42 protein-coding genes and 1 tRNA gene (1 of these 43 cut by a window edge) are annotated in these 42,137 nt (G+C 58.0%); 21 read left to right on the top strand and 22 right to left on the bottom strand.

Translation table 11 applies throughout. From position 1 onward, the window contains the following. Positions 1-71 precede the first annotated feature (71 nt). On the bottom strand, positions 72-710 hold the full coding sequence (locus tag K3180_RS08780; RefSeq protein ID WP_221540027.1) for a hypothetical protein: 639 nt from the start codon (positions 708-710) through the stop codon (positions 72-74). Positions 711-866: 156 nt separating this feature from the next. On the opposite strand from K3180_RS08780, the gene K3180_RS08775 reads away from it, so the two are divergent. From K3180_RS08775 to K3180_RS08765, 3 genes are read left to right on the top strand one after another with little or no spacing between them, the layout of a single operon-like run. After that, on the top strand, positions 867-2,453 hold the full coding sequence (locus tag K3180_RS08775) for a TadE/TadG family type IV pilus assembly protein (protein WP_221540025.1): 1,587 nt from the start codon (positions 867-869) through the stop codon (positions 2,451-2,453). Further along, a complete protein-coding gene (locus K3180_RS08770) occupies positions 2,450-2,911 on the top strand; it encodes a TadE/TadG family type IV pilus assembly protein (protein WP_221540023.1) in 462 nt (153 codons plus the stop codon). The genes K3180_RS08775 and K3180_RS08770 overlap by 4 nt, the downstream gene beginning before the upstream one ends. Next, entirely contained in the window at positions 2,908-3,345 is a 438-nt protein-coding gene (locus tag K3180_RS08765) for a TadE/TadG family type IV pilus assembly protein (RefSeq protein WP_221540021.1), read from the top strand. The genes K3180_RS08770 and K3180_RS08765 overlap by 4 nt, the downstream gene beginning before the upstream one ends. 59 nt (positions 3,346-3,404) lie before the next feature. Here the strand turns inward: K3180_RS08765 and K3180_RS08760 are convergent, their stop codons facing one another. The 3 genes from K3180_RS08760 to K3180_RS08750 all read right to left on the bottom strand — a co-directional run bounded on the left by K3180_RS08760 (position 3,405) and on the right by K3180_RS08750 (position 6,309). Then, positions 3,405-4,784 carry a pyruvate dehydrogenase complex E1 component subunit beta gene (locus K3180_RS08760; RefSeq protein ID WP_221540020.1) on the bottom strand — a complete coding sequence of 460 codons (1,380 nt, stop codon included), beginning with the start codon at positions 4,782-4,784 and terminating at the stop codon, positions 3,405-3,407. Positions 4,785-4,787: 3 nt separating this feature from the next. Then, entirely contained in the window at positions 4,788-5,858 is a 1,071-nt protein-coding gene (gene pdhA, locus K3180_RS08755) for a pyruvate dehydrogenase (acetyl-transferring) E1 component subunit alpha (RefSeq protein WP_247710430.1), read from the bottom strand. A gap of 136 nt (positions 5,859-5,994) precedes the next feature. After that, positions 5,995-6,309 carry an FtsB family cell division protein gene (locus tag K3180_RS08750; RefSeq protein ID WP_221540019.1) on the bottom strand — a complete coding sequence of 105 codons (315 nt, stop codon included), beginning with the start codon at positions 6,307-6,309 and terminating at the stop codon, positions 5,995-5,997. A 192-nt stretch (positions 6,310-6,501) separates the two neighbouring features. On the opposite strand from K3180_RS08750, the gene hppD reads away from it, so the two are divergent. From hppD to K3180_RS08735, 3 genes are all read left to right on the top strand, one after another. Continuing rightward, positions 6,502-7,623 (top strand): 4-hydroxyphenylpyruvate dioxygenase, encoded by a 1,122-nt coding sequence (hppD, locus tag K3180_RS08745; RefSeq protein WP_221540017.1) that lies wholly within the window; start codon positions 6,502-6,504, stop codon positions 7,621-7,623. Next, a complete protein-coding gene (locus K3180_RS08740; protein WP_221540015.1) occupies positions 7,620-8,192 on the top strand; it encodes a VOC family protein in 573 nt (190 codons plus the stop codon). The genes hppD and K3180_RS08740 overlap by 4 nt, the downstream gene beginning before the upstream one ends. 90 nt (positions 8,193-8,282) lie before the next feature. Further along, positions 8,283-9,161: a mechanosensitive ion channel family protein gene (locus tag K3180_RS08735; RefSeq protein WP_345719455.1), complete on the top strand. Its 879-nt coding sequence runs from the start codon at positions 8,283-8,285 to the stop codon at positions 9,159-9,161. Between the two features lie 454 nt (positions 9,162-9,615). On the opposite strand, the gene K3180_RS08730 is transcribed toward K3180_RS08735, so the two are convergent. The 5 genes from K3180_RS08730 to grxC form a co-directional block, all read right to left on the bottom strand. Next, positions 9,616-9,831, bottom strand: a complete 216-nt coding sequence (locus K3180_RS08730; protein ID WP_221540013.1) for a hypothetical protein — start codon at positions 9,829-9,831, stop codon at positions 9,616-9,618. A 74-nt stretch (positions 9,832-9,905) separates the two neighbouring features. Beyond that, positions 9,906-9,982, bottom strand: a tRNA-Arg gene (locus tag K3180_RS08725). Between the two features lie 39 nt (positions 9,983-10,021). Further along, complete coding sequence (locus tag K3180_RS08720; RefSeq protein ID WP_221540011.1) at positions 10,022-10,486, bottom strand: DUF1178 family protein; 465 nt, start codon at positions 10,484-10,486, stop codon at positions 10,022-10,024. Positions 10,487-10,492: 6 nt separating this feature from the next. Next, positions 10,493-11,308, bottom strand: a complete 816-nt coding sequence (locus K3180_RS08715) for a carbon-nitrogen hydrolase family protein (RefSeq protein WP_221540009.1) — start codon at positions 11,306-11,308, stop codon at positions 10,493-10,495. Next, complete coding sequence (gene grxC / locus K3180_RS08710; protein ID WP_221540007.1) at positions 11,305-11,571, bottom strand: glutaredoxin 3; 267 nt, start codon at positions 11,569-11,571, stop codon at positions 11,305-11,307. Before grxC ends, K3180_RS08715 begins: the two co-directional genes overlap by 4 nt. A gap of 167 nt (positions 11,572-11,738) precedes the next feature. Here grxC and K3180_RS08705 point away from each other — a divergent pair, with 167 nt between their 5' ends. Beyond that, positions 11,739-12,206 (top strand): Hsp20 family protein, encoded by a 468-nt coding sequence (locus tag K3180_RS08705; RefSeq protein WP_221540005.1) that lies wholly within the window; start codon positions 11,739-11,741, stop codon positions 12,204-12,206. A 373-nt stretch (positions 12,207-12,579) separates the two neighbouring features. Here K3180_RS08705 and pyrG read toward each other — a convergent pair whose 3' ends face one another. The 3 genes from pyrG to tpiA form a co-directional block, all read right to left on the bottom strand. After that, a complete protein-coding gene (gene pyrG / locus K3180_RS08700) occupies positions 12,580-14,214 on the bottom strand; it encodes a CTP synthase (RefSeq protein WP_221540004.1) in 1,635 nt (544 codons plus the stop codon). Between the two features lie 101 nt (positions 14,215-14,315). After that, positions 14,316-14,675, bottom strand: a complete 360-nt coding sequence (secG, locus tag K3180_RS08695) for a preprotein translocase subunit SecG (RefSeq protein WP_221540002.1) — start codon at positions 14,673-14,675, stop codon at positions 14,316-14,318. A 79-nt stretch (positions 14,676-14,754) separates the two neighbouring features. Beyond that, positions 14,755-15,516, bottom strand: coding sequence for a triose-phosphate isomerase (tpiA, locus tag K3180_RS08690; protein ID WP_221540000.1), 762 nt, complete (start codon positions 15,514-15,516; stop codon positions 14,755-14,757). A gap of 149 nt (positions 15,517-15,665) precedes the next feature. On the opposite strand from tpiA, the gene K3180_RS08685 reads away from it, so the two are divergent. The 9 genes from K3180_RS08685 (at position 15,666) to lexA (ending at position 24,894) form a co-directional block, all read left to right on the top strand. Then, positions 15,666-17,669 (top strand): SurA N-terminal domain-containing protein, encoded by a 2,004-nt coding sequence (locus tag K3180_RS08685; RefSeq protein ID WP_345719454.1) that lies wholly within the window; start codon positions 15,666-15,668, stop codon positions 17,667-17,669. Positions 17,670-17,689: 20 nt separating this feature from the next. Then, positions 17,690-19,192 (top strand): anthranilate synthase component I, encoded by a 1,503-nt coding sequence (gene trpE / locus K3180_RS08680; RefSeq protein WP_221540041.1) that lies wholly within the window; start codon positions 17,690-17,692, stop codon positions 19,190-19,192. After that, positions 19,189-20,034, top strand: coding sequence for a phosphodiester glycosidase family protein (locus K3180_RS08675; RefSeq protein WP_221539998.1), 846 nt, complete (start codon positions 19,189-19,191; stop codon positions 20,032-20,034). The genes trpE and K3180_RS08675 overlap by 4 nt, the downstream gene beginning before the upstream one ends. After that, a complete protein-coding gene (gene pip / locus K3180_RS08670; protein WP_221539996.1) occupies positions 20,027-20,989 on the top strand; it encodes a prolyl aminopeptidase in 963 nt (320 codons plus the stop codon). Before K3180_RS08675 ends, pip begins: the two co-directional genes overlap by 8 nt. Before the next feature lie 60 nt (positions 20,990-21,049). Continuing rightward, complete coding sequence (locus K3180_RS08665) at positions 21,050-21,664, top strand: anthranilate synthase component II (protein ID WP_221539995.1); 615 nt, start codon at positions 21,050-21,052, stop codon at positions 21,662-21,664. Next, a complete protein-coding gene (gene trpD, locus K3180_RS08660; RefSeq protein ID WP_221539993.1) occupies positions 21,661-22,653 on the top strand; it encodes an anthranilate phosphoribosyltransferase in 993 nt (330 codons plus the stop codon). The genes K3180_RS08665 and trpD overlap by 4 nt, the downstream gene beginning before the upstream one ends. Further along, entirely contained in the window at positions 22,650-23,435 is a 786-nt protein-coding gene (gene trpC, locus K3180_RS08655) for an indole-3-glycerol phosphate synthase TrpC (RefSeq protein ID WP_221539992.1), read from the top strand. Before trpD ends, trpC begins: the two co-directional genes overlap by 4 nt. Positions 23,436-23,591: 156 nt before the next feature. Continuing rightward, positions 23,592-24,065 (top strand): cyclic pyranopterin monophosphate synthase MoaC, encoded by a 474-nt coding sequence (moaC, locus tag K3180_RS08650; RefSeq protein WP_221539990.1) that lies wholly within the window; start codon positions 23,592-23,594, stop codon positions 24,063-24,065. Between the two features lie 127 nt (positions 24,066-24,192). Continuing rightward, on the top strand, positions 24,193-24,894 hold the full coding sequence (gene lexA, locus K3180_RS08645; protein ID WP_221539988.1) for a transcriptional repressor LexA: 702 nt from the start codon (positions 24,193-24,195) through the stop codon (positions 24,892-24,894). Between the two features lie 38 nt (positions 24,895-24,932). On the opposite strand, the gene K3180_RS08640 is transcribed toward lexA, so the two are convergent. Then, positions 24,933-27,119 (bottom strand): ComEC/Rec2 family competence protein, encoded by a 2,187-nt coding sequence (locus K3180_RS08640; RefSeq protein ID WP_221539986.1) that lies wholly within the window; start codon positions 27,117-27,119, stop codon positions 24,933-24,935. A 28-nt stretch (positions 27,120-27,147) separates the two neighbouring features. Here K3180_RS08640 and gltX point away from each other — a divergent pair, with 28 nt between their 5' ends. The 3 genes from gltX to K3180_RS08625 are packed head-to-tail and all read left to right on the top strand — an operon-like array spanning position 27,148 to position 30,082. Then, the gene (gene gltX / locus K3180_RS08635) at positions 27,148-28,572 is read left to right on the top strand and encodes a glutamate--tRNA ligase (protein ID WP_221539984.1); all 1,425 of its coding nucleotides are present in this window, start codon (positions 27,148-27,150) and stop codon (positions 28,570-28,572) included. Between the two features lie 26 nt (positions 28,573-28,598). Continuing rightward, entirely contained in the window at positions 28,599-29,885 is a 1,287-nt protein-coding gene (locus tag K3180_RS08630; protein ID WP_221539982.1) for a citrate synthase, read from the top strand. After that, the gene (locus tag K3180_RS08625; protein WP_247710429.1) at positions 29,885-30,082 is read left to right on the top strand and encodes a hypothetical protein; all 198 of its coding nucleotides are present in this window, start codon (positions 29,885-29,887) and stop codon (positions 30,080-30,082) included. Before K3180_RS08630 ends, K3180_RS08625 begins: the two co-directional genes overlap by 1 nt. Before the next feature lie 18 nt (positions 30,083-30,100). Here the strand turns inward: K3180_RS08625 and K3180_RS13005 are convergent, their stop codons facing one another. Continuing rightward, a complete protein-coding gene (locus K3180_RS13005; RefSeq protein WP_345719453.1) occupies positions 30,101-30,742 on the bottom strand; it encodes a sensor histidine kinase in 642 nt (213 codons plus the stop codon). A 198-nt stretch (positions 30,743-30,940) separates the two neighbouring features. On the opposite strand from K3180_RS13005, the gene K3180_RS13000 reads away from it, so the two are divergent. Then, positions 30,941-31,279 carry a hypothetical protein gene (locus K3180_RS13000; protein ID WP_345719452.1) on the top strand — a complete coding sequence of 113 codons (339 nt, stop codon included), beginning with the start codon at positions 30,941-30,943 and terminating at the stop codon, positions 31,277-31,279. Between the two features lie 179 nt (positions 31,280-31,458). On the opposite strand, the gene K3180_RS08615 is transcribed toward K3180_RS13000, so the two are convergent. Together K3180_RS08615 and K3180_RS08610 are read right to left on the bottom strand one after the other, a co-directional pair. Continuing rightward, positions 31,459-32,403, bottom strand: a complete 945-nt coding sequence (locus tag K3180_RS08615; protein ID WP_221539979.1) for a hypothetical protein — start codon at positions 32,401-32,403, stop codon at positions 31,459-31,461. A gap of 53 nt (positions 32,404-32,456) precedes the next feature. Continuing rightward, positions 32,457-33,635 carry a hypothetical protein gene (locus K3180_RS08610; RefSeq protein ID WP_221539977.1) on the bottom strand — a complete coding sequence of 393 codons (1,179 nt, stop codon included), beginning with the start codon at positions 33,633-33,635 and terminating at the stop codon, positions 32,457-32,459. A gap of 204 nt (positions 33,636-33,839) precedes the next feature. On the opposite strand from K3180_RS08610, the gene K3180_RS08605 reads away from it, so the two are divergent. Then, complete coding sequence (locus K3180_RS08605; protein WP_221539974.1) at positions 33,840-36,470, top strand: coiled-coil domain-containing protein; 2,631 nt, start codon at positions 33,840-33,842, stop codon at positions 36,468-36,470. A 1-nt stretch (position 36,471) separates the two neighbouring features. On the opposite strand, the gene K3180_RS08600 is transcribed toward K3180_RS08605, so the two are convergent. The 6 genes in view from K3180_RS08600 to K3180_RS08575 are tightly spaced (at most 17 nt apart) and all read right to left on the bottom strand, a layout consistent with a single transcriptional unit that may run on beyond the window. After that, a complete protein-coding gene (locus K3180_RS08600) occupies positions 36,472-36,744 on the bottom strand; it encodes a DUF1467 family protein (protein WP_221539972.1) in 273 nt (90 codons plus the stop codon). Positions 36,745-36,761: 17 nt separating this feature from the next. Then, entirely contained in the window at positions 36,762-38,420 is a 1,659-nt protein-coding gene (locus K3180_RS08595; RefSeq protein ID WP_221539970.1) for a ribonuclease J, read from the bottom strand. Continuing rightward, positions 38,417-39,193 (bottom strand): type III pantothenate kinase, encoded by a 777-nt coding sequence (locus K3180_RS08590; RefSeq protein ID WP_221539968.1) that lies wholly within the window; start codon positions 39,191-39,193, stop codon positions 38,417-38,419. Before K3180_RS08590 ends, K3180_RS08595 begins: the two co-directional genes overlap by 4 nt. 3 nt (positions 39,194-39,196) lie before the next feature. Further along, complete coding sequence (locus K3180_RS08585) at positions 39,197-39,919, bottom strand: biotin--[acetyl-CoA-carboxylase] ligase (RefSeq protein ID WP_221539966.1); 723 nt, start codon at positions 39,917-39,919, stop codon at positions 39,197-39,199. Further along, positions 39,916-41,370 carry an NADH-quinone oxidoreductase subunit NuoN gene (gene nuoN / locus K3180_RS08580; protein ID WP_221539964.1) on the bottom strand — a complete coding sequence of 485 codons (1,455 nt, stop codon included), beginning with the start codon at positions 41,368-41,370 and terminating at the stop codon, positions 39,916-39,918. The genes K3180_RS08585 and nuoN overlap by 4 nt, the downstream gene beginning before the upstream one ends. Beyond that, on the bottom strand, positions 41,370-42,137 hold the 3' end of the coding sequence (locus K3180_RS08575; protein WP_221539961.1) for an NADH-quinone oxidoreductase subunit M. Its footprint extends 777 nt past the window's final position; 768 of the gene's 1,545 nt are visible here — the last part of the coding sequence; the start codon falls outside the window, past its right edge; its stop codon occupies positions 41,370-41,372. The genes nuoN and K3180_RS08575 overlap by 1 nt, the downstream gene beginning before the upstream one ends.

The following is a 42,137-nucleotide window of genomic DNA, read 5'->3' as shown; positions in this document are numbered from 1 at the left end:
AAGATAACCTCCGCAAAAGCTATCTTGAATCACATCTCGCAGCGATTGTGAATCCAGTTTGTCAACAGGGCCTAAGCACCGAAGATTCCAAGCCTGAGCGCGACAAAGGGGCTGAGACGATCTCCAAACAAAGGCTGGCCGCCACGTTTGAATGCCCGGGCCGCCAGCCCCCCGATAATGGCCAGCGGTCGCAATTCCCTTGGCAAGCGAGGTAATTTCGGAGGCCGGCTCGGATCCAGCGAATTGAAGCAGGCAAAATCGGCTCGTGCCCACATCACGCCGTGCATGGCGGCGGCTGGCGCGCAGTCGGAATAGCCCAGCTGATCGGCCAATCCTTCGAAAAGCGCTCCCCGGCCCTTTGCCAAGGCATCGCCGACGCTTGGTTCCCAAGGAGGGCCGCCGACCAATTCTTCCCATCCGTTCACCAGCGCGACCAGACCGGACTTGCTTGTCGTCCATGCACTCAGCAGGGATGCCAGAAGCGGATCCGGTGGCAAGATATTGGGGTCGCTTCGATCCCGACGAAGTTCTTCGCGCCACCAAGCCAATTGAATTTGCGCGAGCGCGGGTTCGTTAGCCGAAAGAGCAATACGAGCTAGTTTGGCATCCAATAGCAAGCCTGATTCGAGGATGGGCCGAAGGCGCGTATTTGCCGAAGCCAGCACCATGGGTGCCCAGTCGGCCAGTTTAGTGTCGCGGCTGTCGATCACTTCTTCCGCTTCGGATTCCTACCCCCACCTGTCAAGCCGACCTGAAACTGGGGACGGGGCTGATACGACTAATTAACCAAAACCAGTGCATAAAAAATAAGTAATGGATTCTTACAAGGCACGTTCGAGTCGAACCGTTCGAGGTGGATGCAGACAATGAGCTTAGCCGAATTTATGCGCCGACTGAAAGTCGACACAAGCGGAAACGCTCTCATGCTCGTCGCCATGGGGGCGCCGGTCTTGTTCGGCACGGCAGGGCTAGGCGTCGACATGGCGCAATATTACACTTGGAAACGTGAAGCGCAGTACGCAGTGGACCAAAGCGCTCTGGCTGGTGCTTGGGCGCGTGGAAACGGCGATACCGGCACTGAATACGAAACCCGCGCTAGCCAGGAATTCTACGCCAATCTTTCGGTGACGAAGGATTACCTGCTGACCCACAATGTTGGCCTGGAAACGTGGGATGGCACTGCTGACAGCAGCGTCATGGTGGATGCCACTGTATCAGCTTCCCTCCCCTTCACCGAACTGGTGCTGGGTGACGGCATGACGATCGCCGTAGAGGCGCAGGCGATCTGGGAAACCACGCAGCAGTTTACAGCGTGTCTATACTCGCTCGATCCAACCTCCACCCGCACCATGTGGTTCAACGGCGGGCCGACAGTCGACGCCGCCTGCGGCGTGGGTGCGCGCTCTAATGCCGAAGATGCCATCGTTACCAATGGCAGTGGTGGAGCTCAGAATATCAATTGGGTCATTGCTGGTGGCACTATCGACGACGGGATGGGCGCATTTGAAAATGCCGAAGTCGTAGAGAATTATGACAACATGGTGGATCCATGGGAAGGACTGACCCCACCTGACAACACAACTCCTCGAACAATAAGTTGCGGCGATGCCACTGCATCGTGGCAGGCCGATGAAACTCAGTCCGATGACGTCACGTTCAAATATTACAGAGGTAAAAACAAGAGCGCAGCGTATTCGGCAGGATCAATAGATTATTCCGGCGAGGGCACGCAATCCCCCTATACTACGACATATCCGACAGAAATTGCGGCTTCTTTCATGAGTGAGCCCAATGATTACTCCCAGCCTGCGGTCCACGAAAATTTGAGTCAAATTGCTGGCAGCGGCCCGGACAGGATATACATCGAAAAAATCACAACGACCCATTTCACCTATGCCAACAAGGTCAATCTCTCTAGCGACACCGATCTTCAGCCCGGCACCTACACCAACTTTGACGTTGGTTGTGATCTAAACATGGCCGGCGGCGTATATGTGATCGATGGGGGTACCCTGAAGATCAACGGAGGAGTCTCGCTTACTGGTACAGGCGTGATGTTCGTCCTGAAGAACGGTGCTGGCATCGACGTCAATGGCGGCGGTAGCCTATATTTGACCCCAATGACAAAGACCGAACTTATCGCAGTGGGCGTCTCATCAGATGATGCAGATCGCATGGAAGACATGCTCATCTTCGAGGACCCGGACTCGCCGGGCAGCTCGGGAAGTAAGATCACGGGCGATGCTGGTCTCGACCTCAATGGAATCATCTACATGCCAAACAGCGACCTGAAGATTGCAGGTACGCCCAATGCGTCTTCCGAATGTATGATGGTTGCCACAAAAACTCTTCAAATCAGCGGTACTGCAGATCTGACCACACTTTGCCCGGCTGGTAAGACGCACGATATCGTCGTAGGCGAAGGTGGCACACGCGTGAGGCTGGTTTTGTGATCCGCCTTTTCGACACTCTCAAAACGGTTGCCGGGGATCGCAAAGGCTCGATGGTCATCGAGACTGCGATCGTTCTCCCCGTACTGGTCATGCTCTGTCTCGGAGGGTTCGAGGTTAGTCGGCTTGTCTCTCGCAATAACGAGTTGCAGATTGCCGTGGCAGAAGCCGGATCGATCGTGCTCGCCTCTCTGCCTGAAGACCAGAGCGACATCGACAAGTTAGAAGAGATCATCGAAACTTCGACGGGCCTTCCCGCCGACAAAGTGACGCTGGTCAAGAAATATCGCTGCAACTCCGATGCCTCGCTTGTGGTTGACCTTTCAACATGCCCTACAGGCGCGGTCATTTCCGAATTCATCGAAATCGAAATTGCCGACTGGTACACCCCGCTTTGGACCGATTTCGGGGTTGGGAACACGGTAAATTACGACCTTACCAGGCGGGTGCAGATTTCATGAGAAGGCCGCCTCTCTTTTCGAGTCTTCGCATCGACGAGCGCGGGACTACGATCATCGAGTTCGCACTCCTGGCGCCGGTGGTTCTCGGTCTCTTCTTCGGAGCGATCCAGATCGGGATCAGCATGCAGGCTTATAATTCGCTACGAGGCGTGGCTTCCGACACTGCACGTTATGCCGTGATCGAATATATGAAGGAAAACACGATCTCCGATAGCGCGATACAAACCAAGGCAATCGCTATCGCACAATCCTCACCTTACATGCTCAACGACAGCGTTGCCGTGACGATAGTACCCGTGGCGACTCCGCGTGTGCATGGCACCTTCGAAAAAACCATGACCATTACGTACACGCCTCCGGACGTGCTGCCATTCTTCGATTTCACCAGCACGCAAATGTCATTCTCGCGGCCGATTTTCGTCATCGACGAGTGATTTAGAGGACTTCCGGGAATCTCTTCGTTACATTGTGCAGCTTAGGGATTTCCCTTTCATCAATCTCGATAACAGACCTTCTTCGCAGCCTTCACGATTTTGGGCGTGTCGATCAGCGCCAGTTTCTCAAGATTTGCCGCATAAGGCAGCGGCACGTCCTCGTTACAAACGCGAGTGACCGGCGCGTCCAGATGATCGAAACCTTCTTCCATGCAGATCGCCACGATTTCAGAGGCAATGGAACAGGTTGGCCAGCCTTCCTCGGCGATGACGAGACGGTTGGTCTTCTTCAGGCTTTCGAGTACAGTTTCTTTATCGAGAGGGCGTAGCGTGCGCAGATCGATCACTTCGGCTTCGATCCCCTTGCCCGCCAGTTCTTCCGCTGCTTCCAGCGCGAGACCGACAGCGATCGAGTAAGCGACTATCGTGACGTCTGTACCTTCGCGCATGATCCGCGCCTTGCCGATCGGCAGGACATGATCGTCCAGCTCGGGTAGTTCGAAGCTTCGTCCATAGACCAGTTCGTTCTCGAGAAAGACCACCGGGTCTTCGCAGCGGATCGCGGCCTTCAGCAACCCCTTCGCATCAGAAGCATCATAAGGCGCAATCACAATCAGGCCAGGGACGCTTGCGTACCAAGGGCCATAGTTCTGGCTGTGCTGCGCGCCCACGCGGCTTGCCGCCGCGTTGGGGCCGCGGAATACTACCGGGCATCGCATCTGGCCACCTGACATATAATTGGTCTTGGCTGCAGAATTGATGATGTGGTCGATCGCCTGCATGGCGAAGTTGAATGTCATAAATTCAACGACCGGACGCAAACCACCCATTGCAGCCCCGGTCCCGATACCGGCGAAGCCGTATTCGGTAATCGGCGTATCGATCACGCGCTTGGGACCGAATTCGTCGAGCAGGCCCTGCGTGACCTTATAAGCGCCCTGGTATTGGGCGACTTCCTCGCCCATCACGAAGACTCGTTCGTCGCGGCGCATTTCCTCGGCCATCGCATCGCGCAGCGCTTCGCGAACAGTGACGGTGGCCATATTGGTACCGTGTGGGATTTCCGGGTCTTTCACACCGGATTTTTTCGCAGGCTTGGTGATCTCGGCTTCTGACGGCTCTCTACCGACGTCCTTCCCCTCTCCGGGCTTATCATCGGTCGCGGGTGTTTCGACGGCAATATCGGATACGTCCTCACCTTCGCCTGCGAGCATCGCGATGACCGTGCCGACGGCCACGTTCTCGGTACCTTCGGGCACGAGGATTTTACCGAGCGTTCCTTCGTCGACCGCTTCGAATTCCATCGTTGCCTTGTCGGTTTCGATCTCCGCAATAATGTCGCCGGCGGTGATTTCATCACCTTCCTGCTTGAGCCATTTGGCTAATGTACCCTCTTCCATCGTGGGCGACAGCGCGGGCATCTTGAGTTCGATAGCCATGGCTCAATACTCCTCCACCAGAACATCGGTGTAGAGTTCGCTCGGCTCGGGCTCTGGCGAGTTCTCGGCGAAGTCCGCAGCTTCGCTGACGACCTTGCGAATGTCCTTGTCGATGGCTTTCAATTCGTCCTCGGTATTGCCCTGTTCCATCAGGATCTTCTTCAGTCCCTCGATCGGGTCCTTGTGGTCCTTCATGTCCTGTACTTCTTCGCGCGTGCGATACTTGGCCGGGTCGGACATGGAGTGCCCGCGATAGCGATAGGTTTCGCATTCCATCAGCACCGGCCCCCTGCCCTCGCGCACATGCTTGAATGCAATTTCGGCGGCCTGGCGCACTTCGAGTACATCCATGCCGTTGACCTTCATGCCGGGGATGCGGAATGCCGTGCCGCGACGGTAGAATTCGGTTTCCGCACTTGAGCGGCCGACCGCGGTACCCATGGCATACTGATTGTTTTCGACCACGAAGACGATCGGCAGCTTCCACAGCGACGCCATGTTGAAGGTTTCGTACACCTGCCCCTGGTTCGCCGCACCGTCGCCGAAATAGGCAAGACAGAGGCCGCCATCATCGTTGTACTGATGCGCAAGCGCGAGCCCGCCACCCAGCGCGACCTGCGCACCGACAATCCCGTGCCCGCCGTAGAACTTATGCTCGGTCGAGAACATGTGCATCGACCCGCCCTTGCCCTTCGAGATGCCTGCCTCGCGGCCGGTCAGCTCGGCCATGATCAATTTCGGATCGATACCATAGGCAAGCATATGGCCGTGATCACGATAGCCGGTGATCACGCTGTCCTTATCGCCGTCGAGCGCCGATTGCAGGCCGATCGCGACCGCTTCCTGCCCAATATAAAGGTGGCAGAATCCGCCGATCAACCCGAGACCATAGAGCTGCCCTGCCCGCTCTTCGAAACGACGGATAAGCAGCATCTGTTCGTAGAACTGGCGCAATTGCTCGGGCGAGGCATCGTAACGCTTTGCCTTCTCGAACTCTTCCTGAAGCGAATGCAGCGCAAATTCCGGGTTTTCCGCCGGGCTTTGCGGCGTCTTGTTCTTGGAGGGCTTGGCCAAAACAATTGTCCCTTGTTCTTCCGGGGAGGAATGATGCAGCGCCTATAGGCACAGCCTTGCAGGCAGCGCAACGGTGCGTGTAGCTTGCATACGAAAACCTTACGGAACGGCAGGGTTCCACCCCCGGTGCAGGAGGCTAGTCGTCGAGTTTTATGACGACTTCGTCGGGGTGGACGACGTTGAGCTGGCTGCGCAGAAGTTCGCCGACCATGTCCGGATCGGCGCGATCGGGATGCAGTAACGCGACCTTGTTTTCCAACGCGGCGCGCTCCTTCTGGAGAGCCGCAAGCTGGGCTTCTCGCTGATCAAGAAGGCGCAGGTTTTCGCTCCAGGCCAGCAGGCCCGAAGGACCGGCCACCGCAAGACCGCCGAGAATGAGCAGGACAACGAGCGCCGCGTTTTGCGCCGCCTTCTGCTTCCGAACCAAGTCGAATCTGCTTGCCCGCTTCATGGCCCGCACAGAATCACAGTTAACCGTTTGAGGCAAGTGCAATTCGCAAGGATTCCGGCGGCTAGCGGCCGCTTTCGCGGCGGTTCGGGCGAAGGAACCCTGCCCCTGCCCGACCCGTTGCAACCTTGACAATCTCAGCCATCAAGCGTAATTGGTTTCCATTGAAACTAATTTAACCGACAGAGGATTTCCATGCCCGACCTTTTCGAAAACCCCATCGGTCTCGACGGCTTCGAATTCGTCGAATTCTGTGCCCCAGATAAAGGTGTGATAGAACCGGTTTTCGAGGCCATGGGCTTTACCAATGTCGCGACCCATCGCTCGAAAGACGTTCACCTGTGGCGCCAGGGCGGGATCAATCTGATCATCAATTATGAACCGCGCAGCGCGGCCTGGTACTTCGCGCGGGAGCACGGCCCCTCAGCCTGCGGTATGGGATTTCGCGTACGCAATGCGAAGGCCGCATATGAAGAGTTGTTAAAGCGCGGTGCGGAGCCGGTCGTCGTAGATACCGGCCCGATGGAATTGCGCATTCCGGCGATCCGCGGGATTGGCGGCGCGATCATCTATCTGATCGATCGTTATATCGAACAGGACGGGGAAGGTCTTTCGATCTACGACATCGACTTCGAGTATCTCGATGGTGTGGAGAAATTCCCGGTCGGCGCGGGCTTTAACGTGATCGATCACCTGACCCACAATGTCTACAATGGCCGCATGAAGTACTGGGCGGACTATTACGAGACGCTCTTCAACTTCCGCGAAATCCGCTTCTTCGACATCAAGGGCGAATACACCGGCCTTACCTCGAAGGCGCTTACCGCACCCGACGGCAAGATCCGCATCCCGCTCAATGAAGAAGGCGAAGGTGGCAAGGGCCAGATCGAAGAATTCCTCAAGGAGTTCAACGGCGAAGGCATCCAGCACATTGCCCTGATCTGCGACGATCTCATCGGCTGCTGGGATAATCTGAAGGAACTTGGAGTTCCTTTCATGACCGCCCCACCCGAGACCTATTACGAAATGCTGTCGGAGCGTCTTCCCGATCACGGCGAAGACGTCGACCAGCTCAAGATGCGAGGCATTCTCCTCGACGGCACGACCGAAGGCGGCCAGCCGCGCCTTCTTCTGCAAATTTTTGCCGAAGCACAGGTCGGCCCGGTGTTCTTCGAATTCATCCAGCGCAAGGGTGACGAAGGCTTCGGCGAGGGCAACTTCAAGGCGCTGTTCGAAAGTATGGAGCGCGATCAGATCAAGCGGGGTGTCCTGAATGTCGAGGATGCGAAGTCCATTGAAACGGAGCCTGCGGAATGAATGACGTAGCCGACCACCCCGTCAAACTTGGCGGCGTCCACCACGCCGCATACCGTTGCAAGGATGCGAAAGAGACCGTCGAATGGTACGGCAAGGTTCTGGGCATGGACTATACTACTGCCTTTGCCGAAGATCATGTGCCTTCGACTGGTGAGTACGATCCCTACATGCACGTGTTTCTGGACGCGGGTAATGGCAACATACTCGCCTTTTTCGAGTTGCCCAACCAGAAGGATATGGGGCGCGACGAAAATACCCCTGCATGGGTCCAGCACCTGGCGTTCAAAGTTGGAAGCGAAGAAGAGCTGCAAGCTGCCAAGGAGCATGTCGAAAGCTTGGGCATCGACGTTCTCGGTCCGACCCATCATGGCATCTTCAAATCGATTTATTTCTTCGATCCCAATGGACATCGCGTCGAATTGGCGACCGACATCGGTACAGACGAGCAGTATGCCGAATTAAAACGTGTAGCTCCGATGATGCTGGAAGAGTGGAGTGAAACGAAAAAGGCTCCCCGGCACGCAGACTGGCTGCACGAAATAGCGCGTAAGGAACACAGCAAAAGCTGAACCAATTCGCCTAACAGATAGAAACTCTACTTCTTGGCCATTTTGGAACCTGCTGCGCTGCACAACGTTGCCGTGCAAAGGGAGCCATCTGTGAATTACGTCGAAACGCTGCGTGAGCAGCTGCAGGAGATGAGCGAAGCCTTCGTTGCGTCTTTGCCCAGCCTTGCCATATCGCTTCTGATCGTTCTGATCACTTGGATCATCGCGCGCTTCGCGGTGCGCATCTCGGATATGATCGTGGGCCGTACCGAAATTCGGTCGAGCCTTAAAAACCTCGTCGATACTTTGGTCAGGCTGACCATATGGATCGTGGGGCTGTTCATCGCTGCAGTGGTGGTCATGCCGGGGCTTACAGCTGCAAGCCTCCTTGCGGGCCTGGGCATAGGTGCAGTTGCGATCGGCTTCGCGTTCCAGGATATCTTCGAGAATTTCTTCGCCGGCATACTGATTATGCTGCGGGAAAAAATGCAGATTGGCGACGTCATCGAATGTGAAGGCATCACGGGTAAGGTCGAGCACATTACCCTGCGCGAGACCCATGTCCGCAAGCTCTCGGGTGAGCTGACGGTGGTGCCGAATTCGATCCTGTTCAAAAACCCGGTCGAGATTCTGACCGATGTAGAACAGCGTCGATACGATGCGGTGGTTGGCGTTTCCTACGACACCAATCTCGATCACGCGGCCGATATTATCCGGCGCGCAGTCGAGGGCGTTACCGATGTGCTGGCAAGCAAGGGGGTCGACATCTTCGCACAGGAGTTCAACTCCAGCTCGGTCGATTTTCTCGTGCGATGGTGGGCGGGTAGCACGCCTCGCTCTGGCCGGGAGAGCAAGGACAAGGTCATTCGCGCGATCAAGGCATCGCTTGATGAAGCGGGTATCGAAATCCCATTTCCCTACGTTACTCACACGTTCAAGGAGACGGTTCCCGTCAGCCAACTTGGACGGACGAGCAAAAAAACGCCCTGATCTCGGTGCCGGGAAGACTGGCCTGCGCAGGTCTGTCGGACTAGCTGCAATTTGTCTCCGATCGGCGCAGCCGTGCCTTTTTCGCGCCACCGATGCGGAGCCAGAGCCCCCCGTTCCTTACTAGCCAGCGGACTTGCCCCGACAGTACCAGCGATTGAATATCCTGTCTCAGGAACTCGGCGGGTGACGAAGGCGACACTATGTCACTCCGGATAAATCTGCATAAAGTATTGGAATTAAAGAGAATATTTTCCCTCGCAGCGATTGACACTTTTGCAGGTGCCCCCCGGGGGGAGGCAGGGCGTCGAATGGACTGCATTTACGACGTTCAAAGAGCAATGGATGCGGTAGCGCGACAGGAAAGAGTAGGAAAGCAGTTGCGGGCCGGAGCCTGCAAACCACCTCGAGTTAAGTATACTGTCCCTTGAATTGCCTGACGCTTCGCGAGGGTTAATTACCAATCTTCCGATTGAACCGCCACCAACGCCGAAGCCTGCATGAAATGCTCAATCATCCGCTCTGCGAATGCACGATCGAAAAACGACCGCAGTTGATGGATCAGAGTGAACAGAATGGATATCTGTCCATCTCGAACGGCCTTTTTTAGTTTGTCGTGCTCTGGAGGAAGCTTGCTGGCGAAGGCCTTCAAGTCGATTAGCTTCTTTTCCAAGCCGCCACCTGTACCTATGCCTTGCCTCAACTTAACGAGATAACTCCCTTACCCCTACCAAGCCTTTGAAAAGGTGGTGCGCCCGACAGGATTCGAACCTGTGGCCCCCAGATTAGGAATCTGGTGCTCTATCCGACTGAGCTACGGGCGCTCCGAAGGCGCTCTATAGCGGCTCGGGACGGAGTGGCAATCAGTTGAGTTGGTCGGGTTCGGCGATCGGGAAGAGTATAGGAGCCACCGAAATCCCTTCGGCCGCCAGTTCTTCGGCTTCCTTGCGCGTAGCCTTGCCGTGGATCGGCGTCTCATCTTTTTCGCCATAATGTTGCGAGCGGGCTTCTTCGGCGAATTTGTCACCCACCCACTTGCTACTCTCAAGCGCCTTTGCCTGTGCGTTCGCCAGTTGCCTGATCGCTTTTTCGACCTCTGGCGGCATGGGTGCATTGGATAGTTGCGCTTCTTTTGCAGGGTGACGGCTTTCGCGTTTATTGCCCTTTGTGCCGACGGACGGGGCCATGGGCGCCTTCCCGATACTTTTGCTGCCACATTCGGGGCAATCGATCAGTCCCCGTTCCATCTGATTATCAAAATCGTTGGAGGAGCCGAACCAGCCCTCGAAACGGTGGCCCTGGTCACAATGGAGGTCGAATACGATCATGCGCGCCTAGTTGGAGATTTTGCGTCGATTGGCAAGGCTGGGCACCTGCGAACGCACCTGTTCTATTCTTTCAGCGTCTATCTCGGCCAAACCCAGACCGGCTTCGTGCCCTCCCATGTCAAGCAGCACCTCGCCCCAAGGGTCGATTGCAAGGCTGTGACCATATGTTCGGCGGCCGTCCTCGTGATTTCCTACTTGCGCTGCGGCTATGACATAGGCGCTAGCCTCAATCGCCCGGGCACGTTGCAGCACATGCCAGTGGGCTTCCCCGGTCGGCACGGTAAAGGCTGCCGGAATTGCGATCGCATCGCAGCGCGCATTTCCAAGTGCTTCGAATAGCGCTGGAAACCTGAGGTCATAGCAAACGGCCAGGCCGAGCTTGCCGATCGGGGTCTCTACCGTCACCACGTGCTCGCCGGCGCGATACGCGTTGGATTCGCGCCAGCTTTCCCCCGACGCCAGATCGACATCGAACATGTGGATCTTGTCGTAACGTGCGGCAATATTGCCGGAGGCATCGATGATGAGTGAACGGTTTGCCCACTTACCCTCGCCCGTATCAATCGCCAACGAGCCAATGCATGTCCAAATTCCGTGTTTCGCACTAGCTTCGCGAACTGCGCCAAGGACCGGATCGTTCTCTTCTCGGCTGATCGATGCAGCAGCGCGGCTCCGGTCGCGATCGAGCAGTCCTGACATCTCGGGCGTGAAGAGCATAGCCGCTCCCTCGCCTGCTGCTCGCGCAACAGCCTTGCCCAAATGATCGGCATTCGCCTTGGGGTCAATGCCGGTAGTCGTTTGAAGGACGGCTATACGGGTCATTCAGCCTCGAGCAGCGCGTCCAGCTTCCCGGCGCGTTCGAGCGCTGCGAGTTCATCGGACCCACCGACGTAAGTTTCGCCGATAAAGATTTGCGGAACCGTACGAGCTTGAGGTGCCCGCTGGAGCATTTCCTCACGCTTGGGGCCGCCCATGGTGATATCGTGTTCCTCGTAATCCGCACCTTTTTCATCGAGCAGGCGCTTGGCGCGGAAGCAGTACCCGCAACCGAACTTGGTGTAGATGTCGATACGCGGCTGGTTCATTTAATATCCTTTTGGGTTCCTGTTCATGAATAGGGCTTGCAGGCTCTGCTTGAAAGCAATTTGGAAGAGATTATCTTGGTTGTGCCGTCGCATGGTGCGGCAGCGCGGGGGTGCCACTGATGGGCCCCTTTTACACACTCAAATTGCTCATTGGAGGATTTGTTTCGATGAACCGTTTCGACACCACCCCTTATCGCCGCTCCACCGTCGGTTTCGACCGTCTGTTCGACCTGATGGAGCGTCAGGCGCGCAACGCCGGGGGCGATAACTATCCACCTTTCAATATAGAACGCTGCGATGATGATGAGTACCGCATCACACTCGCGGTGGCCGGCTTTCGCGCCGAAGATCTCGACATTACCGCGCAGCAGAACCTTCTGGTAATTCAAGGACGCAAGCGCGACGACCAGCCCGAAGGCGAAATGCTGCATGTCGGCATTGCAAACCGCGGTTTCGAACGTCGGTTCGATCTGGCGGACTATGTACGGGTCAAGGCTGCCGACCTCAAGGATGGCATGCTGATAATAGATCTCGTGCGTGAAGTGCCCGACGCGATGAAGCCAAAGAAGATTTCGATCGGCGGCAAGCAAGCTCTCGAAATCGTCAAGGACGACGACGAAACTGCCGCAGCCTGATCGGATCGGATATATAGAGAGAGCGGCGCCTTTCCGGAGGCGCCGCTTTTTCTGTGCCGGATAAAGAATGGGGACGGCACCAATGGCACCGCCCCCGCGACGACTAGCGCCGCCAAGCCTCGGATTCGGCCGTCCGGGTCGCAGAAGACGACCGGGTTCGAGGCAAGTCCCACCACTTGCGCGCTCAGCGAAAACCTCGTGCACTCAATAGCTTTTTGAAACCGAGTCGCGGGCGTCCTGCATTAATTGTAACAAAAGATAAAGCGGCGTCGCGAGCAATAGACGTGACGATGTGTCGCGTGCCTACAAATGCTCTTGGGTACAGTGCAACATATCAGGCACTTAGATCTGGCGCCTTGGTGCGAAAAATATTTCAGACCAAGCGCGCTTGCTCGAGTGCCGCTCCAATAAAGCCCGCAAACAGGGGGTGCGGCTCGAACGGTCTGGACTTGAGTTCGGGATGGAATTGTACGCCTACGAACCAGGGATGGTCGGGTCGCTCGACGATTTCCGGTAGCAGGCCGTCGGGTGACATGCCGGAAAAGATCAAACCCTGCTTTTCGAGCGGTTCGATGTAAGCCGCGTTGACCTCGTACCGGTGCCGGTGACGCTCCGAAATATCGGTCGTGCCGCCATAGATCGAAGAAACATGACTGTTGGCTGCCAGTTTCGCATCGTATGCACCAAGCCGCATCGTGCCACCGAGGTCCCCCCCCTTCTCGCGCTTCTGAAGTCCCTCTTCGCTCATCCATTCGGTGATGATGCCGACTACCGGTTCGGTGGTTTCGCCAAATTCCGTCGAGCTGGCCTTATCCAGACCGGCTGTGCGGGCACCCTCGATACAGGCCATCTGCATGCCCAGGCAAATTCCCAGGAACGGCACTTTCCGCTCGCGCGCGAAACGCACACTGGCAATCTTGCCCTCGCTGCCGCGCTCACCGAAGCCGCCGGGTACGAGGATGCCGTGCATGGGCTCGAGTTGCGCAGCAATCTCGCCATCGCTTTGCTCGAAGACCTCGGCGTCGATCCACTTGATATTGACTTTGACGCGGTGCGCCATGCCTCCATGGATCAGCGCTTCGTTCAGTGACTTGTAGGCATCCTGCAATCCGACATACTTGCCGACCACGCCGATGGTCACCTCGCCTTCCGGATTGGAATGGCGATCGACGACATCATACCAGCGCGACAGATCCGGGTCGGGCGCATCGGTGATACCGAAGCCGCGCAGCACCTCGGTATCCAGTCCTTCTGCATGATACTGTAACGGAACAGAATAGATCGACGGTGCATCCAGCGCGGGGATGACGGCTTCCTTGCGGACATTGCAGAAGTTCGAAATCTTCTGACGTTCGCTATCAGGAATGGGATGCTCCGCCCGGCAGAGCAAGACATCGGGCTTGATACCAAGACTCGCCAGTTCCCGCACGGAATGCTGGGTAGGCTTGGTTTTCAGCTCGCCCGCCGCTGCGATATAGGGGACCAGCGTCACATGGACGCTGAGTGACTGCATAGGCTCCAGCTCGTTACGGAGCTGACGAATCGCTTCCATGAACGGAAGGCTCTCGATATCGCCGACCGTACCGCCGATCTCGCACAGGATGAAATCGTGATCGTCCTGCCCGGCCAGCGCGAACTCCTTGATTGCATCGGTGACGTGCGGAACTACCTGGACGGTCGCACCGAGATAGTCCCCGCGCCGTTCCTTCGCGATGATCTGCTGATAGACGCGACCGGAAGTGATATTATCACCCTGATGGGCGGAAACGCCGGTAAAGCGTTCGTAGTGCCCAAGGTCGAGATCGGTCTCTGCGCCGTCGTCGGTCACAAAGACTTCGCCGTGTTGATACGGGCTCATCGTTCCCGGGTCGACGTTCAGGTAAGGATCGAACTTGCGGATGCGGACCTTGTAACCGCGCGCCTGCAGCAGCGCAGCCAGAGAAGCCGCCATGAGACCTTTACCGAGCGAGGAGACCACGCCGCCGGTGATGAAAATATACCGCGCCATGGGAGTCGGGCCTTAAGCGTGCGGGTTGAGTCGGCGCAAGCGAAAAGGCGCGCAATCAAGCGCGCCATCCACAGAGCGCATGCGAAATGGGTCAATAACGCCTATTCGGCGAGTGGATCATCGTTTGTCACGGGAGCATCTGTCGGCGCAGCCGGAGCCGTGCCCGGTCCGCCCAGCGGATCGGTTTCAGCAGGCGTCACCGAACGGTCGAGCGTCGATTCGATCGTATCCGAACCGACACCTTCGACCGCCAGGGCAGCCAAAGCGATCGACAGTGCGACAAACGCAACGGCCAGCCACTTGGTCGACCGGGTGAGGAAGTCGGCTGCTCCGCGTGCACTCAACATACCGCTCGGGCTGCCCCCGATGCCAAGACCGCCGCCCTCGCTCCGTTGCATAAGAATGACGGCGATCAGGGCCGCTGCGATGATCGCCTGGACGACGGTAAGGAAGAGGAACATGGGTAGACTACTCTATCGATAAGTGTGCTGCAGCGCATCTAGTCGCGACGCGGCCTCACGGCAAGGTGCGGCTATCGGTTCAGGCTTCTTCGGATTCCGAAGCAGCGACCACAATACCGAGGAAACTCTCCGCCGAGAGACTTGCGCCCCCTACGAGCGCGCCGCCCACTTCCGGGATAGAGAGGATTTCGCGGGCATTGTCCGGTTTTACCGAGCCGCCATAGAGAATACGGACCTGGGCAGAATGATCCTCACCGTAAGTCTCGTCGAGAAGGCCCCGAATTGCCTTGTGCATGGCTTCGATATCGTCAGGCGTCGCTGTCTTGCCGGTGCCGATCGCCCAGACAGGTTCATAGGCTACCGTCAATCGCTCAGCCGCATCCTCGATCTTGGGCAAACTGGCACGAAGCTGTTCGAGTACGAAGGTCTCGGCTTCGCCCTTTTCGCGAGTCGGCAGCGTCTCGCCGCAACACAGGATGATGCGCAATCCGGCTTCAAGAGCGCTCTCGATCTTGGCGTTTATCTGGCTTTCTGTTTCACTATGATCGGCACGCCTCTCGCTATGTCCGAGGATTACGAACTTCGCGCCGGCATCGGCAATCATCGTGGCTGAAATATCACCGGTATGAGCACCGTCTTCCCCCGGGAAGCAATCCTGGGCACCCACTCCGATCTGTTCAACTTCTCGGTGGACAGCGTGAATAAGAGTATAGGGGGGCGCAACGGCGACCTCCGCTTTCATGTAACGCTGTGCGGCTCGGTCGATGGCGCGTGCTTCGGAAAGCATCGCCCTTGTGCCATTCATCTTCCAGTTGCCAACAATGTAGGGCCGCTCGGCCATATTTGGTGTTCCAATCGCGAATCTTGATTAGGCGGGCGCTATATAGGCGGTGAAAGTCGCTCCGCTAGACGTGGTTTGTTTATAGGTCAAAACCGGACAGGACCTGTTGCGGCGAGGTCGCATGGCGGATAAAGCGCGCTGCTCAACCGGTGATCGGTCGCCTCCTGTCGGAAGTGGCGCGCCCCAAAGTACATGAAAAGGCCCGTTCGCAAGCCATGCTCACTTTTTTCCGGAATTTCTTCAAGACGAAGATCGGTCTGGCCATCGCCCTCGCATTCCTTGCACTGATCGGATTTGCCTTCGCCAGTATGGATGTTTCGAACACCGGCACATTCGGCGGTGTTGCCGGGGGCGATAGTGTCGCTGTCGTTGGCGATGCGAAAATAGGAACGGCAGAACTGAATCAGGCGGTAAACGATGCATTGGCACAGGCCAGGCAGGAGAATCCCGAAGCAACCATGCAAACCCTGCTTGCCGAGGGAGGTCTGGATCGTGTGCTTGATGATCTAATTACCCGCTATGCATTGATGGACTGGGGCGAATCCAATGGTCTTCGCGCGGGCACAAATCTGGTAAATAGCGAAATTCGCCAGATTCCGGCAGCCCGGGGGCCGAGCGGGGAATTCGACACCGATGCCTACAACGCCTTCCTCCGCACCAACAGCCTGACCGACAGCCAGATCAGGCAACAAATTCGCACCTCGCTCTATTTCCAGCAGTCCATTTTCCCTGCGATCTACGGGGCTCAAATACCTGAATCCATCGCTCGAACCTATGCACGCAGCTTCAAGGAGCGTCGCAGGGGCGCGATTGCGACAATTCCGGCGAGCCTCTTTGCACCGGATGGCGATCCGACGGATGCGCAACTTTCCGAGTTCTACACCGAAAACCGCACCCGCTTCGTCCGGCCGGAACGCCGGGTAATTCGCTATGCCACCTTCGACAGCGCCGCGCTTGGGGACAGTGTCGAGCCCACTGATGCGGAAGTTGCCGCATTTTACCGAGAAAATGCCGGGGACTTTGCAGCGAGAGAAGCACGAAGCTTCACCCAGCTTATCGTCCCGACACGCGAAGGAGCAGAGGCTATTGCCTCGCGTGTGCGCGCCGGAGAGAGCTTCGCACAGGCCGCTGCGAGCGCCGGGCTCCGGACAACAGAGCTCGACGATCAGGAGCGCTCGAATATTCTCAGTGCGGCGTCAGCCGGGGTGGCCGATGCATATTTTTCCGCCGCGCAGGGCGAAGTGACAACGCCTGCACGCAGTTCACTGGGATGGCATATCGCTCGTGTTAGAGCGGTTGATACCCAGCCGGCGCAAAGCCTGGCGCAGGCCCGGGCCGGGATTGAAGAGACCTTGAGAGAGACCAAGCGTCAGCGCGGCATTGCAGAGCTCGCGGTCAGCATCGAAGACAGGCTTGCCGATGGTGCATCGCTCACGTCGATAGTGGAAGAACTGGATCTGGAACTCCAAACCAGTCCGGCCATCACCGCAGCGGGCCGCGTTTACGGAACTTCGAACGAGGCTCCTGCCATCCTGGGATCCGTCTTGGACTATGCTTTTCAGATCGACGAAGGTGATTCTGAAATCGGAGCTCTTCCTGACCAGCAGACTTTCCTGATCTACGAAGTTGCCGACATCGCGCCTTCGGCCGTCGCACCTCTTGCCCAGATCCGTGACGAAGTCATTGCCGAATGGCGCCGGGTACGTGGAGATCAGGCCGCAGAGGCCGCCGCCAATCGCATCCTGAAGCGAGTCGAAGGCGGGCAAGATCTTGCGGCTGCTGTCGCCGCCGAAGAAGCTGCGATCCGCCCTCCCCAGCCAGTCAATTACAGTCGCGAGGAACTGGCACGGCTTGGTTCCACCCGAGTTCCGGCTCCCATCGCGTTGCTTTTCGGAATGGCCGAAGGATCGGTCAAAAAGCTTGAGGGCACTGGTGACCAGGGTTGGTTCGTGGTCGATCTCGAAGATATTACACTTGAAGATCTCGAGGAAAACGATCCCCTGATCGCCCAAGCCCGAACTCAGGTCGGCCAGTCGTGGGGCAACGAATATGCTGAGCAGATGCTTGCTGCGATGCGCGCCGAGCTTGGGGTTGAACGCAATGCTGAAGCTATAGCGGCCGTGCGTCGCCAGCTTCTCGGCGAAAGCAACTGAGGCCGCCCTTGACTGGCCAGATGGAAGGCCGCGCAAGGGCATTGGAGTCGCTTAAGGAAGGGCGCCCTGCGCTCGTTTGGCGCAAGGTCGTTGCCGATACGATAACCCCGGTGGGGGCAGCCTCACGTCTGATGCGAGAGGGCCGCGGCGACTTTCTTCTGGAGTCTGTGGAAGGTGGTGAGGTGCGCGGACGCTATAGTCTGCTCGGCCTCGACCCCGACCTCGTTTTTCGCGCGTCAGGTGACCAGGCGGAGATCAACCGGGATTGGAAAAAGGGCCTCGACTCCTTCGAGAAATGCGAAGGCAGTACCCTTGACGAACTGCGTACTCTATTGGCGGAGTGCCGTATCGACGTTCCCGAAGGTTTGCCGCCCGCCCTTGCCTGTTTGGTCGGATATTTCGGCTACGAGACCATCACGCTCGTCGAGAAGCTGCCACGACCCAGCGAGCAGCCTCTCGATCTGCCTGACCTGCTATTTGTTCGGCCGACTCTTCTGCTGGTGTTCGATGGCCTGAAGGATGAATTGTACTGCATCGCTCCTCTCTGGCCGCAGGGGGACGATGCCGCAGCGCAACTGGAACTTTCGAGCGAGAGAATCGACGCTGCACTGGCGGGTATCAATGACAGTATCGAGCGCCGTACCTCGGCCGCTGCCGATCATCCCCTCCCGGAGGCGAAGCCTACCATGACGCCCGAAGACTATTTCGCCATGGTCGATCGGGCGAAAGAGTATATTCGAGCCGGGGACATCTTTCAGGTAGTGTTGTCGCAGCGCTTTACCGCGCCATTCGAATTGCCGCCTTTCTCGCTTTATCGCTCGTTGCGCCGCGTGAACCCTTCGCCGTTTCTCTACTTCTTGGATTTGCCGGGATTCGCGGTGGTCGGATCGAGTCCGGAAATCCTCGTCCGGGTTCGCGATCGACAAGTAACAGTCCGTCCGATTGCCGGCACACGCCCTCGGGGTCTTAATGAAAAGGAGGATCGCGCAGCCGAAGCGTCACTCCTGAGCGACCCCAAGGAACGCGCAGAACACCTTATGTTGCTTGATCTGGGGCGCAACGATGTGGGGCGCGTCGCGGTAAGCGGCAGCGTATCTGTGACGGATAGCTTTGCGGTCGAGCTTTATAGCCATGTGATGCATATCGTAAGTAACGTGGTAGGAGAGCTCGATCCTTCGAACGATGCGCTCGACGCGCTGTTCGCAGGTTTTCCTGCAGGCACGGTCAGCGGAGCACCGAAAATTCGAGCTTGCGAGATTATCGCCGAACTCGAGCCCGCGACCCGGGGCCCCTATGCAGGCGGTGTCGGTTATTTCGCCCCTGATGGGTCGCTGGACAGCTGTATCGTCCTGCGCACTGCCATTGTGAAAGACGGTACGATGCATGTGCAGGCGGGGGCGGGAATAGTTGCGGACAGCGACCCCGCAAGCGAACAACGCGAGTGCGAAGCGAAGTCCGGTGCGCTATTCGCTGCAGCACGCGAGGCCGTGCGCCTCGCTCAGGAACCCGGTTACGGACAATGAAATACGCAATTCTCACGCTCTGCCTGCTCACTCTTTCCGCCTGCGATCCTGCACCGGAGGGCGAACCTGTAACGCGGACGCGGATCGACGGGCAAACCGGTTCGCCCAGTCCCACGCCGAGCCCCAGCGAGACGGCTACGGGTACTACACAGGTGGAAAGCGCCTGCCGTTCGATCATTTTCGAGGATACACCCCTCACCCACTGTCTTGCGACGCCCGCCCGGCACCGGATCGCGATGGATTTGGGGCCCTCCGGGGAATCTCCCTACCGAAGTCTTACCGCATATTCGAAAGATCATAGCGCCGACGCGATCGCTTTTGCGATGAATGCCGGAATGTTCGACGAAGATGGAAAGCCGGTGGGCTATTTCGTCGAGGATGGTGAGCGGCTCCAGACGCTCAACACTGCCGATGGCGAAGGCAATTTCCATATGAAGCCCAATGGGGTCTTCTTCGGAAGTGGCGACACATGGGAAGTGCGTTCGACCGAAGATTTTTTGGCCAATGTTCGCGAACGCCCTCAGTTCGGTACGCAGTCCGGACCGATGCTTGTAATCGACGGCAAGCTCCATCCGGAATTGTCCCGGGACGGTGAATCGCGACTTGTACGCAACGCAGTTGGTGTCGACGATAAAGGGCGCGCGCATTTCGTTATTTCGAACGCCGCGATCAGTTTCGGCAAGATAGCGCGTTTCTATCGTGACGAATTGTCCGTCAAGAACGCGCTCTATCTCGATGGCAATGTGTCGGCGCTATGGAACCCTGCGACCGGCCGTCTGGATACCGGCGCCCCCATCGGCCCGATCGTCGTGGTCGAGAGGAAGGAACAGAACAATGATTGAATATGGCCGCACTCTTTACCCCGAGATCGAGCCGTATGAGACTGGTATGCTGGATGTCGGCGAAGGGCACTCGCTCTACTACGAACGTGTCGGGACTCCCGGGGCGAAACCGGCCGTATTCCTGCATGGTGGACCCGGGGGCGGTATGTCGCCCGATCACCGACGTCAGTGGGACCCGGAACTTTATGACGTGCTTCTGTTCGACCAGCGCGGCTGCGGCCAATCGCTTCCCTTTGCCGAGATCGAGAACAACGATACCTGGCGGATTGTCGAAGATGTCGAGCGCCTGAGAAAGATGTGCGGTCATGAGAAGTGGCAGGCATTCGGCGGTAGCTGGGGTGCGACCCTTGCCCTCGCCTATGCCCAGAGCCATCCTGACCGGGTCAGCGAGATCGTGCTGCGCGGCGTTTTCCTGGGTCGCCAGAAGGAGAAAGACTGGCTCTACTCCTATGGCGCCAGTGAAATCATGGCCGAGCAGTGGGACGATTTTGCCGGCCTTATTCCGGAAGAAGAGCGCGGCAATCTCGTTCAAGCCTATTACGACAGGCTGACCAGCGACGACGAGCAAACCCGTCTTGATGCGGCGCGTGAGTGGTCGTTGTGGGAAGGAAACGTTGCGACGCTGCTGCCCAACGAAGAACTGCTGGGCAGCTTCGCCGATCCCGCCAAGGCAGTGCCTTTCGCGCGGATTTGCGCGAAGTTCTTCCTCAAGGATTTCTTTCTCGAAGAAGCGCAACTTCTCAAGAATGTCGGCAAGATCAAGAACATTCCGGGCATCATCGTGCAGGGTCGCCATGATATTTGCACTCCGCCGACATCAGCCTGGGAATTGAAAAAGGCCTGGCCCGAAGCAGAGCTCTGGATTGTCCAGGATGCCGGTCACTCCGCTGGTGAACCGGGCATTATAGACGGCCTCGTTCGCGCGACCGACAAGCTTGCCGGCAAGGAAGGATGAGACGTCAGGCAGCTTTCCTTGCTTGAAAGGAATGCAGACTGCCCGCAATCACGCGCCGAAATGACCGCCAATCACTCCATCCTCGTCATCGACAATTACGATAGCTTCACCTTCAACCTCGTCCACTATCTTATGGAACTGGGTGCGGAGGTCGAAGTGGTGCGCAACGATGCGGTGACGGCTGCCGAGGCTCTCCAGCGTGACGCGGCGGGCTACCTCATTTCGCCCGGCCCGTGCACGCCGAACGAGGCTGGCGTCAGCCTCGATCTCGTTGCCGCTTGCGCCGAGGCGGGAAAACCCTTGCTGGGCGTGTGCCTCGGTCATCAGTCGATCGGTCAGCATTTCGGTGGCAGCGTAGTTCGCGGTGGCCTCATGCACGGCAAAACCAGTGCACTGACGCATGATGGGTCTGGTGTCTTCGCAGGACTGCCTTCCCCTTACACAGCAACGCGCTATCATTCATTGGTGGTCGAGGAGATTCCCGATTGCCTGGTAGTCAACGCCACGAGCGAGACACCCGGACTCGACGGTTCCAGCGTGATGGGCTTTCGCCACCGCACGCTACCTATCCACGGCGTCCAGTTTCATCCCGAAAGCATAGCCACAGAACATGGCCACGCATTGCTCGCCAACTTCCTTGCCATGTGCGGGATCGACACCAAGGTGCGCGTATGAAAAATCTTCCCTCAGCTACGACGCATCTTAACGAGACCGAAGCGCACGAAGTGTTCGGGTGGATTCTCGATGGTGAGATCGACGATGAATCTATTGGTCGCTTTCTGGCCGAGATGTCAGCGCGTAGCGAAACGTCCGAAGAGATCGCCGGGGCGGCGCGTGCCCTTCGCGAGCGTCTGATCCCGATCGATGCGCCTGACGGTACAGTCGACTGTTGCGGGACCGGGGGAGACGGGCATCACACCCTCAACGTATCGACAGCAGTAAGCCTTCTGGTCGCGTCCTGCGGCGTGCCGGTGGCAAAGCATGGCAATCGTGCAGCAAGCTCCAAGTCGGGAGCCGCCGATACGCTGGAGGCGCTCGGCCTTGACATGGAAGCTGCAGGAAGAACCGCAGAAAAGACTCTGAATGAACTGGGAATTTGTTTCCTCTTCGCCAAGAATCATCACCCGGCGATGGGCCGCATCCAGCCAATCCGCCAGAAACTGGGTGTACGCACGATATTCAACCTGATGGGCCCCCTGTCCAATCCGGCAGGTGTGAAGCGACAACTGATCGGTATTGCACGGCCGGCCTATGTCCCGATCTATGCCGCAGCCAAGGCGAGGCTTGGGACCGAGCGCACCTTCATCGCTTCAGGTGACGAGGGCCTTGATGAGCTCAGCCTCGCGGGCGGTAACGAATTGGCCGATGTGAAAGGCAATGATTTCGAAATGCGCCGGGTCGTCGCGGTGCAGGCGAACCTGCCGCACGCCCCCGTCGAAGCGATCCGTGGAGGCGATCCTCAGCATAATGCCAAGGCGCTGGAAGCATTGCTGATGGGCGCACCAGGGCCCTACCGAGATGCAGTACTCTTCAACGCCGCCGCCACGTTAATCGTCGCGGGGAAAACTACCGATTGGACAGAAGGTGCAGAGATGGCCGGCGAGGCAATCGATTCTGGCCGGGCCAAGCAACTGATGGCCGACTGGATCGAACTCGCGCAATGAACAAGCTCGCGGAGATCTGTGCAACCAAGCGCGATGAAGTGGCTGTCCGCAAGGCAGAGCGGAGCCTTGCCGATCTGGATGCCCTCGCTCGGGAACAAGGTGAGCCGCGCGGTTTCTTGCGATCTCTGGAAGCGGCGCAGGACAGCGGCTTTGGATTGATTGCCGAGATCAAGAAGGCCAGTCCGTCGAAGGGGCTGATACGTGCCGATTTTCACCCTGCCGATCATGCGCGGGCTTACGAGGCCGGCGGTGCCGCCTGCCTTTCGGTCCTGACCGACGCGCCCTATTTCCAGGGACACGAGGATTACCTGGTCGCCGCTCGCGAAGCATGCTCATTGCCGGTTTTACGCAAGGATTTCATGGTCGATCCCTGGCAAGTGGCAGAGGCACGGGCGATCGGCGCCGACGCTATCCTGATTATCGTTGCCGCACTCGAAGATGCGCAGATGATCGAGATCGAGGCGGCTGCGATTGATCGGGGGATGGACGTTCTTGTCGAAGTCCATGATGCCATTGAGATGGAACGCGCGGCTGGATTGAAGTCACGGCTTCTTGGAGTGAACAATCGTAATCTCAAGACGTTCGAGACTGATCTTCGCATCACGGAAGAACTTTCCTCCCGTGCACCAGCAGGCACCCTTCTTGTCGGCGAAAGCGGGATCGACACCCATCGGGACTGCCAGCGTCTTGCGCGATCCGGCGTCCGCAGCTTTCTCGTCGGCGAGAGCCTCATGCGGCAGGGCGATGTAGAGGCTGCGACGCGGGCGCTATTGCAGGGTTAGACTGTCCTACCAGTTGAGAAAATGGCATGAGGCTAAAAATGTCTCACCCCTACCCAACCCCATCTGCCCGAGCGGCTGACCTGGCAATGGGTCGATTTTTCCCGTCAGGACTGTGGTCCATGTCGTCCACCCGGTTCAGGATCCCAAGGCTTCAAAATGAATAGGCTGACTCATCTCGACGAGGCCGGAGCAGCTCGCATGGTCGATGTCAGCGGAAAATCCGAGACCGATCGGAGCGCAACCGCCGAGGGGAGAATTCGGATGAAGCCGGAAGCTCTGGAAGCTATCATGGCGGGCACCGGAGCCAAGGGTGAAGCTTTGGCGACTGCCCGGATTGCGGGCATAATGGCGGCCAAACGTACAGGGGAGCTCATACCCCTTTGCCATCCCCTGGGACTTGAAAGCATTAAGATCGACTTCACACCGGAAGCAGAAGCTATCCGGGTGACGGCGGTGGCTGGCCTGACCGGCAAGACAGGTGTCGAGATGGAAGCGATGACCGCCGTCAGCGTCGCGCTCCTCACGCTCTACGACATGGGTAAGGCTCTCGATCGCGCCATGGTTATCGAGGGAATCCGTCTCCTTGAGAAGACAGGCGGCAAGTCCGGCGCCTGGCGAGCGGCGGACTGAAACGGGAACGCTTGTTCTCTATTGACGGGTTCTGAAACCGCGGGAATGCTTGACTTGCTGAAATCGGTTGCCTAATTGTTCCACATTCGTTCACAGCTTTGTGAACAGGAACATAGGGAGTTACCCGATGCTGACCGCCAAGCAGCACGAATTGATTCGCTTCATCCAGCAGAAGCTCGAAGATACTGGCATTTCGCCTTCTTTCGAAGAGATGAAGGAAGCGCTCGACCTGAAAAGCAAGTCCGGCGTTCATCGACTGATCTCGGCTCTGGAAGAACGTGGCTTTATCCGTCGCCTGCCCAATCGGGCCCGTGCGCTCGAGGTGATTAAACTACCGGAAGATTCGGTCACCGGCTCTTCGCGTTCTGTTGCGGCTCCCACATCGGCAAACGATTCCGTAATTGCCGCGCATACGGCCAAACCGGTCGCTGTAGCACCAGCGAACGATATTATCGACGTGCCTCTCCATGGCCGTATTGCCGCCGGTGCTCCGATCGAGGCAATCGAAGGCCAGTCGTCCATGCCGGTTCCCGCAGCTCTCCTGGGACCGGGGGATCACTATGCGCTCGAAGTCAGCGGAGACTCGATGATCGAAGCAGGCATTTTCGATGGCGATTTTGCACTGGTCAAGCGCACTGAAACTGCACGCGATGGCGAGATTGTAGTTGCTCTTGTCGACAACGAGGAAGCAACGCTCAAATACCTGCGCAAGGAAGGCGCGATGATCAGGCTTGATCCGGCCAATGGCGCTTACGAGCCACAGCTCTATGAAGCCGATCGCGTTCAGGTTCAGGGTAAGCTCGCAGGATTGCTGCGTCGATATCACTGAACCGAGGGACGGCGTCCGTTTAAATCCGGGCGCCTCTTTCACCGGCGCTCGGGTGCTTGCCACCAGCCATGCATTCCTTGATGTGCGGCGACCGTCTCGATCCTCCGGTCTTCCAAATATATCGTGGTCCCCCCTTGCGCATCGAGATAGCGGCCGTCGGCCTTTAGCCATCGAGGGCGGCAGCTACGGGGCAGCCAACGATCCGCGATCACAATGTCGGAGCGTTCACACGCGGCAGCGAGAGCGCGCTCGTCGATCCGTTCGCGGCTGCGTGCAACCAGCAGATGCCAGACTTTGTCGGAGCGGCGCATAGGGATGCTGCAAAAGTCGGAACTACATCGCGCGCCCGGCCAATCGGCCATCGACCGAGGCAGCGCTTCGGCACCCGCCAGTTCGACGAGATTCTCCTGCGCGTAGGAGCCGGGCTTATTCCGGAGCACATACAGACTTCCGGCAGGATCGACAAAGCCGACATCCGCGCCGTCCCGCGCGATCAGCAGATCGGGGGCCGATGCCTGGCTAAGCAGTGCTGCCCCAAGCAGGGCAGGCGCAAGGCCCCATAACCGCCCCCTTCCTTTCCACAGGGCAAGCCATAGTCCGCCGGCAACGAAGAGGAGAACATTGAGAATACCGATATGAGGCATCAGCTTCACCGCGCCTGGCTGAGCCGCTGTCGTCCGGGCGATGGCAAGAAGCAGGTCGAGCGACTTGCCGACCAACCACCAGAATGGCGAACCCAGACCCACCAGGTCGAAGCACAGTGCGATTGCGATAAGCGGCATAGAGACAAATGTGACCAACGGGATCGCGATCACATTGGCAAAGGCCCCGTAAATGCCTGCACGGTGAAAATGAAAGAGCACGATGGGTGTGAGCGCAATTTCGATAACGAGACCAGTGATGAACAGCATCAGCACCCGGCGGCCGAGCCACCTGCCCCATTGCTCCTCGCGCGGGGCGAGGAATTCTCGCACCGGACTGGAATTGTGGAGCGCCACTATCGAGATGACTGCGGCGAAGCTCATCTGGAAGCTCGGCCCTACCAGGGTTTCTGGCCACAGCAAAAGAACCACGCCCGCAGCGACCGCCACCATCCGCATGGAAAGAGGCTGGCGCCCAAGTGCCAGCGCAATCAAGACCAGCACGGCGCCGACACAACTGCGAACGGTCGGGACCTGCGCTCCTGTCAGCAATGTATAACCGATGCCCGCACCGGCCCCAATGGCGGTCGCCACCAAAGGCAGACGGACCCTCAGCGTCAGCCAAGGCCATAATGCAAGCAGCTTCAAGGCTAGAACGTATGCAGCGGCGATAACTGCGCTGACGTGTAGACCGCTGATCGACAGGAGATGCGTCAATCCGGAGTCGCGCATAGCGATTTCGTCAGCTTCGCTGATGGCCCCGCGGTCCCCGCTGGCAAAAGCGGCCGCGATGCTGCCAGCAGATCCGCCCACATTTTCGCGAACATGCGCTGACAACCATCGCTGCACTCTTGCTATTTCGCCATCACCTCCACGTGGCGGTTCTACCAGCTCGATCTCGCCCACCAGAGAACCGGTGGCAGCATAGCCTTCGAACCAGGCACTACGCGCAAAGTCGTAGGCGCCTGGCAGCAGCGGAGGGGACGGCGGCATCAGGCGTGCCCGTAATCGTACCCGCGCACCTTCGTTGAAGGTGATCGAGTCGTCTTTTTCGGGTACGTTGACCCGCACCTTGATAGTTCGTCCGGCTTCGGGATCGCGGGTCGCCAGAACCAGCCTGATGCGATCCTCGGCCGGCTGCTCCTGACGCTCGAGAATGCGGCCATCGATCTTTATCATCGTGGGATGTGGAAGTGGCGTGGCCCCCACGACCTCAGATCGCGCCCAGATAACTACCAGGCCGACTGCAAAAGCCAGACCTATTCCTGTACCCGCAAGCCTTAGGTGAGCGCGACCCTCGTCACCTTTCCAGAGAGATTGAACTGAAAGAGATAGCAGAGCGGCTAGTGCAATCGCGCCAATCCATTGCCAAGGGTTTGCTAGGAGAAACCAGCTTCCAATTCCCGCAGCAAAGGCAACGATCAGCCAAGGCCCTCGATCGAAGCCGGAGGCCGCCAAAGATCCCTCGATCCACTCCGCAAATCTGGACATTGCGTCGCGCATACGCCAAGGGCGCTGCACTGCAGCATCGGCGGTGATATCCGCATCGCCAAGCGGAACCAGCGGCGTCCCCTGCGTCGCCATGCAAATACCTGAAAGGAAAGATGAAGGAATGGCAAGCGAAACCGGCAAACAGGTCGTAACACGGTTCGCTCCGTCACCAACCGGCTTCCTTCACATCGGCGGGGCGCGCACTGCGTTGTTCAACTGGCTTTACGCGCGTCATCATGGCGGCAAGGTTCTGCTGCGCATCGAAGATACCGACCGTAAGCGCAGCACACAGGACGCGATCGACAAGATCATCGAAGGACTCGATTGGCTTGGTCTCGATTTCGACGAGCCACCGGTTTTCCAGTCCGACCGTGCCGAGCGGCACGCCGAGGTAGCCAGGCAGCTCCTTGACGCAGGCCACGCGTACAAATGTTACGCCTCCCCCGAGGAACTCGAAGATATGCGTGCGCAACAACGCGCGAATAAACAGCCGATGCGTTATGACCGGCGTTGGCGCGACCGTGATGAAAGTGAAGCACCTCAGGGTGCTCCTTACGTCATACGCCTAAAGGTTCCCACCGAGGGCGAGACCGTCATTCACGACAAGGTCCAGGGCAAGGTGACCGTCAAAAACGCTGAAATCGACGACTATGTCCTTCTTCGGGCTGACGGTACGCCCACCTATATGCTCGCAGTAGTTGTCGATGATCACGATATGGGTGTCACCCATATCATTCGAGGTGACGATCATCTCAATAACGCTTTCCGCCAACTCCCCATTATTCGCGCGATGAACGAGATCGAAGGCGGATGGCCCGATCCAGTCTATGCCCATGCGCCGCTGATACACGGTGCCGATGGGGCGAAGCTATCCAAACGCCATGGCGCAGTGGGCGTCGAAGCCTATCGCGACGAAGAAGGCGTACTGCCCGAAGCGCTCTTCAACTACCTTCTACGCCTTGGTTGGGGTCACGGCGATCGTGAAGAAATCACTCGCGAAGAAGCTATCGAACTTTTCGACCTGGACGGTGTTGGAAAAAGCCCTTCCCGCTTCGACATAAAGAAGCTGCAAAATCTCAATAGTCATTATATCCGCGAGGCCGACGATGCACGGCTTGCATCATTGGTGGCGGGGAAACTTGGCGATACAGCCGAAGTTGCATTGCTTACCAAGGCCATGCCGGTTCTTAAAACACGCGCTAGAACCGTCAATGAACTAGTTGAAGGCGCGGCATTTCTTTTCAAGAGCCGGCCCTTGGAAATGACGGAGAAAGCCGCGGCGCTGCTCGATGACGAAGGTCGCGCGCGACTGGCTGGCCTGTCCGTTCGGCTCGCGAAGGAAAATCACTGGACAATCGAGGCACTCGAAGCCACTACGAAATCGTATGCCGAGGAGCTCGATCTGGGTCTTGGCAAGCTGGCGCAGCCCATGCGGGCGGCGCTGACGGGCACGACAACGTCGCCCGGAATTTTCGACGTACTGGTCCTGTTGGGCAAGGAAGAGTCGCTGGCGCGGATCGATGCGCAGGCCTCGCTCGCAGGCTAAGAATAAGACGAACCAAGGAGACACGCGTGGCCGACAAGCAGGCAACTCTCAATATCGGCGAACAAGTCCAGGACTTTCCTGTTTTGGAAGGAAGCGTCGGACCGGACGTCATCGATATCCGCAAACTGTACGGTACGACCGGCAAGTTCACGTATGATCCCGGCTACAAATCGACTGCCAGCTGTGAAAGTGCGCTTACCTATATCGATGGCGAGGAAGGGGTGCTCCTTCACCGCGGCTACCCTATCGGCCAGTTGGCCGAAAAATCCAGCTTTATGGAAGTCGCGTACCTACTGCTCAATGGCGAGCTGCCGCAGCAGGCCGAACTGGACGAATTCGACTATACGATCACTCGGCACACGATGCTGCATGACCAGCTGCGTCAGTTTTACCAAGGTTTTCGCAGAGACGCGCACCCCATGGCGATCATGTGCGGCGTAGTCGGTGCTTTGTCGGCTTTTTATCATGACAGCACCGACATTTCCGATCCCGAACACCGGAAGATCAGCAGCCACCGGCTGATCGCCAAGATGCCGACAATTGCGGCATGGGCCTACAAATATTCCATTGGCCAGCCTTTCATGCAGCCGGACAATAATCTCAGCTACACTGGCAATTTCCTGCGTATGACCTTTGGCGTCCCTGCAGAAGAATATGAGATTCACCCCGCGATCGAACGCGCGATGGATCGGATATTCATCCTTCATGCAGACCACGAACAGAACGCATCGACCTCGACCGTTCGCTTGGCGGGCTCTTCAGGCGCGAATCCTTTCGCCTGCATTGCTGCAGGCATCGCTTGTCTTTGGGGCCCGGCGCATGGCGGCGCGAACGAAGCGGCTCTGAATATGCTGCAGGAAATCGGATCGCCCGACAGGATCCCGCATTATATCGAGCGCGCCAAGGACAAGAACGACCCGTTCCGCCTGATGGGTTTCGGCCATCGTGTCTATAAGAACTACGATCCTCGGGCCACGGTGATGCAGCAGACTCTGCGTGAAGTCTTCGATGCGCTGAACGTGAACGACCCGGTATTCGAAACGGCACTCCAGCTTGAAGAGATCGCGCTCAACGACGATTACTTCAAGGAAAAGAAGCTCTTCCCGAACGTGGACTTCTATTCAGGCATCATCCTGAATTCGATCGGCTTCCCAACCACCATGTTCACCGCACTTTTCGCCCTCGCCCGTACCGTGGGCTGGGTTGCGCAGTGGAACGAGATGATCTCCGATCCCGGCCAGGTCATCGGTCGTCCGCGCCAGCTTTATACCGGTCCAACTCAGCGCGATTACGTAGCCATCGACCAACGCTGATGCTTCGCTTTACCCTCATGGTCTTCGGAATGGCATTTATGCTTTCCGGAGGCCTTTGGGCGTTGCAAGGATTGGGTATCGTCAGGTGGCCGAGCGACAGTTTCATGCTCGCCGAACGTAGTTGGGCTATCTATGGCGGCCTAACCTTCCTGCTGGGTGGCTTCCTGTTTTGGCGCGGTTCCCGAACGGCAGGCTAAATTGGCGAATAGTCCGGCCTAACTGTCGGCGAGTGGAACCGACAATGTGAAACGTGCCCCCTGCCCTGGCGCACTTTCTACCGTCAGGTCCCCGCCCATTGCCCTTGCAATTCGCCGCGAGATATAAAGGCCCAGACCCGATCCGCCATCTTCGCCACGACCGAGCCGTTCGAATTTTTCGAATACCTTTTCCTGTTGCTGCTCATCAAGGCCGTGGCCTTGGTCTGCAACAGTGATCATTGCTCGATTGCCGATTGAATCGAGACGGACCCAGATACGACTTTCCTTCGGCGAATATCGAATAGCGTTCCCTATCAGATTGAGCAGGACCTGTAGGACACGCCGAAACTCGGCAGTTGCCAACTGGCTTTCCCCTTCAGCCGGGGGATCGAGCATTATGCCGCGCTCCTTGGCCCGTACACCAAGGATTCCGCAGGCGCGACGCGCTACATCGCCAAGATCGATCCGGTCAGGTGCCGTTGCGAAATCCTCGGCCTCGACCACCTCCAGATCGGACAGGTCATCGATCAGCGCCAACAGGTGTTGGCCCGCACTGGCGATATCTGCTGCATAATCGCTGTATTCTTCCCTCAACGGGCCGGCGAGCCTGGTACGGATTGTTTCGGCATTGGCGATGATGCGATTGATCGGTTGTCGCAAAACCGGTGTCAAATCCCTCCCCAGAGAAGGCGTCGTCCCGTTTCCGCTGTCATTGTCGCTTGCAAGAGGCAGTGACGCACTGAGATGCAAAACGAAGCCTGCACTCCCGGGTTCTGGCTGGCCGAGAGGTTCGAGACATGCGGTCCAGTCGCGATCGGAGCCTGCAATCCGGCAAGTGGTTCCGTCCAGTAACCGCCAATGAACAGGTTGCTCGTGAACTTGAGTAGGCAGGATTACGAACTCGGTCCATGGGCGACCAGCGCCCTCACCCACGACTTTTGCAAATTCTACGAGGTCAGGCGCATCCGTTTCAATCGAGTACACGCGCTGAGAAGGGTCGAGGCGCATGGTGCATTCTGCCAGATGACGATGGATTTCTGTGCGGCGAAGCGAGGCTTCTGCCTCACTCTCCGGCGCAATTTCGTCTATATGCCAACTGGCTACAGCAATTTCGCACCCTTCCGCATCCCCCATGGGTGCTATGTCGACCCAAGCGGAAATTCGTTGCCGCCCATCGACGGCACGGAACTGGCGTGACAAGCGAAAGCCGTATTCCCGGGCTTTGCCTACCAAGGCGAGTAATTCCGGAATCGCTAACGTGCTGCCGACTTCACCACCGCAGTCACGATTCAGGACCGCAAGTGGTCCGTCGGCTTCCAGCAGTCGGTCCGCGGCATCGGTTTTACCCCGCGCGATGTAACGGGCCCCGACGTTAGTCATGACCGCCGTCCGAGCGCGTGAGCAGCATCAAGCAACATCCCACGTGCCTTGTCCTCGTCGATCTGCTCCAAACCGGCCAATGGGGCCGCCCCTGGGTGCAGGCGTAACAGGATTTCATCTATGCGCCGAGGTTCGAGTCCTGCCGCGCGCAGGCTCAACCCAAGGCGAACGGTCTGGCGCGCATGGCTCGACAGGATGGCCATTTCACGACTTTGTCCGGAATATATCGCCAGTGCGGTAAAAAACAGTCCGGCTCCCGCATCTTCCAGAGACAACGCAATCCTACCATCCGTACGGGCAAGCAGGCGCTCGAAAAGCGCAAGACGGGACGCACTCTCATCGAAGGAGTGACGCAATTTGGCTTCGGCTCGGTCGACCGAATCCCCACGCGCTTCGCCGCAATAGTTTCTCCATGCCAAGAGTAATTCGTGAAGCAGTTCGCCAGGCAGTTCGCCAAGGGAAAGTTCCATGCGCCGCTGCCCCTGGGCACAACGTGCCTGCGCGGCGAGTGCCGCCATGGCCACGCTCGATATCGCGGGATCGGGATCGGCTATCAATTGCTGCATCAGAGGTGAGAGCACCGGGTCAAGCCCCGAATCCGCTTCCAACCGATCCGTCAGCTGCCACTCCACCGCAAGCGCATGACAATGAGAGAGTAGCGGCTTGCATGCCTGAAAATGCTCCGCCAACGCTTCGCCATGCCGATCAGCGAAGGATTCACGACTTTGTTTACCGGTAGCCTCGGCTTGGATCCGGAGAACCTGGCGCGCGAGATCCGCAAGCATGCCGCGCACGCGCGCAACGATCTCGTCGCTAAACAGTGAATGGTCCGGAGCAGAGAGAAGGTGGCCGAGGATCGGCCCTATCCCTGCCAGCATGGAATCGCCCCGCGCCAATGCGGCGCTCAGATCGCTGTCCGACGAACGTTCGGTCTTATCCATGACGGGAACCCGTTCCATCACATACACGTAGCCCCGCAGTGGTTAATTCGCCGTTAGTCGTCACGAAAGGGCCTGAAGAAACGTGTCGCCAAGACAAGCAAGGCAATGGCTGCTGCCATCTCCGTCGAAAAGCCTGCAAAAGCCGCAGGAGCAATTAGTATCCCGAGCAATATTCGGTCCGCGTAAGTTGCTCGCCAAGGCTCGCTAGCGTGTCGTTCACCGAGCCGGAGCAGACCAATCAAGACCAGCGGAACGAAACCGCGCAGAAAACCGAGTTCTTCTGGAGCTGACAGAACCAGAAGCATGATGAATAACGGATCGATGAGGTAATCGACCGTCTTCCGCAGCAGATTAGGCTTACTTTTCGGACGACCGCGCGTCGCAATCCGCTCTACCACTCCGCCCATATGTGCGAACAATGCCGCAGCTGAGGTGAGGCCTATAGCGATGGCGGGATATCCGACGATGCCCAGGACAGTCGCGGCGAGCATGCAGGTGCCGGCGGCGATTACAGGTATCGGCTCTGCTGAACGACCGACTATATCCCGCGTGAGGCGAGCTCCTGCCCGTTCGGCAACGGCAAGGCCAGGTGCGCGGAATGCTATTCGCCTACGCTGTGAATCGATCCATCGCTTTTCACGCAAATCCAAAGCGGCCCTGTCGGCGTTGAGATGCCAACTGCCCTCAGTCAGTAAATTGCGATCCAGAGGTATGACCTGGCCACCTGTTTGCAGGGCAAGGCGCATCAACGCGCTCGGCAAATCTATATCGTCTGGCAGATCGGAAAGCTTTTCGACCAAGTAGCCGGGAATGAGCATTGTACCCGCCCAGGCAAATCCAAGATCTATTCTTTCATAACCGAGCGGCACGGCGATATCGGCGGGAAAAGCGAGAATACCCTTCTTTGAAAGTGCAGTCTTTACCGTCTCATCGTCAGGCAGAATTCCAGTGTCGATAACAAGCAGTTCGTCATCGGCCGTTACCATTCCAGCGAGACGTGAGGGCTGGCGAATGGCGCGGAATTTCAGCTCGGCACATTCCGCACGATGTTGGAGTTCGACGATCTCCCGCTCTACAGCGTCCACAAGGCAAACTACTCTCTCACACCCCATCAAGAGAGCCAGATCGAGCTGCCTTTCGACCACCATCGCCCCTGCGAAATTCGCAAAGGCAGGCCTTGGCGAACCGGGGCGCGGATCCCTGTCCAGCGTTGACAGCAAGGCTATGCGCATAGTCAGTCCTTCTGGTGCGACGCGATGGAAACCATAGGGTCCGGGCCGCTAACCTGCCAAGCACACAAGTGCAAATGCCCACCGAGACGACGCTGAATGGCAACGTGATCGTGGACGACCAAACGAATAAGAATTCGGGACAATCCGCCGGTCTCGAAGGTTAATGAGGGTTCCTGGTAACGAAGGATATGCTACATATGCAGCATGTCAAAGCGCTCCCACATTTCAGTCGTCGACGGCGAAAACAACGATTTCGACACTCCCCAAGCGACCGGGATCTCCGATGAACCAATTGTTGAGGATCCACAGCAGGACATTGGCGATGCCGGCGATGAATGGGTCGAGGATGACGTAACGCCAAGGGATCGGAACTGGATCAGTCCTTCGCTTGCCGCGCTCGCTATCGCAGGCTGGACGGTTTTCTATTGCTGGGCAAACTGGTCTGATATCATTGTCGGTGGGACTGCACGGCAATGGGTATCGTGGATCATCGAGTGGTCGGTTCCGACGCTTCTCATAGTCGCGTTGCTGATGCTCGTGACGCGCAACTCCACGCGCGAAGCCTTTCGCTATGGCAAGGTCGCACGCAGCCTGTCGGAAGAATCGGCATTGCTGGAAAGCCGCCTTGTGGTCATCAACCGCGAACTCAGCCTGGCGCGCGAGTTTCTCGCCAATCAATCACGCGATCTCGAGTATCTTGGGCGTAGTGCTTCGGAACGGATTTCCGAGCATGCCGAAAATCTCCAAGGGCTTATTCGCAACAACGGTGAACAGGTCGAGGCTATTCACGGCGCAAGTGCCGCTGCGCTTGAGAACATGGAGAAACTGCGGGACAACTTACCGGTCATTGCCAATTCCACGCGGGATGTATCCAATCGGATTGGTGGTGCTGGCCGTGTGGCTCAGGAACAGCTTGCTGCACTCGTTGGCGGTTTCGAGCGGCTGAACCAGTTCGGAGAGGCAAGTGAGCGCCAGGTCGGCTCCTTGCGCAAACGAGTCGATGAGGCCTTGGCTGCCTTCACGGATCAGGCCAACGAACTTGAAACGATCACCGCAGAACGGTTTGCCTCACTGGCAGAAGGCAGTGAAGCCGTTCGAAAGGATCTGCAGACCCATGAAATCGAAGCTCTTTCTTCGCTGCGTGCACGTAGCATCGCGCTACGAAGCGAACTGGCCGAAGCCCACGCTGTAGCGAGCGAGGAAGAGGAACAGGCCCTCGCCGCCATGCGCGCAAGGATCCAGGCGTTACGGGATGAAGCGGCAGAAGTGGCGCGCGGCGTTCGAGATGGTGAGGACGCCGCTATGAGTGCCTGGGGAAATCAGATCGAGGCGATGCAAGTACGACTCCAAAACGCTGTAGCGGAGATCAAGCAGATCGACGAGAGCGTCCTGGAAGCGGCAAATGCGAAGCTCAAGGCATTGTTTGACGAGGTAGCAAGTATCGATTCTCGTATTTCCGAGAGCAACCGACTCTTCGAGGTGGAGACACTCCGCCGGACCGAAAAACTCTCGGCAGCTCAGGACGGGATTGCTGCGACACTCGAAGATCGCATGGCAGCACTCGATAATGCGATATCGGAGCGACGCCAGCTGCAGAGAGAACAGATTGCAGCGTTGGTTGAGGATGGCGAAGCGCTCGGCGAACGTATCGATGCGCTTGGAGCGACTTTCAATACCATCGCGGCACAGGGTCATGAAGCTCGGGAAGTTCTCGCTGGCGGGATCGATGCGCTGGTTGGCCAGCTCCGCAGCAGTCGTGAAGCGCTGGACGGAACCGATCAGGAAATCGTCCGCCTTACGGATGCAAGTGTGCGTCTTCTCGAGCTGATCCAGGCGAGCGCGAAGCAAAGCGCGGAAAACTTGCCGAAGGCTATGGAAGCTTCCGAAGCGCGGTTGGCCGAGATAGAGCATCGGGCAAGCGGGATCCAATCGCTACTGGACCAAGCCCGCGTGACAGGCGAGACCCTCGGCGAGGGCATGGCCGTGATCGAGCAACGGACCCGCTCAGCAATGGAGGGATTCGACACCTTCCACCAGGATTTCGATGGCACTTCGGAGCGCCAGATCGAAAACGTCGAACGTTTGCGGTCCAGCCTCTCTGCGCTGGCTAGCGACAGCAGTGAATTTGCAGATCAGGTTCAGGGCGAATTGCGACAAGCTATCGCCAGTCTCGAGGAAAAGGCCAAAACCGCACTGGCTGCTATCGAGGACGAACAGGCAGGCCGGATAAATCGCATTGCCGATACGATAGGTTCCCGTAGCGCTGACCGGATTGAAAGGGCGTTGGCAGAGCGCACGGAAAGTGCGCTGGCCGAGCTCGATGAAGCTCGTGATCGTTCCAACCTGGCTACGCGCGAGATGACCCAGCATCTTCGCGAGCAACTGGGCCGCCTGAATGAGCTTACCGTCAATCTTGAATCGCGGATCGCCAGTGCCCGAGAGAGGGCCACCGATACGATCGACGGCGATTTCGCTCGCCGGGTTGCGCTCATTACGGAAAGTCTAAATTCCAGTTCCATCGATATCGCAAAGGTGCTTTCCAGCGAGGTAACCGATACAGCCTGGGCCAGCTATCTCCGCGGCGACCGCGGGATTTTCACACGGCGCGCCGTCCGCCTGCTGGATAATTCGGAAGCGCGCGAGATCGCGGAAATGTATGATAACGACAATGATTTCCGCGAACACGTGAACCGCTACATCCACGATTTCGAAGCGATGCTGCGCACGATGCTTTCAACGCGAGACGGTAACGCGGTGAGCGTGACGCTGCTTTCGAGCGATATGGGAAAACTCTATGTGGCGCTTGCGCAGGCGCTTGAGCGGTTGAGGCAGTAAGTCACCCGGCGGTGGGACCCCAGAAGATCAGGTCTTCAGCTCTTATCCAGCCAAAGGCATAGTTGAGCACATAGAGTGTGGTCAGCAGGACCGCGAGGCCGGTTGCGCGCTTCGCAAGAAGTCCGGGCCGGAAATTGGCAGGTGCGCTTTCAGCCTGACCGGGAACTTTGGCGATCCCGGCTTCATCGTGCGTCTCGACCCCGAACGGAAGCAGGACGAACGCGCTGACGACCCAGAACAGCGCGTAGATCGCTAGTATGGAGGTCCATTCCATCGGAAGCTCCATGATTATCAATCCAGTCCCTGCGTTGGCAGCAATACACGGACTTGCGGCCGCTTACCGGACCAGCGCTGGGCAGCCCGGCGCGCCGCGAGACGGGCTGCTTCATGAATGCTATCTCGCGACCTGCGCTCAGCCCCCTTCAATTTTCCAATAGCGTTGCGGATATCTTGAATCGCTTCGGTTACGAAGTCCTCGTAATCCTCGTCCAATGGCAAGCCCAGACTGTCGATCAAAGGATTCAGCTTGTCGTCAAGCGCTACGATCACGACACCCTCGTTCATGATCCGGCGACGCATGACTATGCTGTCGCCGTCTGCGGGTGCGATGATATCGCCGTCCAGAACGAGCCGCCCTGCCCTCACCTCCGCGATCTTGCCTGGCGCACCTGGTGCGAGGCGGACGATATCTCCATTCTGCTGGACCACCGCGTCGGGGATGCCGCTGGCCAGACCGACCCGCGCCTGCTCCTGCATGTGGCGCATCTCCCCATGTACCGGAATCAGGATATCGGGACGCAGCCAGCCATAAAGTGCCTCGAGCTCCGGACGCCCCGGGTGGCCAGAAACATGAATCATACTTTGCCGGTCTGTGACCATGGTCACACCCTTTGCAGCAAGCCGGTTCTGCACCGCGCCGATCGCAAGTTCGTTTCCGGGAATCTGGCGGCTTGAGAACAGGACTACGTCGCCCGGGACCAGTTCGATGGGATGGTTGTCTTCGGAGATACGCGATAGCGCCGCGCGCGGCTCGCCCTGTCCGCCAGTCGCAAGGATCAACACTTCACCGCGGGGCAGTCCCATGGCGGTGTCGAAATCTACCGGCTCGGGAAAGTCGCTGAGATAACCGTTTTCCTGCGCCACATCGATAATGCGATCCAGGGAACGACCGGCAATACAAAGTTGACGCCCCGTTTCCCGAGCGACTTCGCCAAGCGTGTGAAGACGGGCGACGTTGCTGGCGAAAGTCGTCACCAGCACGCGCTTGCCATGATGACGCTGAACCTCTTCCAGCAACCCCTTGAAAACCGCACCTTCGGATCCGCTGGGCGAGGGATTGAAGACATTGGTGCTGTCGCAGACCAGCGCCAGCACGCCCTCGTCACCGATCTCGCTAAGTTCTTGCTCGGTTGTGGGTTCGCCTATGATCGGATCTTCATCGAGCTTCCAGTCGCCGGTGTGAAATATCCGACCGTGCGGTGTGTCGATCAACAACGCGTTACCTTCTGCGATCGAATGGGCAAGCGGGATGTAGGTAACTTCGAACGGTCCGACGCGGAAACTGCCGTGATCCTCTTTGATGATATTAAGTTCGACCTGCCCTTCGAGACCGGCCTCTTCGAGTTTGCGCCGCACCAGTTCTGCGGTGAATGGCGTGGCATATATCGGCACGCCGAGGTCTGACGCGAAATAGGGCACCGCACCGATGTGATCTTCATGCGCGTGGGTCAGCACAATCGCCTCAAGGTCTTTCGCCCGATCCTCGATAAATTCCAGATCGGCGAATACCAGGTCGACTCCCGGATATTGCCCCCCGGAGAATGTCATGCCGAGATCGACCATCAGCCAGCGGCCCTGGCAGCCATAGAGATTCACATTCATGCCGATCTCACCCGAACCGCCAAGGGCAAGAAAAAGGAGTTCGTCTTCAGGGGTGTAATTTTTCTTCAAGAGGTTGCGCGCTCCGCAAGGATGGCTAGGCCGTCGAGTGTAAGATCGCTGTCGACGGCGTCGAAAAGGTCGGTATGTTCATCGAATAGCAGAGCAAGTCCACCGGTGGCCACGACCCGTGCCGGGCGCCCGATCTCACGCTTCATGCGTTCGACCAGCCCCTCGATCAGCGATACATAACCCCAAAATACGCCAATCAGCATCTGCTCTTCTGTATTGCGGCCAATCACGCTGTCCGATGTGGGTTTATCTATAGCTATGCGCGGCAGCTTCGCAGTGTTGCCCACAAGCGCGTCGAGCGACAGGTTGATACCTGGTGCAATGATACCGCCCTTATAGGCTCCATTGAAATCAACTGCGTCGAAGGTCGTCGCCGTGCCGAAATCCACCACGATCAAATCGCCTTCATACTTCTCATGCGCGGCGAGAGCGTTGAGCGCACGGTCCGCCCCGAGCGAACTGGGCTGTTCAATGTCGAGTTCGAAGCCCCACTCTGCCCCAGCCTGCCCTGCGATGATGGGATCGACGCCGAAATATTTCTGGGACAGTACCGTCAAATTGTGAATCGAGCGCGGGACTACCGAGCCGATGATGATATGTGTCACCTGATCGCGTGCGTAGCCTTCGAGTTTCAGCAACTGAAGTAGCCAGACTGCATATTCATCGCCGGTGCGGCGAGCATCGGTGGCGATGCGCCAGCGAGCCTTCACTTCCCGCCCATCGAACAAGGCGAAGACCACGTTGGTATTTCCGACATCGGCTGCGAGCAACATCGCTCAGCTCTCCTCGTTTGCGAGCATCACATCGCCTGCATGGATGACACGCTCTTCCCCGCCCGCCAAGAGCAGGCGCAGCATGCCGTCCCCGGTCAAGCCTCCGAATGCGCCGATAATCGGTTTCTCGCCGGGCGGATGCACATTGAGCTGTGTACCGCGAGGATGCGCTGCGCTTTCCCAACGGCGAACCAGAGAATCGAGACCAAATGCGCGCCAACGTTCGAGCTCGCGGTCAAAGCTGGTGGCAAGCGAAAGAGCGAATGCATCCCGGTCCGGAGCCGGACCATATGAAGAGAGCGCCACCGTCCGCCTGTCCGGCAAATCCGGGGCTGCGGCGAGATTTACTCCGATACCTACCACAACTGCGTCACCCTCGCGCTCGAGCAGAATACCGGCGAGCTTCGCTCCCGCCAGCATGAGATCGTTGGGCCATTTGAGCGACAGGCCACTAGGGTTGGCTACAAGCGGTACAACCACTTCATATAATGCCACTCCAGCTAGTAACGCGAGGGTTGCTGGCGGCGGGTCGCGATCATGTGGTCGAACCACGGTAGACCCCATGAAATTACCATGTCCGTCGAACCATGCCCGACCCAGACGCCCGCGCCCGGCGGTCTGACGATCGGCGACTAGCCAAGCCCCCTCGGCAACGGCCTCACCGGCACGCAGTGCAGCAGCGAGGTCGGCGTTGGTGCTACCGGTTTCAGGGACCGTGTGGATCAAGCCGCGTAGAACAGCGCCTGCGCTGCCAGATCTGCCAGATTGCCCAACCACGGTGTCAGCAAATAGCCAAGTGGCGAGATCACCAGCACGCTGAGACCCAGAACCACCCAATGCGATACCGGAGCCTTTGCCGGACCAGCAACCTTCGGCTCGTCGAAGAACATCACCTTGACGAACTTGATATAATAGAAAGCGCCGATCACACTGGCGGCGATACCGATAGCCGCCAGAGCTACCATATCTGCCTGTACGGCGGCCTGGAACACGACGAACTTGCCCCAGAAGCCGAACAACGGCGGGATACCGGCCAAGCTGAACATCATTGCAAGGAGACACCATGCCAATGCCGGGCTGGTAGTCGAAAGTCCTGAAATGTCGTCGAAGGTAGCGAGCGCCTTACCATCAGCATCACGCAGCATCAGCAGCGCAACGAAGCTCCCAAGGGTCATGAAGACGTAAATGAAGAGGTAGACCAGCACGGCCGACATACCTTCCGGTGTAGCTGCGGCAAGCCCGATGAGGATAAAGCCCACGTTGTTGATCGATGAATAGGCAAGCAACCGCTTGAGGTTCTGCTGGCCAATCGCGCCCAGAGCACCGACCACGATGGAAGCAAGCGCTGCAAAGATGACGATTTGCTGCCACGCCTCGACCTGACCACCGAAAGGGCCGGTGGCCATGCGGACCAGCATCGCTACGGCTGCCACCTTGGGCGCGCTGGCAAAAAAGGCCGTAACCGGCGTGGGCGCACCTTCGTAAACGTCGGGCGTCCACATATGGAATGGCACGGCAGAAATCTTGAAGGCGAGACCCGCGAGCACGAAAACCACGCCAAACATCGCTCCGGTCGGGAAGTCCGACGAAAACGCTGCCCGGATACCCTCGTAATTGGTGGTACCGGAGAAGCCATAAACCAGGCTTACACCGTAAAGAATGATACCTGATGCCAGTGCGCCCAGGACAAAATACTTGAGACCTGCCTCGCTCGACCGATCATCGCGCCGCGCGAAGCTCGCGAGGACATAAGAAGACAGGCTCGACATCTCGAGACCGATGTAGAGGGTCATCAGGTCGGTAGCTGAAACCATCATGCCCATCCCGACCGCGTTGAACAGCATCAGCACGGGATATTCGCCGCGATATTCGCCACGCGCATCGAAATAGCGCGGAGCGACGATAAGGCAGGCGATGGTCGCGACATAAACGAGGCTCTTGGCGAAAACCGCAAAGCCGTCGGCCAGGAACAGACCGCCAAACGCGCTCCCCGCCACCCCGTCATCGAACAACGAAAAGTTGAAAGACAGAGCGCCGAATAGCGCAGCGACAGCGGCAATGGTAATAGCGCGGGCGGCCTTTTCACCGGTCCATGCTGTAACCAGCAGCAGCACGAGCCCAGCGAGCGACAGACCGATTTCGGCGCCGGTAAGGTATAGAGAGGTAGAGTAGGACATTAGTGCTCTCCCTCCCCTTCATGGCTTGGCTCTACGTAATTTGCCGCCTGCGTGCGAGGCGCGCCTACTTCAAGCGCGCTGTCATAACGTGGAGCTACACTGGCAAGACGGGTTTCAAGAGCGGCAATATCCTGACGCATGGGGGCTAGGAAGCTTTCCGGATAGATGCCCATCCACAGCACGGCGGCCGCGATCGGAGCAAGCATAGCCCATTCTCGGGCGTTTAGATCGGGCATTGCGGCGGCATCGGCGTTCTTCTGCAGGCCGAATGCGACGCGGCGGTAGAGATACAGCATATACCCTGCACCCAGGATAATCCCGGTGGTGCAAACCAGCGTGACAAAGGTCGAGACTTCGTAAATGCCGGCCAGTGCCAGGAACTCGCCGACGAAGTTGCTCGTCCCAGGAAGACCGATCGAGGCCATGGTGAAGAGCAGAAAGAACAGAGCGTATTTAGGCATATTGATGCTGAGGCCGCCATAACGCGCGATCTCACGCGTGTGCAGCCGGTCGTAAATTACACCGACACAAAGGAACAGCGCACCGGAGACAAGGCCGTGTCCCAGCATTACCATCATTGCGCCTTCGAGACCTTGTACGTTGAAGGCGAACAGACCCACCGTCACGATCGCCATGTGGGCGACCGACGAATAGGCGATCAGCTTCTTCATGTCTTCCTGCACCAGCGCGACAAGGGAGGTGTAAATAACCGCCACCATGGACAGGGCGAAGATCACCCACGCCAGGTCAGCACTTGCATCGGGGAA

The sequence above is a fragment of the Qipengyuania huizhouensis genome (genome assembly GCF_019711635.1).
In the GTDB taxonomy this organism is placed as follows: domain Bacteria; phylum Pseudomonadota; class Alphaproteobacteria; order Sphingomonadales; family Sphingomonadaceae; genus Qipengyuania; species Qipengyuania huizhouensis.
The sequence above is the reverse complement of the archived record's forward strand: the minus strand, read 5'-3'. Positions and strand labels throughout refer to the sequence as shown.

Bases quoted from the DNA above. Each gene is read 5' to 3' on its own strand.
- K3180_RS08775 (WP_221540025.1), top strand. From the start codon at position 867: ATGAGCTTAGCCGAATTTATGCGCCGACTGAAAGTCGACACAAGCGGA.
- K3180_RS08765 (WP_221540021.1), top strand. From the start codon at position 2,908: ATGAGAAGGCCGCCTCTCTTTTCGAGTCTTCGCATCGACGAGCGCGGG.
- K3180_RS08760 (WP_221540020.1), bottom strand. From the start codon at position 4,784: ATGGCTATCGAACTCAAGATGCCCGCGCTGTCGCCCACGATGGAAGAG.
- K3180_RS08750 (WP_221540019.1), bottom strand. From the start codon at position 6,309: ATGAAGCGGGCAAGCAGATTCGACTTGGTTCGGAAGCAGAAGGCGGCG.
- hppD (WP_221540017.1), top strand. From the start codon at position 6,502: ATGCCCGACCTTTTCGAAAACCCCATCGGTCTCGACGGCTTCGAATTC.
- K3180_RS08740 (WP_221540015.1), top strand. From the start codon at position 7,620: ATGAATGACGTAGCCGACCACCCCGTCAAACTTGGCGGCGTCCACCAC.
- K3180_RS08720 (WP_221540011.1), bottom strand. From the start codon at position 10,486: ATGATCGTATTCGACCTCCATTGTGACCAGGGCCACCGTTTCGAGGGC.
- K3180_RS08715 (WP_221540009.1), bottom strand. From the start codon at position 11,308: ATGACCCGTATAGCCGTCCTTCAAACGACTACCGGCATTGACCCCAAG.
- grxC (WP_221540007.1), bottom strand. From the start codon at position 11,571: ATGAACCAGCCGCGTATCGACATCTACACCAAGTTCGGTTGCGGGTAC.
- K3180_RS08705 (WP_221540005.1), top strand. From the start codon at position 11,739: ATGAACCGTTTCGACACCACCCCTTATCGCCGCTCCACCGTCGGTTTC.
- pyrG (WP_221540004.1), bottom strand. From the start codon at position 14,214: ATGGCGCGGTATATTTTCATCACCGGCGGCGTGGTCTCCTCGCTCGGT.
- secG (WP_221540002.1), bottom strand. From the start codon at position 14,675: ATGTTCCTCTTCCTTACCGTCGTCCAGGCGATCATCGCAGCGGCCCTG.
- tpiA (WP_221540000.1), bottom strand. From the start codon at position 15,516: ATGGCCGAGCGGCCCTACATTGTTGGCAACTGGAAGATGAATGGCACA.
- trpE (WP_221540041.1), top strand. From the start codon at position 17,690: ATGGAAGGCCGCGCAAGGGCATTGGAGTCGCTTAAGGAAGGGCGCCCT.
- K3180_RS08675 (WP_221539998.1), top strand. From the start codon at position 19,189: ATGAAATACGCAATTCTCACGCTCTGCCTGCTCACTCTTTCCGCCTGC.
- pip (WP_221539996.1), top strand. From the start codon at position 20,027: ATGATTGAATATGGCCGCACTCTTTACCCCGAGATCGAGCCGTATGAG.
- K3180_RS08665 (WP_221539995.1), top strand. From the start codon at position 21,050: ATGACCGCCAATCACTCCATCCTCGTCATCGACAATTACGATAGCTTC.
- trpD (WP_221539993.1), top strand. From the start codon at position 21,661: ATGAAAAATCTTCCCTCAGCTACGACGCATCTTAACGAGACCGAAGCG.
- trpC (WP_221539992.1), top strand. From the start codon at position 22,650: ATGAACAAGCTCGCGGAGATCTGTGCAACCAAGCGCGATGAAGTGGCT.
- moaC (WP_221539990.1), top strand. From the start codon at position 23,592: ATGAATAGGCTGACTCATCTCGACGAGGCCGGAGCAGCTCGCATGGTC.
- lexA (WP_221539988.1), top strand. From the start codon at position 24,193: ATGCTGACCGCCAAGCAGCACGAATTGATTCGCTTCATCCAGCAGAAG.
- K3180_RS08640 (WP_221539986.1), bottom strand. From the start codon at position 27,119: ATGGCGACGCAGGGGACGCCGCTGGTTCCGCTTGGCGATGCGGATATC.
- gltX (WP_221539984.1), top strand. From the start codon at position 27,148: ATGGCAAGCGAAACCGGCAAACAGGTCGTAACACGGTTCGCTCCGTCA.
- K3180_RS08625 (WP_247710429.1), top strand. From the start codon at position 29,885: ATGCTTCGCTTTACCCTCATGGTCTTCGGAATGGCATTTATGCTTTCC.
- K3180_RS13000 (WP_345719452.1), top strand. From the start codon at position 30,941: ATGAACAGGTTGCTCGTGAACTTGAGTAGGCAGGATTACGAACTCGGT.
- K3180_RS08615 (WP_221539979.1), bottom strand. From the start codon at position 32,403: ATGGATAAGACCGAACGTTCGTCGGACAGCGATCTGAGCGCCGCATTG.
- K3180_RS08610 (WP_221539977.1), bottom strand. From the start codon at position 33,635: ATGCGCATAGCCTTGCTGTCAACGCTGGACAGGGATCCGCGCCCCGGT.
- K3180_RS08605 (WP_221539974.1), top strand. From the start codon at position 33,840: ATGTCAAAGCGCTCCCACATTTCAGTCGTCGACGGCGAAAACAACGAT.
- K3180_RS08600 (WP_221539972.1), bottom strand. From the start codon at position 36,744: ATGGAATGGACCTCCATACTAGCGATCTACGCGCTGTTCTGGGTCGTC.
- K3180_RS08590 (WP_221539968.1), bottom strand. From the start codon at position 39,193: ATGTTGCTCGCAGCCGATGTCGGAAATACCAACGTGGTCTTCGCCTTG.
- nuoN (WP_221539964.1), bottom strand. From the start codon at position 41,370: ATGTCCTACTCTACCTCTCTATACCTTACCGGCGCCGAAATCGGTCTG.